At 65.5% G+C, this 55484-nt stretch carries 59 protein-coding genes, 2 tRNA genes, 4 pseudogenes and 1 other annotated feature; of the genes and pseudogenes, 34 read left to right on the top strand and 31 right to left on the bottom strand.

The window, feature by feature from the left end; genetic code table 11:
* Nucleotides 1-152 precede the first annotated feature (152 nt).
* The gene (locus ABZ863_RS29775; RefSeq protein WP_358542357.1) at nucleotides 153-680 is read right to left on the bottom strand and encodes a helix-turn-helix domain-containing protein; all 528 of its coding nucleotides are present in this window, start codon (nucleotides 678-680) and stop codon (nucleotides 153-155) included.
* An 84-nt stretch (nucleotides 681-764) separates the two neighbouring features.
* On the opposite strand from ABZ863_RS29775, the gene ABZ863_RS29780 reads away from it, so the two are divergent.
* From ABZ863_RS29780 to ABZ863_RS29790, 3 genes are all read left to right on the top strand, one after another.
* Nucleotides 765-1619 carry a TIGR03564 family F420-dependent LLM class oxidoreductase gene (locus ABZ863_RS29780; RefSeq protein WP_358542359.1) on the top strand — a complete coding sequence of 285 codons (855 nt, stop codon included), beginning with the start codon at nucleotides 765-767 and terminating at the stop codon, nucleotides 1617-1619.
* Between the two features lie 160 nt (nucleotides 1620-1779).
* The gene (locus ABZ863_RS29785; protein ID WP_358542362.1) at nucleotides 1780-2757 is read left to right on the top strand and encodes a polyphosphate kinase 2 family protein; all 978 of its coding nucleotides are present in this window, start codon (nucleotides 1780-1782) and stop codon (nucleotides 2755-2757) included.
* A 37-nt stretch (nucleotides 2758-2794) separates the two neighbouring features.
* Nucleotides 2795-5524, top strand: coding sequence for a cation-transporting P-type ATPase (locus tag ABZ863_RS29790; protein WP_358542364.1), 2730 nt, complete (start codon nucleotides 2795-2797; stop codon nucleotides 5522-5524).
* On the opposite strand, the pseudogene ABZ863_RS29795 reads toward ABZ863_RS29790, so the two are convergent.
* The 8 genes and pseudogenes from ABZ863_RS29795 to ABZ863_RS29830 all read right to left on the bottom strand — a co-directional run.
* A pseudogene (locus tag ABZ863_RS29795) lies at nucleotides 5502-5754 on the bottom strand (cytochrome P450); the annotation flags it as partial. The gene ABZ863_RS29790 and the pseudogene ABZ863_RS29795 sit on opposite strands and share 23 nt — an antisense overlap.
* Before the next feature lie 182 nt (nucleotides 5755-5936).
* Nucleotides 5937-7100, bottom strand: a complete 1164-nt coding sequence (locus ABZ863_RS29800) for a Wadjet anti-phage system protein JetD domain-containing protein (RefSeq protein ID WP_358542367.1) — start codon at nucleotides 7098-7100, stop codon at nucleotides 5937-5939.
* Between the two features lies 1 nt (nucleotide 7101).
* Nucleotides 7102-9963, bottom strand: coding sequence for an SbcC/MukB-like Walker B domain-containing protein (locus ABZ863_RS29805; RefSeq protein WP_358542491.1), 2862 nt, complete (start codon nucleotides 9961-9963; stop codon nucleotides 7102-7104).
* Between the two features lie 342 nt (nucleotides 9964-10305).
* Nucleotides 10306-10491, bottom strand: a pseudogene (locus ABZ863_RS29810) (ATP-binding protein); the annotation flags it as partial.
* A complete protein-coding gene (locus tag ABZ863_RS29815; protein ID WP_358542369.1) occupies nucleotides 10491-11096 on the bottom strand; it encodes a DUF4194 domain-containing protein in 606 nt (201 codons plus the stop codon). The pseudogene ABZ863_RS29810 and the gene ABZ863_RS29815, both read right to left, overlap by 1 nt.
* A gap of 10 nt (nucleotides 11097-11106) precedes the next feature.
* Complete coding sequence (locus ABZ863_RS29820) at nucleotides 11107-12930, bottom strand: DUF3375 domain-containing protein (protein WP_358542371.1); 1824 nt, start codon at nucleotides 12928-12930, stop codon at nucleotides 11107-11109.
* A gap of 449 nt (nucleotides 12931-13379) precedes the next feature.
* Nucleotides 13380-13898, bottom strand: coding sequence for a VOC family protein (locus ABZ863_RS29825; RefSeq protein WP_358542374.1), 519 nt, complete (start codon nucleotides 13896-13898; stop codon nucleotides 13380-13382).
* Between the two features lie 24 nt (nucleotides 13899-13922).
* The gene (locus tag ABZ863_RS29830) at nucleotides 13923-15245 is read right to left on the bottom strand and encodes an MFS transporter (protein ID WP_358542376.1); all 1323 of its coding nucleotides are present in this window, start codon (nucleotides 15243-15245) and stop codon (nucleotides 13923-13925) included.
* 299 nt (nucleotides 15246-15544) lie between these two features.
* Here ABZ863_RS29830 and ABZ863_RS29835 point away from each other — a divergent pair, with 299 nt between their 5' ends.
* Nucleotides 15545-15976, top strand: coding sequence for a lipocalin-like domain-containing protein (locus ABZ863_RS29835; protein WP_358542379.1), 432 nt, complete (start codon nucleotides 15545-15547; stop codon nucleotides 15974-15976).
* Between the two features lie 56 nt (nucleotides 15977-16032).
* Here the strand turns inward: ABZ863_RS29835 and ABZ863_RS29840 are convergent, their stop codons facing one another.
* On the bottom strand, nucleotides 16033-16752 hold the full coding sequence (locus ABZ863_RS29840) for an FCD domain-containing protein (RefSeq protein ID WP_358542382.1): 720 nt from the start codon (nucleotides 16750-16752) through the stop codon (nucleotides 16033-16035).
* A 198-nt stretch (nucleotides 16753-16950) separates the two neighbouring features.
* Between ABZ863_RS29840 and ABZ863_RS29845 the strand changes: the two genes are divergently transcribed.
* Genes ABZ863_RS29845 through ABZ863_RS29890 form a run of 10 tightly spaced genes read left to right on the top strand, consistent with a single transcriptional unit; the run spans nucleotide 16951 to nucleotide 24436 of the window.
* Complete coding sequence (locus tag ABZ863_RS29845) at nucleotides 16951-17829, top strand: alpha/beta fold hydrolase (RefSeq protein ID WP_358542385.1); 879 nt, start codon at nucleotides 16951-16953, stop codon at nucleotides 17827-17829.
* Nucleotides 17829-18656 carry a hypothetical protein gene (locus ABZ863_RS29850; protein ID WP_358542388.1) on the top strand — a complete coding sequence of 276 codons (828 nt, stop codon included), beginning with the start codon at nucleotides 17829-17831 and terminating at the stop codon, nucleotides 18654-18656. The genes ABZ863_RS29845 and ABZ863_RS29850 overlap by 1 nt, the downstream gene beginning before the upstream one ends.
* A complete protein-coding gene (locus tag ABZ863_RS29855; protein ID WP_358542390.1) occupies nucleotides 18653-18934 on the top strand; it encodes a hypothetical protein in 282 nt (93 codons plus the stop codon). Before ABZ863_RS29850 ends, ABZ863_RS29855 begins: the two co-directional genes overlap by 4 nt.
* Nucleotides 18931-19272 (top strand): Dabb family protein, encoded by a 342-nt coding sequence (locus ABZ863_RS29860; RefSeq protein WP_358542393.1) that lies wholly within the window; start codon nucleotides 18931-18933, stop codon nucleotides 19270-19272. Before ABZ863_RS29855 ends, ABZ863_RS29860 begins: the two co-directional genes overlap by 4 nt.
* Nucleotides 19269-19808 (top strand): VOC family protein, encoded by a 540-nt coding sequence (locus ABZ863_RS29865; protein ID WP_358542396.1) that lies wholly within the window; start codon nucleotides 19269-19271, stop codon nucleotides 19806-19808. The genes ABZ863_RS29860 and ABZ863_RS29865 overlap by 4 nt, the downstream gene beginning before the upstream one ends.
* Before the next feature lie 6 nt (nucleotides 19809-19814).
* A complete protein-coding gene (locus ABZ863_RS29870; protein WP_358542399.1) occupies nucleotides 19815-20909 on the top strand; it encodes an alpha-hydroxy acid oxidase in 1095 nt (364 codons plus the stop codon).
* Nucleotides 20910-20928: 19 nt separating this feature from the next.
* Nucleotides 20929-22284 carry an MFS transporter gene (locus ABZ863_RS29875; RefSeq protein ID WP_358542401.1) on the top strand — a complete coding sequence of 452 codons (1356 nt, stop codon included), beginning with the start codon at nucleotides 20929-20931 and terminating at the stop codon, nucleotides 22282-22284.
* A complete protein-coding gene (locus ABZ863_RS29880; RefSeq protein ID WP_358542403.1) occupies nucleotides 22281-22979 on the top strand; it encodes an SDR family oxidoreductase in 699 nt (232 codons plus the stop codon). The genes ABZ863_RS29875 and ABZ863_RS29880 overlap by 4 nt, the downstream gene beginning before the upstream one ends.
* Before the next feature lie 11 nt (nucleotides 22980-22990).
* Entirely contained in the window at nucleotides 22991-23992 is a 1002-nt protein-coding gene (locus ABZ863_RS29885; protein ID WP_358542406.1) for an NAD(P)H-quinone oxidoreductase, read from the top strand.
* A gap of 12 nt (nucleotides 23993-24004) precedes the next feature.
* A complete protein-coding gene (locus ABZ863_RS29890; protein ID WP_358542408.1) occupies nucleotides 24005-24436 on the top strand; it encodes a nuclear transport factor 2 family protein in 432 nt (143 codons plus the stop codon).
* A 48-nt stretch (nucleotides 24437-24484) separates the two neighbouring features.
* On the opposite strand, the gene ABZ863_RS29895 is transcribed toward ABZ863_RS29890, so the two are convergent.
* Complete coding sequence (locus ABZ863_RS29895; RefSeq protein ID WP_358542410.1) at nucleotides 24485-24667, bottom strand: hypothetical protein; 183 nt, start codon at nucleotides 24665-24667, stop codon at nucleotides 24485-24487.
* 115 nt (nucleotides 24668-24782) lie between these two features.
* Here ABZ863_RS29895 and ABZ863_RS29900 point away from each other — a divergent pair, with 115 nt between their 5' ends.
* A complete protein-coding gene (locus ABZ863_RS29900; RefSeq protein WP_358542412.1) occupies nucleotides 24783-25424 on the top strand; it encodes a phosphoadenosine phosphosulfate reductase family protein in 642 nt (213 codons plus the stop codon).
* A 40-nt stretch (nucleotides 25425-25464) separates the two neighbouring features.
* Here the strand turns inward: ABZ863_RS29900 and ABZ863_RS29905 are convergent.
* The 3 genes and pseudogenes from ABZ863_RS29905 to ABZ863_RS29915 form a co-directional block, all read right to left on the bottom strand.
* Nucleotides 25465-25806: pseudogene (locus ABZ863_RS29905) on the bottom strand (DDE-type integrase/transposase/recombinase); the annotation flags it as partial.
* Between the two features lie 37 nt (nucleotides 25807-25843).
* A pseudogene (locus ABZ863_RS29910) lies at nucleotides 25844-25951 on the bottom strand (IS3 family transposase); the annotation flags it as partial.
* Nucleotides 25952-26053: 102 nt separating this feature from the next.
* Nucleotides 26054-26182: a sequence feature (AL1L pseudoknot), on the bottom strand.
* A complete protein-coding gene (locus ABZ863_RS29915; RefSeq protein ID WP_358542414.1) occupies nucleotides 26143-26469 on the bottom strand; it encodes a hypothetical protein in 327 nt (108 codons plus the stop codon). (Overlaps the previous feature by 40 nt.)
* 59 nt (nucleotides 26470-26528) lie before the next feature.
* Between ABZ863_RS29915 and ABZ863_RS29920 the strand changes: the two genes are divergently transcribed.
* Nucleotides 26529-26684 (top strand): excisionase family DNA-binding protein, encoded by a 156-nt coding sequence (locus tag ABZ863_RS29920; protein WP_358542416.1) that lies wholly within the window; start codon nucleotides 26529-26531, stop codon nucleotides 26682-26684.
* A gap of 1 nt (nucleotide 26685) precedes the next feature.
* Complete coding sequence (locus ABZ863_RS29925) at nucleotides 26686-27054, top strand: hypothetical protein (RefSeq protein WP_358542418.1); 369 nt, start codon at nucleotides 26686-26688, stop codon at nucleotides 27052-27054.
* A gap of 78 nt (nucleotides 27055-27132) precedes the next feature.
* Here ABZ863_RS29925 and ABZ863_RS29930 read toward each other — a convergent pair.
* From ABZ863_RS29930 to ABZ863_RS29950, 5 genes are all read right to left on the bottom strand, one after another.
* Nucleotides 27133-27205, bottom strand: a tRNA-Ala gene (locus ABZ863_RS29930).
* A 55-nt stretch (nucleotides 27206-27260) separates the two neighbouring features.
* Nucleotides 27261-28046 carry a gephyrin-like molybdotransferase receptor GlpR gene (gene glpR, locus ABZ863_RS29935; protein WP_358542420.1) on the bottom strand — a complete coding sequence of 262 codons (786 nt, stop codon included), beginning with the start codon at nucleotides 28044-28046 and terminating at the stop codon, nucleotides 27261-27263.
* A gap of 190 nt (nucleotides 28047-28236) precedes the next feature.
* On the bottom strand, nucleotides 28237-28917 hold the full coding sequence (locus ABZ863_RS29940; RefSeq protein ID WP_358542422.1) for a GNAT family protein: 681 nt from the start codon (nucleotides 28915-28917) through the stop codon (nucleotides 28237-28239).
* Nucleotides 28918-28928: 11 nt separating this feature from the next.
* Nucleotides 28929-30200 (bottom strand): gephyrin-like molybdotransferase Glp, encoded by a 1272-nt coding sequence (glp, locus tag ABZ863_RS29945; RefSeq protein WP_358542425.1) that lies wholly within the window; start codon nucleotides 30198-30200, stop codon nucleotides 28929-28931.
* Nucleotides 30200-31102 carry a UTP--glucose-1-phosphate uridylyltransferase gene (locus tag ABZ863_RS29950; RefSeq protein WP_358542428.1) on the bottom strand — a complete coding sequence of 301 codons (903 nt, stop codon included), beginning with the start codon at nucleotides 31100-31102 and terminating at the stop codon, nucleotides 30200-30202. Before ABZ863_RS29950 ends, glp begins: the two co-directional genes overlap by 1 nt.
* A gap of 24 nt (nucleotides 31103-31126) precedes the next feature.
* On the opposite strand from ABZ863_RS29950, the gene ABZ863_RS29955 reads away from it, so the two are divergent.
* The 4 genes from ABZ863_RS29955 to mscL all read left to right on the top strand — a co-directional run bounded on the left by ABZ863_RS29955 (nucleotide 31127) and on the right by mscL (nucleotide 33359).
* Complete coding sequence (locus ABZ863_RS29955; protein WP_358542430.1) at nucleotides 31127-31729, top strand: 5-formyltetrahydrofolate cyclo-ligase; 603 nt, start codon at nucleotides 31127-31129, stop codon at nucleotides 31727-31729.
* A gap of 90 nt (nucleotides 31730-31819) precedes the next feature.
* The gene (locus ABZ863_RS29960; protein WP_358542433.1) at nucleotides 31820-32134 is read left to right on the top strand and encodes an FmdB family zinc ribbon protein; all 315 of its coding nucleotides are present in this window, start codon (nucleotides 31820-31822) and stop codon (nucleotides 32132-32134) included.
* Nucleotides 32135-32275: 141 nt separating this feature from the next.
* Nucleotides 32276-32929, top strand: a complete 654-nt coding sequence (locus tag ABZ863_RS29965) for an SAF domain-containing protein (RefSeq protein ID WP_358542435.1) — start codon at nucleotides 32276-32278, stop codon at nucleotides 32927-32929.
* Between the two features lie 28 nt (nucleotides 32930-32957).
* Nucleotides 32958-33359, top strand: a complete 402-nt coding sequence (gene mscL / locus ABZ863_RS29970; RefSeq protein ID WP_358542436.1) for a large-conductance mechanosensitive channel protein MscL — start codon at nucleotides 32958-32960, stop codon at nucleotides 33357-33359.
* A gap of 9 nt (nucleotides 33360-33368) precedes the next feature.
* On the opposite strand, the gene ABZ863_RS29975 is transcribed toward mscL, so the two are convergent.
* From ABZ863_RS29975 to ABZ863_RS30010, 8 genes are all read right to left on the bottom strand, one after another.
* A complete protein-coding gene (locus ABZ863_RS29975; protein WP_358542438.1) occupies nucleotides 33369-33569 on the bottom strand; it encodes a hypothetical protein in 201 nt (66 codons plus the stop codon).
* Nucleotides 33570-33579: 10 nt separating this feature from the next.
* Nucleotides 33580-34080, bottom strand: a complete 501-nt coding sequence (locus ABZ863_RS29980) for a MogA/MoaB family molybdenum cofactor biosynthesis protein (RefSeq protein WP_358542441.1) — start codon at nucleotides 34078-34080, stop codon at nucleotides 33580-33582.
* A 236-nt stretch (nucleotides 34081-34316) separates the two neighbouring features.
* Nucleotides 34317-35801, bottom strand: a complete 1485-nt coding sequence (locus ABZ863_RS29985) for a trypsin-like peptidase domain-containing protein (protein WP_358542444.1) — start codon at nucleotides 35799-35801, stop codon at nucleotides 34317-34319.
* A gap of 68 nt (nucleotides 35802-35869) precedes the next feature.
* Nucleotides 35870-36955: a galactose-1-phosphate uridylyltransferase gene (galT, locus tag ABZ863_RS29990; RefSeq protein ID WP_358542445.1), complete on the bottom strand. Its 1086-nt coding sequence runs from the start codon at nucleotides 36953-36955 to the stop codon at nucleotides 35870-35872.
* A complete protein-coding gene (locus ABZ863_RS29995; protein WP_358542448.1) occupies nucleotides 36952-37749 on the bottom strand; it encodes a DeoR/GlpR family DNA-binding transcription regulator in 798 nt (265 codons plus the stop codon). The genes galT and ABZ863_RS29995 overlap by 4 nt, the downstream gene beginning before the upstream one ends.
* An 80-nt stretch (nucleotides 37750-37829) precedes the next feature.
* Complete coding sequence (locus ABZ863_RS30000) at nucleotides 37830-39155, bottom strand: HAMP domain-containing sensor histidine kinase (RefSeq protein ID WP_358542494.1); 1326 nt, start codon at nucleotides 39153-39155, stop codon at nucleotides 37830-37832.
* A 98-nt stretch (nucleotides 39156-39253) separates the two neighbouring features.
* On the bottom strand, nucleotides 39254-39949 hold the full coding sequence (locus tag ABZ863_RS30005; protein ID WP_358542450.1) for a response regulator transcription factor: 696 nt from the start codon (nucleotides 39947-39949) through the stop codon (nucleotides 39254-39256).
* A 57-nt stretch (nucleotides 39950-40006) separates the two neighbouring features.
* Entirely contained in the window at nucleotides 40007-40657 is a 651-nt protein-coding gene (locus ABZ863_RS30010; protein ID WP_358542452.1) for a response regulator transcription factor, read from the bottom strand.
* Nucleotides 40658-40813: 156 nt separating this feature from the next.
* Here ABZ863_RS30010 and ABZ863_RS30015 point away from each other — a divergent pair.
* Nucleotides 40814-40886 (top strand) — tRNA-Arg (locus ABZ863_RS30015).
* Between the two features lie 53 nt (nucleotides 40887-40939).
* Here the strand turns inward: ABZ863_RS30015 and ABZ863_RS30020 are convergent.
* Nucleotides 40940-42091: a site-specific integrase gene (locus ABZ863_RS30020; RefSeq protein WP_358542455.1), complete on the bottom strand. Its 1152-nt coding sequence runs from the start codon at nucleotides 42089-42091 to the stop codon at nucleotides 40940-40942.
* A 124-nt stretch (nucleotides 42092-42215) separates the two neighbouring features.
* Here ABZ863_RS30020 and ABZ863_RS30025 point away from each other — a divergent pair, with 124 nt between their 5' ends.
* Together ABZ863_RS30025 and ABZ863_RS30030 are read left to right on the top strand one after the other, a co-directional pair.
* Nucleotides 42216-43073, top strand: coding sequence for a sigma factor-like helix-turn-helix DNA-binding protein (locus ABZ863_RS30025; protein WP_358542457.1), 858 nt, complete (start codon nucleotides 42216-42218; stop codon nucleotides 43071-43073).
* 13 nt (nucleotides 43074-43086) lie between these two features.
* Nucleotides 43087-44016: an NAD-dependent epimerase/dehydratase family protein gene (locus tag ABZ863_RS30030; protein WP_358542459.1), complete on the top strand. Its 930-nt coding sequence runs from the start codon at nucleotides 43087-43089 to the stop codon at nucleotides 44014-44016.
* Nucleotides 44017-44288: 272 nt separating this feature from the next.
* On the opposite strand, the gene ABZ863_RS30035 is transcribed toward ABZ863_RS30030, so the two are convergent.
* Nucleotides 44289-44534 carry a hypothetical protein gene (locus ABZ863_RS30035; RefSeq protein ID WP_358542462.1) on the bottom strand — a complete coding sequence of 82 codons (246 nt, stop codon included), beginning with the start codon at nucleotides 44532-44534 and terminating at the stop codon, nucleotides 44289-44291.
* A 1103-nt stretch (nucleotides 44535-45637) separates the two neighbouring features.
* Between ABZ863_RS30035 and ABZ863_RS30040 the strand changes: the two genes are divergently transcribed.
* Nucleotides 45638-46081: a hypothetical protein gene (locus ABZ863_RS30040; RefSeq protein ID WP_358542465.1), complete on the top strand. Its 444-nt coding sequence runs from the start codon at nucleotides 45638-45640 to the stop codon at nucleotides 46079-46081.
* Between the two features lie 369 nt (nucleotides 46082-46450).
* Complete coding sequence (locus tag ABZ863_RS30045; protein WP_358542468.1) at nucleotides 46451-47641, top strand: IS110 family transposase; 1191 nt, start codon at nucleotides 46451-46453, stop codon at nucleotides 47639-47641.
* A gap of 19 nt (nucleotides 47642-47660) precedes the next feature.
* On the opposite strand, the gene ABZ863_RS30050 is transcribed toward ABZ863_RS30045, so the two are convergent.
* A complete protein-coding gene (locus ABZ863_RS30050; RefSeq protein WP_358542497.1) occupies nucleotides 47661-48524 on the bottom strand; it encodes an IS982 family transposase in 864 nt (287 codons plus the stop codon).
* A gap of 111 nt (nucleotides 48525-48635) precedes the next feature.
* Between ABZ863_RS30050 and ABZ863_RS30055 the strand changes: the two genes are divergently transcribed.
* Both ABZ863_RS30055 and ABZ863_RS30060 read left to right on the top strand, forming a co-directional pair.
* Nucleotides 48636-49514 (top strand): YDG/SRA domain-containing protein, encoded by an 879-nt coding sequence (locus ABZ863_RS30055; protein ID WP_358542471.1) that lies wholly within the window; start codon nucleotides 48636-48638, stop codon nucleotides 49512-49514.
* Nucleotides 49515-49736: 222 nt separating this feature from the next.
* Nucleotides 49737-51482, top strand: coding sequence for a hypothetical protein (locus ABZ863_RS30060; RefSeq protein ID WP_358542473.1), 1746 nt, complete (start codon nucleotides 49737-49739; stop codon nucleotides 51480-51482).
* Nucleotides 51483-51715: 233 nt separating this feature from the next.
* Here ABZ863_RS30060 and ABZ863_RS30065 read toward each other — a convergent pair whose 3' ends face one another.
* On the bottom strand, nucleotides 51716-52180 hold the full coding sequence (locus tag ABZ863_RS30065; protein WP_358542475.1) for a GntR family transcriptional regulator: 465 nt from the start codon (nucleotides 52178-52180) through the stop codon (nucleotides 51716-51718).
* An 82-nt stretch (nucleotides 52181-52262) separates the two neighbouring features.
* Here ABZ863_RS30065 and ABZ863_RS30070 point away from each other — a divergent pair, with 82 nt between their 5' ends.
* The 6 genes from ABZ863_RS30070 to ABZ863_RS30095 all read left to right on the top strand — a co-directional run bounded on the left by ABZ863_RS30070 (nucleotide 52263) and on the right by ABZ863_RS30095 (nucleotide 55097).
* Nucleotides 52263-52520: a GntR family transcriptional regulator gene (locus tag ABZ863_RS30070; protein WP_358542477.1), complete on the top strand. Its 258-nt coding sequence runs from the start codon at nucleotides 52263-52265 to the stop codon at nucleotides 52518-52520.
* 86 nt (nucleotides 52521-52606) lie between these two features.
* A complete protein-coding gene (locus ABZ863_RS30075) occupies nucleotides 52607-52933 on the top strand; it encodes a DUF6247 family protein (protein ID WP_358542480.1) in 327 nt (108 codons plus the stop codon).
* 22 nt (nucleotides 52934-52955) lie between these two features.
* Nucleotides 52956-53195 (top strand): hypothetical protein, encoded by a 240-nt coding sequence (locus ABZ863_RS30080; RefSeq protein ID WP_358542483.1) that lies wholly within the window; start codon nucleotides 52956-52958, stop codon nucleotides 53193-53195.
* Between the two features lie 411 nt (nucleotides 53196-53606).
* The gene (locus tag ABZ863_RS30085; protein WP_358542499.1) at nucleotides 53607-54062 is read left to right on the top strand and encodes an MFS transporter; all 456 of its coding nucleotides are present in this window, start codon (nucleotides 53607-53609) and stop codon (nucleotides 54060-54062) included.
* Nucleotides 54063-54179: 117 nt separating this feature from the next.
* Nucleotides 54180-54839 carry a hypothetical protein gene (locus tag ABZ863_RS30090; RefSeq protein WP_358542485.1) on the top strand — a complete coding sequence of 220 codons (660 nt, stop codon included), beginning with the start codon at nucleotides 54180-54182 and terminating at the stop codon, nucleotides 54837-54839.
* 123 nt (nucleotides 54840-54962) lie between these two features.
* Nucleotides 54963-55097, top strand: a complete 135-nt coding sequence (locus tag ABZ863_RS30095) for a hypothetical protein (protein ID WP_358542488.1) — start codon at nucleotides 54963-54965, stop codon at nucleotides 55095-55097.
* Nucleotides 55098-55484: the final 387 nt, after the last annotated feature.

The raw sequence follows: 55484 nt of genomic DNA on the forward strand, positions 1-55484 counted from the left end.
CGGTCACCATGACTCCGTCATGGCTCCCTCCTCCGCCTTGCGATGCATCCATCTGGATCACCGCTCGCACGGAGGACGGTTCTCAGACGCGCTCTGAGGGCTGACGGTTGTTGCGGCCCGGGGCGATCACTGAGAGCGCGTCTTGGGTGAACCTAGTTCTTCGGCGGGCGCAGGCCGTCGAGCACCACTCGGGTCAGGTGGTCGTCGGCACGGGCGCCGCGGCGGCAGACCGCCACGTTGAGCACCCGCACCACCTCCGTCGGCGGCACGTCAGCGCGCAGATCGCCTTCGCGCTGCGCATCCGCCGCGATCCCTGCGATCAGCGCGTGAACCTCGGCCTCCAACTCGGGCAGTTCGGGGCGGTCCGGTTCGCCGGTGATCAGGGCCTTGGTCAGCGCCAGCGGCAAGGCCACAGAATGGTCCACGACCCGCAGCAGCGCCTCCCACGCCGGGGTGTGGCCGACTTCCGCGCGCGTGGCCTCCAGCAGTTCCCGCAGCGCGTCGACCGCGATGTCTTCCAACAGGGCGCGCCGGTCCGAGAAGTGCCGGTACAGCGTGCCGACGCCAACCCCCGCCTCCCGCGCGATGTCCTCCATCGACACGGCCTCGCCCCGCTCGCCGGCCAGTCGTATCGCGGCACTCGTGATCGCCGACCGATTGCGCCGCGCGTCCGCCCGCATCCGCACCCCCCACTAACCGGAATCTCACATTCAGCTTATGCTACCGTGGCGGAAGCGGAATATCGAATTCACATTGGAGCGACGATGCGGATCGGCCTGCACATCGGAGACCAGAGTGATCTCCAGTCCCAGATCGGACAGGTGCGCGCGGCGGCCGAACACGGCCTGGCCAGCGCGTTCTTCAACCAGGTCCTGGCCTCGGACCCGCTCACCGTCGCAGCGCTAGCCGGCGCGGCCGTGCCGGGGATCGAGCTGGGAACTGCCGTCGTGCAGACCTACCCGCGCCACCCGATCTCCCTGGCCGGGCAGGCGCTCACGGTGGCGGCCGCCACCGGCAACCGGTTCACCCTCGGCATCGGACCGAGCCACCGGCAGCTCATCGAGGGCGTGTACGGCCTGTCCTACGACCGGCCCGCGCATCACACGCGCGAGTACCTGAGCGCGCTGCGCGCCGAACTCTCGGGTACCGGCCACGTCCAGGTGCCGGGCGCGCAGTCCCCGCAGGTGCTGCTCTCCGCGCTCGGCCCGGTAATGCTCCGCATCGCGGGCGAACTGGCCGACGGCACGGTCACGGTGTGGGCAACCCCGGCAACGATCGCCGACCACATCCGGCCGAGGATCGACGCCGTGGCGAAGGATCCGCGCGTCGTGGCGGCGGTGGTGCTGAGCGTGACCGCCAGGCCGGACGCCGTGCGCGACGAGCTCGCCGGCGTGGTCGGCTTCGCGTCGGATTTCGCCAGTTACCGGGCGGTCCTCGATCGCCAGGGGCAGAGCAACGTTGTGGAGACGATCGTCGCCGGGGACGAGGACACGGTGGCCGCCGCGGTCCGCGCGTACGCGGACGCGGGCGCGACCGACGTGCTGGTCAGCCTCGTCGGCGACGACACCGAGAAGGCCAGGACACTGAAACTGGCCGGGGAACTGGCCCGCTCCCTGTAAGAGTCCCCGGGCAACTCGCCGGAGTACGGCCGGATCGCCGTCCCGCAAGCCCATCGCCCAGCACAGCATCGTCTGGAGCCGGTAGTTCACCCGTGACGGGTGAGGTGCCTGACCGGACCCGGCCGATAGATGTGGTGGACTTCGAAAGGGCTGATCGGTGATGGCTGACGATCGCGCGCGACGCGTCCGGGAGCTGATCCAACCGCTGCTGGTCAAACCCGGGTCGAAAGTGGACCTCAGCAAGGACTTCGACCCCAGGTACAAAGCGGGCTTCCTGCGGAAGCAGGACGGGCAGGAACTGCTCCAGACGGGTATCTCGCTGCTCGCCGACTACCAGCGGCGGCTGGCCGCCCAGAGCACGTACGGCATCCTGGTCTGTCTCCAGGCGCTGGACGCAGGCGGAAAAGACAGCACGATCAGGCACGTCATGAGCGGGATCAACCCGCAGGGCGTGCAAGTCAGTAACTTCAAGGTGCCCTCGGCCGAAGAACTCGACCACAACTACCTGTGGCGCTACACCTGCCGGCTGCCCGCACGTGGCGAGATCGGAATCTTCAACCGGTCGCACTACGAGGAGGTTCTGGTCGTCCGGGTGCATCCGGAGAACCTGGACCGGCAGCAGCTGCCCGAGTCGGCAAGGCGAGGCGACATCTGGCAACGCCGCTTCCGCGAGATCAACGACTGGGAACGCCACCTGTTCGACAACGGGTTCAAGATCGTGAAGCTGTTTCTGAACCTGTCGAAGGAACAACAGCGGATCCGCTTCCTCAAACGGATCGACGTGCCGGACAGGAACTGGAAGTTCTCCGCGGCCGACGTCCGGGAACGCAAGTGGTGGGACGACTACCAGAAGGCGTTCTCCGACATGCTCTCGGAAACCAGCACCGAGTGGGCACCCTGGTACGTCGTGCCGGCGGATCGGAAGTGGTTCGCGCGCATCTGCGCGGCCGCGGTGCTGGCGCACACGTTGATCGAGATCGATCCCCAGTACCCCACGGTGAGCAAGCAGCGGCTGGAAGAACTGCGCGCGGTCAGAGCGGAGCTCGAACGCGAGGCGCCGGCGGGCGCTGAATCCGACCCCTACGCGTCGGGTCGGCACCAGAAGAACCGCCAAGTCAACAAGAAATCGAAGAAATAGGGCCAACCATCCCGGTTGACGGCGATCGGAGGCCGGCATGGCCGTACAGGATCAGGGGCTGACGGCGGGCAGGGACTGGTACTCGCGAACTCCTGAGGATGTCGCAGCCGCGTTCGGCGTCGACCTGGCATTCGGGCTCTCGTCGGCGACCGCGGCCGAACGGCTTCGCGTGAACGGCCCGAACGCGTTGCCGGAGGAGAAGCCGCCGCCGGCCTGGCGGCGTTTCCTCAACGAGTACCGCAGCTACATGCAGATCATCCTGTTCGCCGCCGCCGTGGTCTCCCTGGTGATCAAGCAGTGGACCACCGCGATCCTCCTGCTGCTGCTGACGGTGCTGAACGCGGTCGTGGGGCTGCGCCAGGAAGGCAAGGCCGAAAGCGCGATGAACGCGCTCAAGGCCATGATGAAGGCGACCGCGCGGGTCCGGCGGGACGGGCTCGAAGAGGAGATCCCGGCCGACCAGCTCGTCGTCGGCGACGTCGTGCTGATCACCAGCGGGGATCAGGTGCCGGCGGACTGCCGCATCATGGCGGCGAACGCACTGCAGATCGACGAATCCGCGATGACCGGCGAGAGCGTGCCGGCGGCCAAGGACGCCGCCGCGCTGTCCGGGGACCATTTCGGCCCTGGCGATCAAACGAACATGGCCTTCATGAACTCGCCCGTGACCCACGGCAGCGCCACCGCGATCGTCACCGCCACGGGCGCGAACACCGAACTGGGCAAGATCTCCGGGATGCTGGCGGCCACGGAGCGGGAGAAGTCGCCGCTGACACAGCAACTCAACACACTGACCCTGTGGATCGCGGGTGCGGCCGGGCTCACCATGGTCGTGATGTTCGCGCTGGGCCGCAGCCGCGACCTCGCGTGGGACGTGCTGTTCGTCAGCGCGGTCTCGCTGGCCATCGCCGCCATCCCCGAGGCGCTGCCCACGGTCAGCCAGGTGATCCTGTCGCTCGGCAGCATCGACCTCGCCAAGCGGAACGCGATCGTGAAGGACCTCCCTTCGGTGGAGACACTCGCGTTCACCTCGGCGATCAACTCGGACAAGACCGGCACGCTGACCATGAACCAGATGACCGCCGTCGAGGTGGTGGACCCGACCGACCGGTACACGATCACGGGAATCGGTTACGGGCTGGACGGGAAGGTGCAGCACGCGGCCGGGACCTCCGACAGCATCGAGAACGCGATCCTGCCCTACCTCGTCGCGAACGACGCCAAGATCATCGACGGCAAGGTCGTCGGCGATCCCACTGAGGGGGCACTGCTCGTGCTGGGTCACAAGGCCGGGATCGACATCGAGGCGACCCGCGAGAAGTTACCGCGGCTGGCCACGCTGCCCTTCGACCCGTCCTACAAGTTGATGGCCACCTTCCACTCCGCCCGCGACGCCGCGGGGCGACCCGTCGTGCGGTGCTTCGTGAAGGGCGCCGCACCCGCCGTGCTGGACCGCGCGGCCACAGCGCTGTCGGGCAAGGACAGCATCCCGTGGGACTCCGCGCTGCGCGGGCGGGCGCAGGAACATCTGCGGCGCATGGGAGGCGAAGGCCACCGGGTAATGGCCGCCGCCCAGCGCGATCTCGACCCTGCGGCGTTCGACCCCGCGGGCGACCTGCTCGCCTGGATCACCGACCTGCAGCTGACCAGTCTGGTGGCGATGGTCGATCCGCCGCGCGATGAGTCCAAGCCCTCGGTGGCCAGCGCGCAGGCCGCCCACATCCGGGTCCGCATGGTGACGGGCGACGACGTCACCACCGGCGCGACGATCGCCCGGCAGGTCGGGATTCCAGGCAACGCGATCCTGGGCGCGGAGTTCGCCGCCCTTCCCGAGTCCCAGCGACTGGCCACTATCGACGACATCGGCATGCTCGGTCGCGTCACCCCAGAGCACAAGGTTCTCCTCGCCGAGACGCTGAAGAAGAAGGGCGAGGTCGTCGCGATGACCGGTGACGGGGTCAACGACGCACCGGCGATCAAGGCGGCGGACATCGGGATCGCCATGGGCAGCGGCACCGACGTGGCGAAGAACGCGAGCCGGATGATCCTGTCCGACGACAACTTCGCGACCATCGTGTTCGCCGTCGAGCAGGGCCGCAAGATCTACGACAACCTCACCAAGTACATCCGCTTCGTGCTGGTCCTACTGGTCGTGTTCGTGCTGGCCTTCCTCGGCGCGAGCCTGTTCAACATCGCCGCGGGCGAACCGTTCACGCCTCAACAGGTCCTGTGGATCCACTTCGTCGTCAACGCCCCGTTCGGATTCGCGCTCGGCTTCGACCGCGAGACACCAGGGCTCATGGCACGCAGACCCCAGCCACGCGGCCAGTCCGTGCTCACCAGGCCCATGGTGGTGACCGTGGGCCTGGTCGGACTGGCTCTCGCCGCCGAACTACTGGGGCTCCTCGTACTCGCACAGGCACGCTTCCACGACGCGCAGATCAGCAACTCGATCGCGTTCACCACGTTCGCCTTGTGCCTGATCGTGGCGGCAGTCGAATGCCGCAGTGCGACCGCCACCGCATTCACCACCGCCACCTTCGACAGCAAGCAGATGAACTGGGTGATGCTCGGTGAGTTCGTGCTCGCCGTGCTCGTCGTCCAGATGGACGCTTTCCACCGGATACTGGGCACCACCGACCTGAGCCTGCTGCAGTTCTCGTGGGCCATCGCCGCGGCCGTCGCACTGCTGCTTCTGTGGGAACTGGGCAAGCTGGTGGCCCGGCAAACACAGCCGGCAGCTGTCAACCCTGGTGCGTCCAGGTGACCGGCAGCTCGTGGACGCCGTAGATGTTCATGTCGGTCTTGAGCTTCACCTCGCGTGCGGGGATGGCGAGCTCGAGAGCCGGGAACCAGCGCAGCAGTCCCGCGAAACCGGCGCGCATCTTCGATCCGGGCCAGCTGCTGGCCGAGACACTGGTGCACGCCGTGGCCGAAGGACAGGTGACCGCGGGCCTTGCGGTGGACGTCCAGCGCGTCGGGATTCTCGAAACGCCGACCTGATCGCCGTGCGCGGCGAGCTCGGCCGTGCGTGCGAGCACTACGAAGAGGCGATCGCGGCCGTGACCGAGATCGGTGCCGTCGACGATGTCATCCGGATGCGGGCACGACAGGCGCAGCTGTACTGGGTGCTGGGTGACAAGGACTCCAGTGCGGCGCGCGAGCTGATGCGGCGCCGATCAGTGGTGCTGACGGGTGGCCTGCTGTATTGCGGCGTACGAAATGCGTTCTTGTTCGAGCCGCACAGAGCTGCCCAGGACACCCTCCACGAGGTCGTTGTAGAGGCTTGCCTCGTCGGGCAGGAGTGACTCGAGGTGGTCGGTCGTGGGGTTGGGCTCGTCGACCCATTGACCGTCGTGCGCGAGAAGCGTAGCCCGATCCATGAGCATGGATCGGGCGCCCTCGAACGTGCGGCGCACCCTGCTCAGGATCGCGAAACCATGTGTGTCGATATCGCCCCAGTAGACGAGGTTTTTGCGGGCCAGCCAGTGAAGGGGCTCCAGCCGGGATGCCGCGTATCCTTCGCCGAAGATCACGATTGCGTTGTCGACCGGCGGGAAGGCCAGGTAGGTGATTTCGTTCTCCACAACGAACACGGTGCGCACCGCAGGCGGCATAGCGGCTAGTTCGGACACCCGGACGGCGAGTTCGCTGAATCCTGGCGCCTCGGACAAGTGCCGGAACCGAACGTAGGCCGGTTTCTTCCGGAAGAGGTACCGGCCCGCGAAATCCGAGGGCGGCCTGGTGCGGTCAACTCGGTGTTCGGCGAGCAGGCAGTCCAGCAACACCGCCAGAATGGCGCGATGTCGCTCGATGAACTTGGTATCGACACCGGGTACGTCGATCTGCCGGAGATACATATCGGGACGTGCGTACGCGTCGATCCACAGTACGGTGTCGACCAGTCTGGCCCATTCACCCTTGTGCCTCAGCACTTCCATCGGCTTGGCGGACATCCAGTCGGCGATCGTCGGGGCCCTGCGCCGGGTCGCGTCCAGCAAAGCCATGCAGGTCCGCACTTCCGACTGCACGCCGAGGACGGCCCACAGCTGTTCGTAGGAGTCGATCCAGACACGGCCTGGGATCTCGTTCGTGCCGACGACCCGGCCGCCGACCGTTCTCATCTCGACACGGAGATGTCGGGCGCGCTGCCATTCCTCGACCCACGCACGTGCGTGATCCAGGTGCACGGACGTGTCCTGCGCAGTCGGCCCCCGCAACCCGATCGCCACTGGTTCCCATCGGGTTCCCCTGACGAGCTGGGACAGGAACTCGCCGCGGTCCCAACGTCGTCGCAGCTTGCCTATTACATCACCGGGTACGGTCCAGCCGGTCGGTGCCATGTCAGCTGCCCCGGGACGCGGTGCCGAGGGCATGGGCGAGCTGGCGTTGCTGGTATTCCTCGATGGTCAGGGTCTGCAACCGCGAGCTGTCGCCGGTCTTGTTGTCCACGAACCCGACTGCCGCGACGTACGGTTCGATGACGTGGATCTTCTGCAACGGTGTCACGATCAGCAGTTGCAGGCCGAGCCGCCGGAACAGTCCGAGCGCAAACCGGGTCGACTCGTCGGAACCGCGCCCGAACGCCTCGTCGATCACCACGAACCGGAAAGTCTTCGACTTGCTCGTGCCCCAGTCGAGCTTGAACTGATAGGCCAGCGACGCCGCGAGGATCGTGTACGCGAGTTTTTCCTTCTGACCGCCGGATTTGCCGCCAGAGTCGGTGTAGTTCTCGTGCTCGGTGTCATCGGCACGCCACCGCTCGGACGCGGAAAACGTGAACCAGTTGCGCACATCAGTGACCCGGCGGGTCCACAGCCGGTCCGGTTCGGTTTGCCCCTCCCTACCCCTGAACCGTTCGACGAGGGCCTTCACCTGGAGGAACTTCTGTTCGGAGTACTGGTTCGAGTCGTCGCCGCTCAGCGATCCGCTGGTGCAGTCCCGGAGATCCTTGCGGAAGTCGCGGATTTCGACGTTCACCGTGGGATGTGGCTCGAGCCGGATGAACCGGCCGGGGTTGTAGTCGATGTCGACCAGCGAGTCGTTGATGGTTTCGATCCGCTGCTTGATCAGCTCCGCCTGCTTGGTCAGCTGGGAGTGGAATCCCGCGATGTCGCGGATGGTGTTGGTGTTGAGGTAGGTCTTGAACTCGGACTCGAACCGGGGCAGATCGTCGGATGCTATCCGGTCGTGCAACGAACGGTATTCGCCCGCGGACTGCACCGAATTGTCGAATTCCTCGGTTTCCAGTGGGTACGCCTTGCGGAAATCACCCATCTTTCCGACCACACGAGCCGCAACCTTGTTCTGCCTGCCGGTGAGCCGGTCGATCTCCGTGGTGATCTCGTCGTTCACTTCGATGCGGCACGTGTCACAGTCTTCCGGGGTGGCAAGGCTCCGGGATCCGATGCGCTTGCCTACGAGAGAAAATGACATCTTTGCGGATTCGGCCGCCGGTTCGTCCAACGTGGTCTTCGTGTCGCGCAGCTGTTTCTCAGCTGCTTCGCGCTGGCCGCTGAGCTTTCCGAGTTCCGTCTGGGCCTTGTCTTTGGCCTTTTCCGCCGCCTCGATCTGCGTGCCGACGACAGCCAGCTCTGCGGTCAGTCGTTTCAGCTCGTCCGATTGCTGCTCCAGGCGGCGCTTCTCTTCGCCGAGTGCGGCAATGTGGTTCACCGAGGCTTGCCAGTCGATGTCGGCGAACCCGCTGAATTCCGCCAGCAGGGTAAGCGTGGTGGCGAGCCCGCGCTTGGCGGTCAGATCGGCCTTGACCTTCGCCGCCCGGCGGTCGAGGTCGCGCAGCCGGACCTGAAGCCGGTTCGCCTGGTCGAGCAGCGTGTCGATCTTCGCCTGGTTGTCCCAGCCCAATACGTAGTGACGGCGATCGTCGATCCCGCGGGCGTCGTCCTTCTCGTGCCTGCCGCGAGCCCCTTTGATCTGTCCGGCTTGGGTGACGGCTTTGGCGGCACGCCGGAACTCGACCATGGTGTCCACGCACTCGTAGTCGGCGCGGTGTGCCAGCTCGCGATCCAGCCATGCAGAGAACGGCGAGTCCTTGATTTCCAGCTTGGCGAACAAAGACCGCTCCGAAAGCGGCGCGGACGGCGTCTGCCCCAGCCGTTCGGGCACTCGGTAGTAGACGAGCTTGATGCCGAGATGCCGTTCGTTGATCCACTCGGAAACAGCTTCGTAGTGGTCGCTCGCGACCAGCATCGACAGCCCGAAGCTGTGCAGGAGCCGTTCGGCGGCGCCTTCCCAGGCGGCGCAGTCCACACGGACCTGGATGAGTTCGCCGGCGAATGGCAGCTCGGCGACATCCACCCCCAACGCCGCGCACAGCGCATCCCGCACGTCCAAGCTGCGCTTGGGGATATTGCTGCGCCGCTCCCGCAAGCTCAATAGTTCCGCGTTCAGTTCCTTGGCTTCGGTGCCGAACTCACGGCGTTCCACCGTGATATCCGTGAGCTGATTCTCCAGATCGGCCTGTTCCTGGTCGATAGCCGCCGTTTTGTCTGCGACATCACGCTGCCGCGCGATGAACTGGGCCGGATTCGCGACGGCAGGCAAGCCAACCGAAGTCAGTAACTCGTGATAGCGGTCGGATCGGCCCTTGCGCCGGACATGTTCCTTCTCCTCGACGGCGATCTCGGCTTCGAGCTGGCTGATGCGGTCGCCACCGCAGCCTGCGCGCTCGATCTCGAGATCGCGCTCCTTTCGGCGCAGCCATTCCAAGTCGGCCTTCGCATCCGTCAGGTTCGTCTGCTGCTCACCGATCTGACCAGCGAACGCGGTCAGACGTTCGCTCAGCAACGCCGCTTTGCGATCCGCGCAGTAGAATCGCAGGGCTTCGCGTGCGGCTTTGGCCGTCGTGATCCGCGAGTCGAGCTCGTCGTAGGCGTCGCATTCGGCGAGCAGCGGTTCGAGCAGGGTGAGCTGGGTTCGTGCCTTGAGCACGGCTTCGTGTGCCTTGGTCAGGTCTTCGAAATGGTTGACCAGCCGGTTGGTCCAGTCGGCGGCGTCGAACGGCTCCAGCATGTGGGAACGGACGAAATCGTTCAGGTTGCCGACCGACTTCATCGAAACGGTCTGGTGGAACAGCTCCATCGCTTGCTCGGACTCGATGCCGAGCCGTCGGCAGAAGTCCTTGCTGTAAGCGGGAAAGTGGTCGTGGACGCGAACATCCTGCTTGCGCAGCCTGCGCTTGAGCATCGCGACGTCCCCGCCGAAGTCGGCGAAGTCACCCGCGATCGTCAGGTCCCGGTCCGCTGTCCCGTAGAACCGGTCCGGCTGACCGACGGACGCGTCGCGAAACCAGAACACCTGTGCCAGCGTCACCGTCGAGTCGTAACCACGGTTGGTGAAGGAACCGAGGACGACCGAGAACGAGCGGCGATCTCGAAGCCCGACCGGCCGAGACGCACCGGTCGCCTCGTTGCGTTCGGACTTGTGGTAACCGAGGACGTACGAGCGGAGGTGCCGCTCTTTCGCCTCGGCTCCCGCCGCCTTGTTGTAGGAGATGCGATGGGCAGGCAGGAGCAATGTGGTGATCGCGTCGACGATGGTGGACTTCCCGGAGCCGATGTCGCCGGTCAGCAGGCTGTTGCGCCCTTCGGGGTGGAATGTCCACACCCGCTGGTCGAAGGTGCCCCAGTTGTAGACCTCCAGGCGCTCCAGCCGGTAACCGGCGAGTTCGGCCGCCTCGATGTCGAGACCGGCCGCGCTGAACAGGCCGCCCATCAGTCCTCGTCCTCTCCCCCACCGAGCTGCGCGGTGTACTCGGCGAGCCGCTGGTCGAATTCGGCCAGCCACTGCCCGTCGACGAACGCCTTGAGGATGCGCCGCACCTCGTACGCGGCCTCCTGCCCGGTGATCCGCCGCAGGAAGCCGAGCTCGACGATCTTGGTGAGCTGGGTGTCGATCTGGTCGACCAGCCGTGCCTCGTTGCTGCTCTCGGGCAGGAACATCCGCACCATCTCGACGAGCTGATCCCTGGTGAGGATCAGCCGGGTCTCAGCACCGGATGCGTCGAACTCCGCCAGCTTCTTCCGCAGCAGGGCCAGCACGAGACTCACGTGAAAGGACAGGGCACGCCGCGGGATCAGCCGGGGCAGTTTCCCGTCGTCGGCCTCGTCGTCGGGCTTCGACCGCAGGAAGGCATAACCCTCGGCCTCGTCGACGACCACGGTCAGGCCCATCACACCGACGTAGTCACGCACCTGGGCCTGCAGCGGCAACAGGTGACGCCAGGCCTTTTCCTGGCTGTCCGCGTAGACCACCCCCTTCATCAGGTGCGTGATGACCAACGGCAGGTCGAGCTCGTCTCGGCGTAACGATGTGGACACGCTGCTCATGCTAGGGGCGCTCACCGACAGAACCGTCGCTGCTCAAGGCACGCGTGAACGTCACCCGCGGTATGGTCGCCACCCGCTCCACCCCGGTGTCGTCGATCCAGCGCACCTGTTCACGCGTCGTCTCGTCGAAGACGACCTGGAAGGCCGGATCGCCGAGGGAGAGATAGCCGACCAGCTCGGCCATCCCCTGTTCGAGCGGTCGGCGCTCCAGCACCTCACTCAGCCCGACCTGGGTACGTTCGCGTAGCTCACGGCGTACGTTGCCGCACAACCGCTCACGATCCACGTAGACCTGTTCGAAGAGGGCGGACGCGTCGACGTCCTCGTCGGCCGCGGCGATGCCGGCGCTGTCCAGCGGGACCTTCTCCTTCGGGGTGTAGAGCGGACGTTCCATCGGCAGCGCGACAACCGGTGCCGTGCCGTCGAGTTCGCAAGTAAGAGCCGGGATGGGGTGCTCGCGGAGCTCGAGCGCGGACGACTCGATGCTGTGCAGGATGTCCATCACGCGGCGGTTCTCCAGCCACACCTGGTCGTCGAGGAACCGCCGCAGCTGTTCCGACAGCAGCCGCACCGTCGCCTGGGTGCGTTCGGCCGCGTCGAGCCAGTCATAGTGGATGTGCCGCATGCGCGGGTCGGGTTCGCCGACGGCATCCAGGGACTGCACCTTCTCGAGCAGGTCGGTGAGCTCGGACTGCCGTTCGTGCGAAAGGAGAAAGTCGTAGAACGTCTGGAAGCTGCGTCCCTGATCCGAGTCGGCGATGGTGGTGCGGTTGCCGACCACCTCGTCGAGCAGCTGCCCCTTGCTCCCCTCCCACCCGGCGATGCGCGCGCGAAGTGCCCGATCGAGCCCACGGAAATTGGCTTCGACCTCGCGGAAGTCGGCCAGCAGCTCACGCGCGGTCGCGGCGAACTGCTGGTAGCGATCCCGCTGCGCCGAATCGTCGAGCACGGCGAAGTCACCACCGGCGACCCGGTTGATCTCGGCGTCGAGCTCGGTGCGCCGCCGGTGCAGCTCGGCCAGCCGGACGTCCGGATCGGTCTCCGCTCCGTAGGCCATCTGGCGCAGCAGCTCGAAGATCGTGTTGAGGCGGGATTCGGTGCCCACGAACGAGCGTGCCCGAAGCGAATCGACCCAGGTCAGCGCCTTCTCCACGGCCGGAGTCGCATCGAAATGCACTTCGTCGGAACCGGTCGGGTAGTACTTGCGCAACCACCCGTTCCCCGGTGCCGCCCAATCGTCCAGGTAAGCCTTGGCCGGCTTGGGAAACGTGCCTTCGCCGAGCCTCTCGTTGAGTGCGTACAGCTCGTCGTCCAGCCGACTGACCAGCGCGGTGGCCGAGATCGACCGGACATTGTCGTCGACGAAGACCTTCCTGAGGAACCCGAGCACCAGCGGCGCGTTGTCGGCGCGCAGCAGCCGCCACGCCGGATCGTTGCGGCGCAGGGAGTCGAGCTCGTCGAAATCCATCAGCGATTGCCGGTCCCTTTCGATGCGGTCTGGCGGGTCGATCTTTCGCCATCTTGCCCTCGACTTGCGAATGTCGCCGGGTGCCCAGTGTTCCCGAGCGTGTTCTCCTCTGTCGATCTCGCCCGGATCGCGGACCTGTGCAACGTGACGGTCGACTGGGACATCATGGCCCTCGGTTATCCACAACCATGGCAGGCCCGTGGTCCGAACCTCAGCCGGGGAGGATATATGTCGAGCAAGGTCGATCGCTGGCTTGTGATGCCCTGGCACGAGTCGACGAGGCGGGACGCCCGGCGGCGCTTCACGCTCGCGCACGAACTCGGCCACCTGCTTGCCGGCGATGACCAGGATGTCCACCCGCCTTCGCGGTGCTGGCGTGCGATCTGATGGTGACTGCCTTCGCGCTCGCCTACCGTTTGCTCCACCTACGCCTGATCGACGCAGGAACCCGCGACCGTTACAAAGCCATGCTCGCTGCCAAGGCAGCGAGCATGGCCCCGCCCGCGGCGACGAGTTCGCCCAACGCGTCACGCAAGCCGGCACATCGCGCCCGCCTGGGCTTCTGTGCAACTTCGCGTCAATAAACCGGCGAGCCGATCGAGATCGATGATGGGGCTGAGATCCACCTCTCGCTCATGTAGTAAGCGAGAGGGTTACTCTGAATACAAGACCGCAGGTCAGAACGCAAAAAAATGGAATTCTCGGTGGACCTTGGGGACCTTATTCGAACACTGAACCGCAGCTCGGGGTCCGGGGGCGAAGCCCGGGTCTGTAACAGACCCCTCCCCGCGGCTGTGGCGGGGTCGTCAGTCCCCGGACATGATGGTGGTCGGCAGACTCAGCAGCTGTTCCCTGTCGCCGTAGGTTGTTTCCAGTATCAGGTGCAGGGCATCGCCGCCGTCGTGATAGGCGTACTCGAGGTCGACGTCAGCGCTGACCCTGATGTGTCCGCCCATGAGCGCTGGCAAACCGGATTCCTCCAGTCGCACACGCATTCCGGCGGGATCGTCGCTCCGGCACTGGATGTGGTGCAGTCCCTGCCCGTTGCTGTCCAGGAATTCCTGGTAGGGGCTGGGGCCGAGCGGTTCGATGATCTCGAAGTCGACCTGGCCGACGCGGGTGAGGGCGGTGCGCATCGCGTACGTGGCCGGGGTTCCACGAACCGCTGTGCTGTGATGCGCCAGCTCGCGGAAGTCATAGACCCGCCATGGTCCCCAGCCCAGGGCACGGCGGTACGCCCGGATCGTGGCCTCGAGGTCACGCACCACAATGGCGACCTGCACGACGGACATGGCCGACCTGTCAGGAGTCGAATCGTCAGGCATGAGAATCTCCTTGGCTGGTGGGATTTACTGGAGTGGCAGGCGAGAGGTTTCCCGCATCCGCAGGACAACAATGAGCGAGACAAGTCCACCAGCGATAAGCATGAGTGCCGGTGATGTCGTGTTCCCGGTGCCGGCGATCAGCCACGTCGCGATGAATGGCGCGGTGCCGCCGAATAGCGCGGTGGCGACGTTGTTTCCGATGGCGAACCCGGTGTAGCGCACCCGGGTGGGAAAGAGCTCCGCCGCCATCGCGGTGCCCGGTCCGAAGAAGAACGCGAACAGCGCGGCGAAAACCAGCTGGGCGACCAGGACAGAGGTGAACGTTCCGTTGGCGAACAACAGGATCAGCGGATAGGTGGCGATAACCAGCCCAGCGTTGAAGATGATCAGCAATCGTTTCCTGCCAACGCGGTCGGACAGTGCCCCGAGCACGGGGATGAGTGCGAGCAGGAGCGCGAGTGCGATGGTGTTGCTGAGCAGCGCCTGCGAGGCGGGCAGTCCGAAGACGGTGCTGGCGTAGGTGGGCATGTAGATCAGCAGGATGTATGAGGCGATTCCGGGGGAGATGTAGAAAAGGCCGCACGTCAGCACGGCGCGGCCGTGTTCCCGGATCGCTTCCACGATGGGAACCCGGGCGACCTCCGAGGTGGTTGCCAGGCGCTGAAAGGCGGGCGTGTCCTCCAGCCGCAGCCGTAGGTAGAGGCCGACGGCTGCCAGCAGCGCACCGAGCAGGAAGGGCAGCCGCCATCCCCAGTCGTTGAACGCCGCCTCGGGCATGGTCGCACGCAGCAGCGCGGACACCCCGGAACCGGCCAGCAGCGCCAGAATCAACGCGAACTGCTGCCAGCTGGTGGCGAGTCCCCGGCGGTTCGCCGGCGCGTATTCCACGAGGAACGCTGAGGCTCCCGCGTTTTCCCCGCCGGTGGAGAAACCCTGCATGAGGCGGGCGAAGACAAGCAATATCGGCGCCCAGACCCCGATTGCGGCATAGGACGGAAGGGCGCCGATGATCAGCGAACCCAGTCCCATCATCAGGATTGACACCGACAGGACCGTGCGCCGGCCGATGCGGTCACCGAAGTGCCCGAACACCAGGCCGCCGATCGGGCGGGCGGCGAAGGCCAGCGCGAAGGCGGCGAACGCGGCCATCACCGAGGCGACCGGGTCTGAGGTCGGGAAGAAGTGGGTGCCGATAATCGCCGCGAAGTAGCCGTAGACCGTGTAGTCGTAGTACTCCACGAAATGGCCGACAGTCGCGGCCATAACCGCTCGGCGCCGGTTGGGCGGGTCCACTTGCGAGACGACGTTGGTGGCGGGCGGCGCCACGCTGCGCTGCGCATCCGTCATGGCTTGCTCTCCTTGACTGGGGGAATCAGAGAGTGGATTCAGCGAGTTGCGGTCTGGCGTGGGGACTTGATGTTGGATTTGGAGCCCACCCGGTCACTCGCGGTCCGGCCAACGCCGGCCCGGGCGTACTCGGCCCGGCGTCAGTCGTGTTGTGGCCGCCATCACGCTAGCGATTGTTCATGAACGTTACAAGAGAAAGTTCGCAACTTTTGCCGATCTGACTGTTAGATCGGCCGAAACTAGTACTAGTATCGACGGCTGAAGGTCGCGAGCTGCTCGGTTTGAGGTGGGAGGTTGCCATGGAATCGGCTGACATCGTGGGCAGCTGGGAGATCGTGGACTGGGTGCAGGACTACGACGACGGCCGGACGGTGTACCCGATGGGCGCTCGGCCCCGCGGCGTCCTGGTGTACACATCGGACGGACGAATGCTGAGCATGGTGTCGGCAAGCGACCGGCCCCCATTCGCGACCGGTGGGCAATGGGATGCCGACGACGCCGAGAAAGTGGCCGCCTACCAAAGTTTTCTGGCTTACTGTGGAACGTTTTCCGTGTGCGGCGACCAGGTGCGACACCAGGTCGACCTGAGCCTCTTCCCGAACTGGGTCGGTGCCGAGCTCGTCCGGACCGCCCGGTGGCGCGATGGCGAACTCGAACTGCTCGCACGGCTGGAGGACGGAACCCCCGAGGCGCGTACCGCCCGGCTGCGCTGGCGCCGGGCGGTGGCATGAGTGCCGTGCCGGCGTCGCAGGGCCTGTTTCAGCCAGTCAGGTTCGGGCGGGTGTGTTCAGGCGATGTCGTCAACCGGGGGCGAGGCCTCGGGCATATCGTCGCGGATCATGTCCCGCCGGTGCAGGCTCAGCGTTTTCTCCAGTGCGTCCGAGTTCTGGTCCCGGATCGCCGCGACCATGTTGGCGTGCACCTCGATGTTGTGCCGCAGGAGCTTGTCATGGCCGGCGATGTACTCGGCACGCACGAGGCTGTCGGTCAAGATCGCGGTGATGGCCTGGTGCAGGCCGACGAGCGCGTCGATCCGAGATGCCCTCGCGATAGCCACGTGTAGCCGCATGTTCGCGTTGAGATAGCTATGCGCGTCCGAAGAGGCTCCACGGATCTCGTCGAGCGCCCATTCCATCGCGCGAATATCCTCAGGCGTTGCCCTGCTGAGGGCCACGCGCGCGAACACGTCCTCCAGGTAGGCGCGCGCCTCGAAAAGTTGCCGTGGATCCTGGTTGCCGCCGCGAAACCACAGGTCCATGCCCGCGAGCCGGACGTGGGGCGTGTGACTGGCGACGAAAACACCGCCGTTGACACCAGGCTTCACCGTGATCAGGTCACGGTCACGCAGGATGCGCAACGCCTCGTTCATGACAGAAGGACTGACCTCGAAGCGCTGGATCAGTTCCGTGCGGAGCCCGACTCGTGATCCGGCGGGGGCACGAGAAGTCAGGAGTTCGGTCTCGATCTCATCGGCCACCTGCTGGGCCCGTGAGCTGTTCCTCGCCACCTTCGCTCCCTTGGTGTCAGTCGCGACTCGCCGTCCACGATTGGGTGCGTTCATAGTATCACGTTTGGTCATAATTGGACTGCCCAGCCAGCGGGTTCGAGATTTCGCCCTGCCAACGCGTTGAATTGTTCATAGATAATAGCTACGCTCTCGTTCATCCCAGACGACGCCGGCCACGGGCCGGCCGGAGGTGGATCAATGACGATCGCGAGCGATCACGTCGTGGGCAACCGGATTCGGGCTGCCGGTATCGACACGTACTACCTGGACAGCGGAACCGGTGAGCCGGTCGTCCTGCTGCATGGATCCGGACCAGGTGTCTCGGCATGGGCCAACTGGATGCACACGATTCCGGGACTGGCCAAGCGATTTCGGGTGCTCGCACCCGAACTCGTCGGCTACGGCAGCACGGAACGGCCGGCCGACATCCGCTACGGCGTGCGGACGTGGGTCGACCACGCGCTCGGCTTCCTCGACGCACTCGAGCTGCCCCGGGTCTCGATCGTCGGGAACTCCATGGGCGGTTTGGTCGCGCTGCACATCGCACAGCGCAGTCCCGACCGGCTCAACCGCATGGTGCTGATGGGAGCGCCCGGGATCGGGATGGTGCCCACCGAAGGCTTGGCGGCCTTACGCGCCTATGAACCGTCGCCACGGGCCATGCGGGAGCTCATGACGAACTACTTCGCCTTCGACCCCTCCATCGTCACCGACGATTTGGTGCACGCACGATATCAGGCCAGCGCCGCGCCGGGGGTGCAGGAGACCTACCGGGCCATGTTCCACGACCCCCGCCACACCGGCGACAACCTCGTGCTGGACGAGGACCGGGTGCGCGGTGTGCAGACACCGACGCTGATCGTGCATGGCCGTGACGACAAGATCATCCCGGTCGAGGTCGGCTGGACGATGGCCGGCCTGCTACCTCAGGCGCGCCTGCATGTCTTCCCGCGCTGCGGCCACTGGGCACAGATCGAGTGGGCCGCCGAGTTCGTGAACCTGATCAGTGACTTTCTCGGCGGCGCCGACCCCACCGCCGCGCGCGACCCCGAGCGCGATCCAAAGGAGGAGAACTGATGGCCGACATCGTGGGCGCGTACGCGCTGACACATTCGTCGTTGATGGTGGGCCAACCCGAACTCGTCGCAGACGAGCTGCGGGAGGCCTGTTACGCCGCCTATCACCGAGTCCGGCAAGAACTTGTGGAGTCCAAAGTAGATGTTCTGGTGGTGCTCGGCAGCGACCACTTCAACAGCTACTTCTACGATCTCTTTCCTCAGTGGTGTGTCGGACGCGCCGACAGCTACGAGGGCTGGGCCGACAACATGCCCATGTACAAGCTGGCCGGCCATCGCAAGCTAAGCGCCGACGTGATCGACGGTTTGCTCGACCGGGGCTGCGAACCGGCCCTGTCCGAGCAGATGCGGCTGGACCACTCCTTCCTCAGCCCGCTGCACTTCATCACACCGGACATGGACCTGCCGGTGGTCCCGATCTTCCAGAACTGCCTGAGCAGGCCCTTCCCCCGGCTCGCCCGGTCACTGGCGTTCGGGCGGGCGCTCGGCGAGGCGATCCGCGCCAGCGCGGTGGACGCCAGAGTGGCGGTCATCGGCACGGGTGGGCTTTCCCACTGGATCGGCGGCCCCGATCATGGCCGACTCAACCCAGAGTTCGACCGGGAGTTCCTGGATCGCTTCGCCCGCAACGATGTGGACTGGCTGACCGGGTTCAGTGACGAGGACATCGAGCGGCACCTCGGCAGCGGCGGGCACGAGGTCCGCAACTGGCTCACGGTGCGGGGCTGTCTGCCAAACGGTGCGGTCGAACGGTTCTTCTACGAACCCATTGAACCATGGTGGATCGGCGCCGCCGTCGCCGCCGTGCGAACCGGGGAAGCACGATGAGCACTTACCAGGTCATGAAGCTGCTGCGGGACTGGGCACACGATCCCGCCGCCGCCCAGCGCGCGCGGGCCGCCACGATTGACGACCTCACCGACGATTACGGGCTGAACGCCGACGAGGCGAAAGCTATTGTGGACCGTCGACTCGATCTGCTCAGCGAACTCGGCGTGCATCCTGTTTCCCTTGTGCAGTTCGCCCGCGCCTTCCAGTTCTCACTGGTGGACAGGTGGGAGGAACTTGGTCGCCGTGAGCCAGAAAATAGGAGGTCAGAACGATGAATGGTGAAGGCGTGCTACACATTGTGTCGTTCACCTGGAACGACAACGCCACCGCACAGCAGATCGACGAGATCGAACAGTCCCTGCGGAACTACGCCCGCCGCGCTCCCGGAATCCTCTCGTTCCACTGTGGACGTGATATCGGATTGGTCGATGGGAACGTTGATTTCGGTGTCGCCGCGTCCTTTCCGGACGAAACGGCTTTCAAGGCCTACCGCGAACATCCTGATCACCAGGAGATCGTCCGCGCCATCATCCCGTTGCTGGCGCGTTCGTCAGGCTTGCAGATGCGTTCAAGCGCTGATCCTTCTGCTGACCACAGGGAGATGACATCATGACGGAACCGGCATCGACCACGCCCTCGGGTGACTTCACCAACGAGTCGGACATCTCCGTGGTCCAGGTCGCCATCGTGGTGCGAGACCTGGACGCGACTATTCGCTCCTACCGCAAGACACTCGGTTGGGGGCCCTGGCGCGTCTACGATTTCCGCGAGCTTGACCACCGCGACACGGTGTTTCACGGACAGCCGGTGGATTACTCGATGCGGATCGGCACCGTCTCCGTCGGCGGTGTGTATTTCGAGGTGATCCAGCCCACCGGGCCCGGACCGTACCAGACCTTCATCGACGAGCAGGGCGAGGGGTTGCACCACATCCAGGTACGCGGAGACGACGCTACGGCGACCCGGAAGCGGCTTGACGAGGCCGGACTGCCACGGCTGATGAGTGGCCGCATCGTCATCGATTCCGAAACCGACCTCGACTACGTCTTGCATGACGGCGGTGACGAGCTGCATCTGCTGGTCGAAACAACGGCGGGTGACCGGCAGCGGCTGCTTGGGATGCCGCAGCAGATCGTGTCCGGCGACTGAGTAGCCATGGAATTCTGGTCCGAAGTAGACGACCTCAGGTCCGTCGACGCGTACCGCGAACAGGCTCGGACGATACTGCCGCCGCGGATCTTCGGGCTCATGTTCGGCACCGAACGAGATCCGGTTGGCCGGACGGATGCCGCCAACCGGGCCGCATTCGACGCGGTCCAGCTCAGGCCGAGAGTGCTCATCGACGTCAGCACGACTCGCGTGACCACCAGGATACTGGGGCACGACGTGGCTTTGCCGGTCATGCTCGCGCCGATCGGCGCGGCTGCCAGGGTGCATCCCGACGGTGAGCTGGCCTCGGCGCGCGCCGCCGGTTCCCACGGCGTGATCACCGTGGTCAGCGCGGTGTCCAGCCATGGTCTGGGCGCGGTGAACTCGGTCGCCAGTGGTCCGGTGTGGTCACAGCTCTACTTTCTCCGGGACCGGGGTCTGCTGCGGACACTTGTCGAGCACGCCGTCCGGACGGGTTGTGCCGCACTGGTCGTGACCGTCGACAACCCAGGCGTGGTGACCCAGGAACGTGCCCGGCTGCGGTCGGCCGAGGGCCAGCGTGCCTGGGGCACGTTCGCTGAGCTGGAGCTGCCCGCACTGGCCAATGACAGTGGCCTGCTGGTGGAGAACGTCGACCCGGCACTCACCTGGCGCGATCTCGAATGGCTTCGCTCGCTGACCGACCTTCCCATTGTGGTCAAGGGAATCCAAACCGCCGAGGACGCGCGATTGTGTGCCCAGCTCGGGTTCGCCGGCCTCGTTGTGTCCAACCACGGCGGGCACTGTTTGCCGGACACGCGGGGCACCGCGGCCCGGCTTCCCGAGATCGTCGCGGCGGCGGGAGAGGTCGAGGTGTACCTCGATGGCGGCATCCGGCACGGCCTCGACGTACTCAAGGCACTGGCCTTGGGCGCCAGAGCGGTGCTGATCGGCAGGGCCCAGTACTGGGGGCTTGCCGTGGCCGGGCAGGCCGGGCTGTCGCGGGTGCTCGGGCTGCTCACCGAAGAACTCATTGCCGCGATGAGGCTGTGCGGGGTTCCCGATATCGGGCGGCTCAGTCCCGCGCTCGTCCACCCCGCGCCCGCGGAACCAGTTGGCTAGAACAAGGAGTGGGATTCTCATGTCCGACGCGCAGAGCAATGTCGCTCCACGCACGACGTCCGCAAGACCCGCGGCGGCGGGGAGTTCCGCCACCCCCGGCTCAGGAAAACCGGCTAACCGTGCCGTGTTCGGTGCGTCGTTCGGCCACTTGATCGAGATGTTCGATTTCGGCATTTATGGCTTCTTCGTCGCGCCCATCGCGGCCGCGTTCTTCCCCGAGGGCAGTGGAGCGGGCGGTTTTCTCGCGACGCTTGCCGTGTTCGGCGTCGCGTTCCTGGCCCGGCCACTCGGTGGTCTCGTCTTCGGCCGACTGGGCGACACGATCGGCCGACGCAACGCGCTGGCCAGTTCGATCATCCTCATGGGACTGTCCACAATAGCCATTGGCCTGCTTCCGACCTATGCGCAGATCGGGGTGCTGGCACCCATCCTGCTTGTCGTGCTTCGCTTGTTCCAGGGCCTCTCCTTCGGCGGTGAGTTCGGGAACGCCGCGATCCTTATCGCCGAGCACGCTCCCGCCGAGCGGAGGGGCAGGTGGACCTCGCTCATCACAGTGTTCGCTCAGCTCGGTGTGCTACTCGGCGCGCTGGTCAGCGTGCTCGTCAACGCCGGCCTGAGCGAGCAGGCCTACAACGTCTGGGGCTGGCGCCTGGCGTTCTGCCTCGCGGGTGCCCTGTGCGGGATCGCGCTGTACGTCCGGCTCCGCACCGAGGAGTCGCCCGTTTATGAGCAGGCGCAACCGAAAACGCCGTCCGCCCGGCAACCAATCCGCGACGTGTTCCGCTCCGGCTGGCGGCCCATGCTGCTGATCGCCGGTCTCACCGCACTCGGAACGGCGCACTACATGGTGATCACCTACTTCCCGACCTATCTGAAAGACACCACGGAACTCAGCTCCGGCCAGACCCAGACCATTACGTTCCTGCTTCTCGGGTTCCTGATTCTCGCCATTCCGCTCGCGGCCGCCTATGGTGACCGGTTTGGCCGGCGCAGCGCGTTCCTGCTGTGCGCCGGGGGAACCCTGGTTCTCGCTTTGCCGGGATTTCTCGTCGCCAGCTCCGGCGGGATGCCAGCCGCGCTCGGCGGCGGCTTGATGATCGCGTTGCCGCTGGCGTTCTTCCACGGCTCACTCGGACCGATCCAGGCCGAACTCTTCCGCACCGAGGTGCGCGCGACCGGCGCCGGGATTGGCTACAACGTAGGTCTGGTCGCCTTTGTCGGGATGGCTCCCTTCATCGGCGCGCTGCTGGTGGAACAGACCGGGATCACCTACTCGCCCGCGTTCCTGGTGATGACGACGGCCGTGATCGGCATGGCGGCCGCGTTGCGGATGCCTGACACCCGGCGGCTCCGGCTTGAGGACGCGGGCCGATGAACCAGGGTCTCGCCGTCGTCACCGGCAGCCGTGGCGGGATCGGCCGGCACACCTGCCAGCTGCTGGCGGCGCGGGGATGGGAGGTGCTCGGCGTGGATCGTCGGCGTGAGCCCGAAGACCGATACACCGCCTACCGGCTCGACCTGTGCGCGCCTGACGCGGAGGCGGAGCTGTTCACCTCGATCCTTGCCGAGCGCGGCACCCCGCGGGTGCTTGTCAACAACGCGGGTGTGTTCGGTGCGGTGCCGTTCCTCGACACCGGCGCCGACTACCTCGATGACGTGTTCGCGGTGAACTTCGCCGCCGCGTTCCGGCTGACCCAGCAGTTCGTCCGGGCACTGGTCACCGAAGGCAGCCCCGGGGTGGTGGTGAACGTAGCCTCGGTCACCGCCCGGATGGGCGGCTTTGACGTCGCGTATGCCGCGTCCAAGGCCGCTGTGATCGGAATGACCCGCAGCCTGGGGCCTGAGCTGGCGCCATACGGGATCAGAGTCAACGCGGTGGCACCCGGCCATGTGGACACGCCCATGTTGCGCGCCAGTGACCCGGACGAGATCGCGAAGCGCCGCACGCGGATCCCGCTCCGGCGTGCCGCGGATCCGCGTGAGGTTGCGGAGGTCATTGGCTTCCTCGCCGGAGACGCGTCCAGCTACATGACCGGAACCACCGTGGACGTCAACGGTGGCGTCCACTAAGGAGGGTGTCGATGAAAGCGATGGTCATCGCACGGACGGCCGATGGGAACACCCTCGAGCCGCATGAGGTACCCCGACCGGTGCCCGGCCCTGTCGAGGTCGTGATCGCCGTGCGGGCGGCCGGGGTGAACCGAGCGGATCTCGCCCAGCGAGCCGGCACTTACCAGCAGCATGCCACCGCGCGCCGCGGGGAAGTCACGATCGCAGGGCTCGAGGTCGCCGGAGTGATCGAGGCAGTGGGAGACGACGTCACCGGAATCGACGTGGGCGATGAGGTGATGTCGATGTGCTCAGGTGGCTATGCCGAGTACGTCGCCGTCGACCACCGGCTTGTCCTTCCCAAACCGGAGCGGCTGAACTGGCCGCGGGCCGCGGCGACGCCGGTCGCGTTCATCACCGCGCACAACGCCTTGCGCACCACTGCCCGGATGACGCCTGGGGAGAGCGTGCTGATCACGGGCGCGACATCCAGCGTCGGCCTCGCCGCCGTGCAGTTGGCCCGCGCGTGGCACGCCAAACCTCTCCTGGCGACTGCCGGCACCGAGGCCAAGCGCGCTTATCTGCTCGAACGGGGAGCCGATGTCGGGATCAACTACCGCACCGAAGACCTGACCGATCGAGTCCGTGCCGAGACCGAGTCCGGTGTGGACGTTGTCATCGACCTCGTGGGTGGTCCGTGGCTGGCGCAGCTGATGGCGGAGATGGCCGTGAAGGGGCGTCTGGTTTCGGTTGGCCGCCTCGCCGGCAATGTCGGGGAGGCCGATCTTGACGTCCTTGCCAGGAAGCGACTCGAACTACTGGGCGTCAGCTTCCGCACCCGGACCATGGACGAGTACGCCGCCGTTGTCGCCAGTTGCGCCAAAGACGTGCTTGACCTGATCGTCGATGGCTCGCTGGATCCGTTGGTGGCGCGCACTTTTCCGCTCGAACGCGCCAACGACGCGCAACGTTACATGGCTTCGGAGAACTACCTGGGAAAGATTGTGCTGACAGTCGACCGAGCACCGTACTGAAAGGAATCTCTCATGGCGCTGACTGCCGAAGACCGCTTCGAGATCCAGGATCTCTACGCGCGCTACGCTCACTCGATTGACGCCAACGACGGCGAAGCGTACGCGTCCTGCTACACCCGCGACGGGGTTTTCGTGCCCAGCACCGGGCATATCGCCGGAAATACTTACCAGGGCAGGGAAAAGTTGGTGGCGCTGGGCAACGACCTCGACCGGGAACCGCCCACCAGGCACTGGAACTGCAACTATCTGCTGACCGAGCGAGCCGACCACGTCGAGGGCACGTGCTACGCCATGCGGATCGAGATCGGCGGAACGGAACCGGTCGTCGCTGCCAGCGCGGTCTACCACGACGAGATCGTCAAGGAAGACGGACAGTGGAAGTTCCGGGCAAGGCGCCCGAAACTCGATGTGCAGAAATACCGGGCCACCGCGGGCGATCGCTGACAGCGATGGGCGCGTTCGCGTCCGGTTTTGAACCGTGATCAGGTCCGCTCAGGTCGAGGTACGAGCGTAGGTCACGAGCGCCGGGTCGCCGCCGAGCAGGACCTGAAGTCCGATGCTGGTCCCGTCGGCGGTAACCTGGCCGACCGACACGCCGCCGAAGACGGTACTGGACTGTCCTGTTCGGATATCGGCTACTTCCAGGCCCGCCCGGAGTTGCTCGCCGCTGGCCATGTCGCGTGCGTGCGGTCAGGTACGCCTGAGTGCCGCGCTGTGGGTCGGAGTCGGAGGTGTCCACGACGTCGCCCTGGAGCGCGGCTTGCTCGTAGTAGACGCGGAGCACTACGGGGTGCGCTACGAACAACGCCACCGCGAGCAAGGGCTGCTCCTCGACCAGGTTCGCCGCGGGCGCCGGCCTTCCGCCTCGGCTCGCTACTGCACTTCGGATCAGAAGCGAGGCCCTGCAAGGAAACTCATCACGCAACTGGTCGCCGTGCTCGGCGATCTGGGCCGTCCGGCCCGCCTGCTGAACTGCATGGGCCTGCGCGCCGCGGAGTCGCGGGCGCGGCTGAAAAAGGCACGCCTGAGCCGTGATGAGGCCGCTAGCAGCGGCCGACGCACTTTCGACACCTGGCTTCCGATCCACGACTGGACCGAAACCCATGTACGGCAACGAGTTCGTACGTCCGGGGTGCCCTACCACCCGGCCTATGACCAGGGCATGACCCGACATGTTGACCGGACTACGGCGCGACACGCCCTCCCGTCGAAGAACAACGAGGAACGACTGCTGCTGGTGACCCCGGAGCTGGCCAGCGTCCTGGCCGCGGTGATCCACCGGATCCGTGATGCCGACGGCCGGGTTCCCCTGGTCGCTCGCTATGACCCGTCACGGGTAGGGGACCGGCTTTGTGAGGGCGTATTCGACCTCGGTGGGGGTCTTGAACGGGCCGTTCCGGTTGACGACTTCGGTTTTGAACACCTCCGGTGATCGTCTCTGCTAGAGCGTTGTCGTAGGCGTCGCCAACTGAGCCGATGGAGGCCGATAGTCCTTGTAGAGCAAGGGATTCGGTGAACTTCACCGACGTGTATCGACTGCCTGCATCGGAATGGTGGATCAGGCCGGGCTCGACCGGGTGCCCGTAATGGCCACGTCGCCACACGGCCGTGTTGAGTGCTGTGGACACCAGCGCGGTCGTCTTCGTGCTCGACGTGGTCCAGCCGATGATCGCGCGGGAGTGAACATCGAACACGAACGCCACGTAGCACCATCCAGCCCAGGTCGAGACGTAGGTGAAGCCGGCCACCCAACACGTGGTTCGGCGCGTGCGCGGTGAAGTCGCGGTTGAGCTTGTCCCCGGCACGCACGCCATCCCCGCCAGGGATCGTGGTGCGCTGCTTGCGGCCTCTCACCACGCCGTTCATGTCCAGTTCGCGCATGATCCGATCAACGGTGCAGAACGCCGCGTCATGGCCCTGACGACGCAGGTAGCGGGTCATCTTGCGGCGCCCGTACATCTCCTCCGGTTTCCCTCGCAGCTCACGCAACCCGTGCTCCACGTGAGCGTCAGCAATATCCCGGACCGACGGAGCCCGGCGGCGGGCTTTGCGATAGGTCCTGGGCGCGATCTGTACTCCGTGCAGCGACAGCGCACGACAGATCGACTCCACGCCATAGACCTGGCGGTACTCGTCGATGAATCCGACGATCAGCGGTGTCGCGGGTCGAGTTCCCGCGCGAAGAAAGCCGAAGCCAGCTTCAGGATCTCGTTGGCCTGCTTGAGATCCCGGACCTCTTTCCGCAACCGCCGCAACTCATCACGCTCACCCGCCGACAACCCCGGCCCTCCCTTGCCACCCGACTGAGATCCCTCCGCGAGGGCCCTCTTCACCCACAGCCGCAACAACTCGTGATACACATCAACCAACGGGCCGATCGCCTTCGCAGCGGCATACGGGGACTCGAACTCATCCAGCCGTTCCAAGACCAAACGAACGGCCTTCTCACGAACCTCGGGCGGGTAACGCTTCGACATGATGACGACCATCTTCCCTCAAAACAGGAAGCAGCCCCCAACCCGCGACGGTTCACACCGTGTCCGAAGTGGCGCAAATGCTCGGCTATGGGCTCTCAAAGACCAAGCAACTCATAGCCACGGGACAGATCAAGTCAGTCAAGGACGGCGGCAATCGCCGCGTTCTTCCCCAATGGGTCGACGATTACATCGCCGGACTCGTAGAGGCGGCCTGAGATGGCGGGCAAGGGGCGCGCGAACGGCGAGGGGTCGATCTACCCGTTCCGCAACGGCTTCGCCGCGTACGTCTGGGTCACCACCCCGACCGGCGAGAAGAAGCGCAAGTACGTCTACGGTCCGACGCGCGAAGTGGGTCGCGCTTCACCAGGCAGCCAAGAATGGCGTTCCGGCGTCCGGAAGATCACCGTTCACGACGGGCGGCGGTCCTGCGGCACACTCCTGGTCGACCTCGATGTGCACCCGCGCGTGATCATGCGCATCCTGCGGCACGCCCAGTTCTCGATGACGATGGAGATCTACTCGCAAGCGTCGTCGAAGAAGACGCGGGACACGCTCAAGCGTCTTGGCGAGAGCCTCGATGAGTAGCGCCGCTGCTGTACTTTGCTGCTATCACGACAATGGAAAAGGCCGTCCACACTACTGTGGGCGGCCTTTGACGTGCAGTGGAGCTGAGGGGAATCGAACCCCTGACCTTCTCGATGCGAACGAGACGCGCTACCAACTGCGCTACAGCCCCTGGTGAAGCTCGATGAGCATAACAGCCCTGCCATGCCCATCGAGCGAGGGGGTCCTTACTCTCCGACAGCTCTCCGATACGGAAGCCTGCCGGGTTCGTCGAGTTCGTGGAACGCGGGGTCCTCGTCCTCGAGATCCACCACGACCGCCTGCCTACGGATGCGCGAGGTCGGCACCGGCTTGCGTTCGGAGCCCACTGGCTCGCGCCGCGGCGCGGTGACGAACTCGATGTGCTCGACCGGCTCGGCCGCCCGCGCCTGGCGGCGGTTCGCGTTGCTGAACCTGGCGAGCCTGCGCTGACGGATCTCCTCCTCGATACGGACCTGCCGCCGCAGGTACACGAGGTAGCCGACCAGTGTCGCGTCGGCGAGGCCGTTGGCCCACCACACGATCGGCAGGACGAATCCTGCGATGACCGCGGTCACCACGACCACGAGGATCAGCCCGAGCACGACCCGCTGGCGGAAGGCGTACTTCGCGCGGGCGGCCATCTCCGCGGCTTCGGGATCGAACCCGCCACGGCCGGGCCGGTACCGGCGGCCGGACGAGTCATCGGCGCCGGCCTTGCGAACCGGCTCCGGCTCGTCGTAGTCCTCGTCGAGATCCTCGTCGTCAGCGGAGTCGACCAGGTCCTCGTCCGGCAGGTCGTCGCCTGCTTTCGCGTCTCCGGTCATGGCGGACTCCCTTCGCCATTCGCTTCGTGCACTCCCGCTCCGCACCACTCGCGCGGCCAGCGCGGAGTCGGTGGTTTGTGTGATTTCCTGACGCTTGCGCGCGATCATGGGAACGAGAACGACAAGCCATGCCGCGGCCAGCGCGACAATGATCAGTGAGCTTGGCATCTCCCGTCACCTCCCCCGCCCCGTACTGCCTGTTCATCGTGGATTCGCGCGACCAGACGTCGTGGCCGCCCCACTCCCGTCTCCACTCCGACCGTCGTCACGCTAGTCACAGGAGTAACAGAAAACCCGAAGGCTCGCCGGACAGATCGCGGAAAACCATCGCGAGATCGGGTGAAAAACTCACAAAGTGTTAACGCGTCGGGGGACGGTGGGCCATACCACCGGCCACCAGGCGCGCAGCGACGCCGTCGCCGATCTCCTCAACGGTGATGGCGAAGCTGAGGTGATCACGCCACGCGCCCGCGACGTCGAGATACCGCAGGAAGAGCCCCTCCTGCCGGTAACCGGTCTTGGTCAGCACCCGCAGGCTCGGCCCGTTCTCCGGCCGCACGGTCGCCTCGAGCCGGTGCAGGCCGGCCACCGCGAACGCGTGATCGGTCACCAGCGCCACCGCCGCCGTGGCCACCCCGCCACCAGCGAGCTCCGACGACACCCAGTAACCGACCCACGCCGACCGCAGCGACGCGCGGATGACGTTGCCCAGCGTGATCTGCCCGGCGAACACGCCGTCCACCGTGATGGCGAAGGGCAGGCACTGTCCCCGGCGCGCCAGCCCGCGCAGGGACGCCCACTGCGAGGGCCAGGCCCACCTGGCGTTGCGGTCGTGCCAGGAGCCGGTCGAGGTCGGCTCCCATTGCTCCAGGTACTCCCGGTCGCGCAACCGGATCCGGCTCCACTCCGCGCCGTCGCGCAGGCGAATCGGCCGCAGGGCGACCGTGCCCGCACGCACGACGAGCGGGCCCAGCTTGGCCGGCCAACCGGGATGCCGCGGCTCGGCACCGTACGGGCCGGCGTACGCCTGCGAGGTCATCGCCGGAAAGGTTAGGCCCGTTGGGCCAGGAAAGTGACCTTGACCTGCTCGCCGGCAGCGACCTCGGTGAGGTCCTCGTCCACGTTGATCAGGCAGTTCGCCTCGGCGAGCGAGGCCAGCAAATGCGCACCGGACGTGCCGAGCGGCTGCACCAGGTACTCGCCGTTGCTCTCGTCGCGCAGCAGCTGTCCGCGCAGGAAACCCCGGCGGCCCTTCGTCGACGTCACGGGTGAGAGCAGGCGCGCGTCGACGATCCTGCGGTGCGGGTTCCGGGTTCCCCTTGCGGCGCGGATCAGCGGTCGGATCATCACCTCGAACACGACCAGCGCGCTCATCGGGTTGGCCGGGATCAGGAAGGTCGGCACCGAGTCCGGACCGAGCCTGCCGAAGCCCTGCGCCGAGCCGGGATGCATCCCGACCCGGTGCAGGTCGATGCCGCCCAGGTCGGACAGCGCGGCGTGCACCTCGTCGGCGGTGGCGCCGCCCGCGCCGCCTGCGACGACCACGACCTCCGACATGAGCAGCCTGCCCTCGACGGTCTCGCGCAGCCGTTTTGGATCGAGCGGCACGATGCCTACCCGGCTCACCTCGGCGCCTGCATCGCGGGCGGCCGCTGCCAGCGCGTAGGAGTTGACGTCGTAGACCTGCCCGACCGAGGGCGTACGGTCCACGTCGACCAGCTCGTCACCGACGGAGATGATCGAGACCCGGGGCCGGGGGTAGACCAGCACCTTGGACCGGCCGACGGCCGCCAGCAAACCGACCTGCGCCGCGCCGATCGTGTCACCAGTGCGCACCGCGACGTCGCCGATCTGCACGTCCTCGCCGGTCCGCCGCACATACGCCGCGGACGGCACCGAGCGCTGCACCGTGACCTTCGCCTGGTGACCGTCGGTGAACGCCGTGGGCACGACCGCGTCGGCCAGCGTGGGCAGCGGCGCACCAGTCGCCACCCGCACCGCCTGGCCCGGCTGCAACCTGCGCGGCTGCCGGGAACCGGCCGGGATCTCCCCCACCACCGGAAGCTGTACCGGCTCCTGTCCCGCCGGTCGAACGTCGACGCTGCGGACCGCGTAGCCGTCCACCGCCGCCTGGTCGAAGCCTGGCAGCGCGTGCTCGGCGACCACCTCCTCGGCACAGAGCAGGCCCTGGGCCTCCGAGATCGCCACACGCACCGGGCGTGGCCGCACGGCCGCCTCGAGTACGCGCGACAACTGCTCGTCGACCGACCGGAAGTCAGTGCCTTCCGGCGTGTCAGCGCGGATCGCGTCGCGTTCGGTCATCAGTCGGCGTTCTCGATTCTTTCGGCCAGCCACGTGCGCAGCGATGGCCCATAGTCCGGGTCCTTCAGCGCGAAGTCCACCGCGGCACGCAGGAAGCCACCCGGATTTCCGAGGTCGTGCCTGCCACCGTGGTGAACAACGATATGCACAGGGTGACCCTCGGCGATGAGCAACGCCACGGCATCGGTGAGTTGCAATTCACCACCAGCGCCCGGCTCGATGCGGCGCAGCGCGTCGAAGACCGCACGGTCCAGCAGGTAGCGGCCCGCCGCGGCGTAGGTCGAGGGTGCCTCCTCGGGCGCCGGCTTCTCGACCATGCCGTGCACCCGCTTGACGTCGGGTTCGCCCGTGTCGGAGACGTCGAACACCCCGTATGGCGAGATCTCCTCCTTGGGGATGTCGAAGGCACACAGCACGCTGCCGCCGTACTGGGCCCGAACCTCGGCCATCCTGCCGAGAACTCCGATCGGCAGCACCAGGTCGTCGGGCAGCAGCACGGCCACGGCCGTGTCCTCGTCCGTCAGGTTCGGCTCGGCCTGCGCGACGGCGTGCCCGAGTCCCAGCGCCTGTTCCTGGATCGCTACCTCGACGTCGAGCAGGCCGGGGCCGCGCCGCACCTTCTCCAGCAGGTCGGTCCTGCCCTTGCGTTCGAGGGTTTCCTCCAGCTCCGGCCTGCGCCGAAAGTAGCCGACGACGGATTCCTTACCCGGCGACGTGACGATCACCATCCGCTTCGCCCCCGCCTGCGCCGCCTCGTTCGCGACGAGCTCGATACCAGGGGTGTCCACGACCGGCAGCAGCTCCTTGGGCACGGCCTTGGTGGTGGGCAGGAATCTCGTGCCCAGGCCCGCTGCCGGAACGATGGCGGTTCGGAAGGTGGTGTCAGTCGTGGCGCCCGTCATGGGCGCAAAGCCTAACCTGATCCGGTGTACGAACCCGCTAATGACAAGCTCAGCAAGGGAGAATGGCGGGCGCGGCTGACCGCGGAACGAGCGGCGATCTCCGCCGAGCGGCGGGCGACCGAAGCCGGCGCGCTCGCCGAGGCCGTGACCAGCCTCACCGCCGATACCGTCTGCTGCTACGTCCCCTTCGGCGACGAACCCGGCTCGATCACGCTGCTCGATGTCCTGCGCGGCCGCGGCGCCCGGGTGCTGCTGCCTGTCGTCCCACCGACGCCCGCGCCGCTGGACTGGGCGGAGTACACGGGGGCGTCCGGCCTGGTCACCGGCCGTTTCCGGGGTGTGCTGGAGCCCACCGGGCCGCGACTGGGCCCGCGCGGCATCGCCGCCGCCGACCTCGTCCTGCTGCCAGCGCTCGCGGTGGATCGCCGTGGCGTACGCCTCGGCCGCGGCGCCGGCTTCTACGACCGGTCCCTTCCCTTCGCGGCGCCGGACACCGGGCTGGTTGCAGTGATCCGCGACAGCGAGCTGGTGGACCGGTTGCCGGCCGAACCCCACGACATCCGGATGACCGGGGCGCTCACGCCTGGTCACGGGCTGGTTCGGCTGCCCTGCCCGGACGCGGTGTGACCCGGACCTCGATTGCGCCGGCGGAATGCCATCAAGCAAAATTGGGTTAGCACTCTTAGGAGTCGAGTGCCAACGCGTGAAGGAGCCCCCGTGCCGACTTACCAGTACGCCTGCAAAGACTGCGGCCACCAGTTCGAGGCGGTCCAGTCTTTCTCCGACGCCAGCCTGTCCGAGTGCCCGGAATGCAACGGAACACTGCGTAAGCTCTTCGGTTCCGTCGGCGTGATCTTCAAGGGCAGCGGGTTCTACCGGACCGACTCACGGTCTTCGAGCAGCTCGTCCAGCGGCAGCTCGTCGAACGGCTCGGCCAAGAGCTCCGACAGCAGCAAGTCGGACTCGAGCTCCAGCACGAGCACGTCGTCCACCTCGTCGTCCAGCTCGACCACGAGCGCGGCCGCGTCCTGACGGCCGAGTTATCCACAACAACCCGGTTATCCACAGGTTCGTGAATTGCCGCTTCCCCTGCCTGGGGAAGGGTTCCTAGCGTCGGTGAGGTCGAGGGCGGAACCCCTCCGCCCCACACCGGACCGATGGGGGACGACGGCAATGAACGACAGGCCTGCGGGCCGCCGGTGGCACCACCGATTCCTACCGCTGTTCCGTGGCCACCCGGCCACCCTGGTCCGGCGCGCACTCGCCGCACTGCTGTTCCTGCTCGCCGCCGCGCTCGCACTCCATCCGGCGACCGCGGACGACGAGCCGGGCAGCGCACTCCTCGTCGCCGCCCGCGATCTACCGCTCGGCACCACCCTGCGGCCTGCTGACGTCCGCGTCGTGCGGGCACCCGACTCCCTGCGCCCTTCCGGCGCGCTCACCGACCCTGCCGAGATCGACGGCAGGCTGCTCGTCGGCATCGCCCGTGCAGGTGAACCTTTGACCGATGTGCGACTCGTCGGCAAGCAGGTCACCCCGCCTGGCACCGCGACCGTGCCGGTGCGGCTGGCCGACGCGGGCGTCGCTGCGCTCCTGCGGCCCGGCTCCCGAGTCGACGTGGTGTCGCTCGCTGCCGCCGAGCAGAGCGAAAAGCTGCTGGCCAGTGGGGCCACGGTGCTCACCGTGCTCGGTACGGGCGGCCAGCCGCGGGACGGACCGCTCGCCGGGGACGACGCTCCACTCGTGCTCCTGGCTGTGCCCGTGGACGCCGCTGCGCACCTGGCGGCGGTTTCCCTCGCACAACCGGTGACCGTTACCCTCCGCTAGCCAATGTCCTATGTGGAAGGGAGCGGGCGTGTTGAAGGGCTTCAAGGATTTCCTGATGCGTGGCAACGTCATGGAGCTCGCGGTCGCCGTGGTCATCGGCACCGCCTTCACCGCGATCGTCACGGCGTTCACGAACGGCCTGATCAAGCCGCTGATCAACGCCATCGGCGGTTCGGACGCGGCCCAGGGCCTCGGCTTCAACGTGCTGAGCGGCAACGACTCGACGTTTCTCGACTTCGGATCGGTGATCAATGCGGCGATCAACTTCGTGATCATCGCCGCGGTGGTCTACTTCCTGCTCGTGCTGCCGGTGCAGAGGGTCCAGGCTCGACGCAAGCGCGGCCAGGAGCCCGCACCCGCGGAACCGACCGACGTCGAGCTGCTGGCCGAGATCAGGGACCTGCTGAAGGAACAGCGCGTCCGGGACTGACTGCCGCTCTCAGCGATCGTGATGCGGTGGGCGGTTCTCGACGTACCAGTCGTCGGTGGACGAGCGGCTCGGCTGCGTGTCGCGTTCGTCCGACGTGGTCTCGGGCAGGACCTCTCCGAATACCTCGTCGATCGTGCGGCGCCGGGATCGACGAGGTGGCTCAGGAGGTTCCGCATCGGGGCGGTGCTGGTGCTTGCTGGTCACGGTCACACGAGGTTCGTCAGTCCTGGTCGAGCCCGGACAGTTCTTCGATGACGTAGGACAGGAGGGAGGACAACGTCGCCATACCGTCACGGACGGCGGCACGCGAGCCTGCCAGGTTGACCACGAGCGTGCTGCCGGACACCCCGACGAGGCCCCGCGAGATGCCGGCATCGATGGCACCGGCGGCCAGCCCCGACGAGCGCAGTGCCTCGCCGATGCCCGGGATCGGGCGATCGAGGACGCCGGCAGTGGCGTCCGGGGTGACGTCTCGCGGCGAGACGCCGGTCGCCCCGACGGTGATCACGAGGTCGACACCACCGATCACGGCGGTGTTGAGCGCGTTACGGATCTCGACGGTGTCCGCGCGCACCACGACAGTGCCGTCGACGATGAAACCGGCCTCTTCGAGCAGCTCGGTCACCAGCGGTCCGGCGGTGTCCTCGTTCTCGTCCTGAGCTGCGCGGTCGTCCACGATCACCACGAGAGCGCGGCCAAGCCGCTGTGCACTCCGTTCCATGTGCACCACCGTAGTGGAGCGGAAGTCCCGTGCGTGATCCCACGTATGGTCGCCTCTGACGTCCACAGTGTCCGAATCGACTGTCCAAGGGCCAGCATGCGACCACGCGCAACCGGGTGATGGGCAACCCGGTTGCGCGTGGGCCCTTCGGATACCGGCTCATCAGCGCAGCGATGTCCGGTGCTGGTCTCGGCCGCCCGGCGGCCGAGCGTCTGTTCCGCCTGCTGGAAGGTTGATCAGCCGCCCTGAACCGGTTGGCCGCCGAGGGTCACCTCGAGGGTCCGGTTGTCGGACAACGTCAGCGTCACCTTCTCGCCCGGTGCCCGAGTGCGGATGGCTGCGACCAGGGTGTTGGCGTCGTCGATCACGCGGTCGTCCAGCTTGGTGACGACGTCGCCGCCCTTCAACCCGGCACTCTCGGCCGGGCTCCCCTGCTGGACTTCACCGATCGCCGCTCCGCCGGAGGGCGCATCGCCGACGGTGGCACCCATGTACGTCTGCGTGGCGTGCCCGTTCTTGATGATGTCGTCGGCGGTGCGGCGCGCCTGGTCGATCGGGATCGCGAAGCCGATGCCGACATTGCCCGCCTCGGACTGGCCCGGGGCCCGGGACGACTGCGGGCTGTAGATCGCCGAGTTGATCCCGATGACCTGACCGGACATGTTGGCCAGCGGCCCGCCCGAGTTACCGGGGTTGATGGCGGCATCGGTCTGGACGGCGTCCATCACGGTCGTCTGGTCGCCTCCACCGCCCGCGGTGACGGGGCGGTTCAGCGAGCTCACGATGCCGGAGGTCACCGTGCCGGCCAGTTCGAACGGCGAGCCGATCGCGACCACCGACTGGCCGACCTTCAGGTCATCGGAGCGGCCGAGCTCGACCGCGGTCAGGTTGTTCGCGCCCTCCGCGCGGATCACGGCGATGTCGGTCGTGGGGTCACGGCCGACGACGGACGCATTCGCGCGGTTGCCGTTCGGGAACACCACCGTGATGCTGCCGCCGTTCGCGGCGTTCTCGATGACATGGTTGTTGGTCATGATGTAGCCGTCGCTGCTGATGACGAACCCGGAACCCTCGGCAGCTCCACCCTGCCCCTCGGTCTGCAACTGCACGACGCTCGGGCCCAGTTTCTCGGCCACTGCCTCGACCGTGCCCGGCTGGGCGCTGCCGGTCTGCTTGGCGGGCTGCGGCTGGTTCAGCGCGTTGGCGGAGCTGTTCGTCCCGTTCGCCGAGTTCTCGGCGACGAGATAGCCCCCGGCGGCGCCCGCGCCACCCCCGACCAGCAGCGCGAGCACCGCCACGCCCGCCACGAGCTTGGCAGGGCCATTCCGCCGCGGCGTGGGCCCAGGGCGCATGGCCTGCATGGGATAGGTGGCTGTCGGGTAGGACGGTCCATGCCCGCCGGGCGCACCGTAGTGGTTGGCCGGCTCCTGCTGGCCCGGTGCACCGTGCTGAGTTCCCGAGCCCTGCTGACCCCCCGCACCGTACTGATGACCAGGCTCCGGCTGGCCCGGTGCGCCGTACGCGTTACCCGGCTCCTGCTGCCCCGGCGCGCGATACGGGTTCGGCGAACCCTGCGGGCCTGCCTGGTAGGGGTAGCCGCCACCACCCTGGCCCTGCACCGACCACGGGCTCGGCTCCTCCTTCGGCCACCCACCCTGCTCCGGGGTTCCGGGTGCCGGGTCGCCCGGCTTGCCCGCGCCTGCGGGGTCATTGTCCGTCATGCGCTCATCATGCGCCCGTGGCCTGAGAGCTTGCTGAACCAGAGCTGTGGGAAGGGCTTGAGAATTCTTCAGCTCACCGCGCGCAGCCGCAGCGCGATCTTCTCGGGCGTCGCGTCGTTCACCCACACCGCCATGCCGGATTCCGAGCCGGCGAGGTACTTCAGCTTGTCCTTGCCGCGCAGCACCGAGAACAGCTCGAGATGCAGCCAGGACAGGCCCGGGTCACCGTGCACCGGGCCCTGGTGCCAGCCGGCGACATAGGGCAGCGGCCTGTCGTAGAGCCCGTCGCAACGCCGCAGCACCTCCAGGTACACGCGGGCGAAGTCGTCGCGCTCGGCGGGATCGAGTTCGGTGAGGTCGGCGACCTGGCGATGTGGCACGACGTGCACCTGCACCGGCCAGCGCGCAGCGGGCGGCACGTAGGCAATCCAGTACTCGCCTTCGGCGACGACGCGTGTCCCCGATTTGCGCTCGGCGGCGAGTACGTCGCCCTGCACGTGTCTGCCGTGCTGTGCCCTGTAGGCCGCGGCGGTGGCGAGCATCCGCTCGGTCCGTGGGGTGACGAACGGGTAGGCGTAGATCTGGCCATGCGGGTGGTGCAGGGTGACACCGATTTCCTCGCCGCGGTTCTCGAACGGGAAGACCTGCGCCACACCGTCCAATGCGGACAGCTCGGCCGTCCGGTCCGCCCACACGTCGACGACCGTGCGCACCCGCGCCCGGCTCAGCTCGCCGAACGAGCGGTCGTGGTCGCTGGTGAAGCAGACGACCTCACACCGGCCCGTTCCGGGCGCGACCGGGACGAGGCCCGCGGCATCCAGTGTGCCGGCCGCTCCGGCGACATCCTGCGCGAAGGAAGGGAAACGGTTCTCGAAGACGACCACGTCGTAATCCGCCTCCGGGACCTCGCTTGGCCGGCCCGGCCGCGTCGGGCACAGCGGGCACAGATCGGCCGGCGGCTTGTAGGTGCGGCTCTGGCGGTGCGCCGCCATCGCCACCCACTCGCCGGTCAGCGGGTCGCGGCGGATCTCCGACGCTGCGGCCATGGCGGGCAGATCCCGGGTGTCGGTGGCGACACGGGGCGGCGCGCCGGCCGTGTCGTCGAAATAGACGATCTCGCGCCCGTCTGCGAGATGGCGAACCGTCTTTCTCACACGCCGGCTCCGGCACCGGAGGAGTCCGGGGCAATGATCAGTTCGCCAACGTGTTCGGCGAGGATGCGGCGCGCGTCCTCGGGCAGCTCGTCATCGCTGACCACCACGCTCGCCTCAGCGAGGTCGGCGATGGTGGAGATGCCCACGGTGCCCCACTTGGTGTGATCGGCGAGCACGACCAGCCTGCGGCCTGACTCGACGAGCGCCCTGTCCGTCTCACTCTCGGTGAGATTCGGGGTGGTGAAACCTGGTCCTTCCGCCATACCGTGCACGCCGAGGAAGACCAGGTCCAGATGCAGGCTGCGCAGGCTCTGCACCGCAACCGGCCCGACGAGGGCATCGGAGGGCGTGCGCACGCCTCCGGTGAGCACGACGGTCCGGTCGGGCTGAGTGGAGTCGCGCAGCACATCGGCGACCCGAATCGAGTTGGTCACGATCGTCAGGCCGGGAATGCCGTCGAGTGCGCGAGCGAGGGTCCACGTCGTGGTGCCCGCGGAGATGCCGATCGCCGTGCCGGGCCGCACCAAGCCTGCCGCCGCGGCAGCGATCGCCTCCTTCTGCTCGCGCTGGCGCACGGACTTCGCCTCGAATCCCGGCTCATCCGTGCTGCGACTGGTGATCGTGGTGGCTCCGCCGTATACCTTCTCGACGAGGCCACGGCTGGCGAGAACGTCGAGGTCACGGCGCACGGTCATGTCTGAGACACCAAGCCGCTCGACCAGATCACTCACCCGGACAGCGCCGGTTCGCCTGGCTTCTTCCAAGATGACCGCTTGCCGCTGCCGCGCCAGCACCGTCGACTCCGTCCTGGGTACCTGTCCCGCGAATTGCACCCCTAACTGCACAAAATCCTACACGAATGAACACAATTCATTCAGCCCGGCACTCCGGGCAGTCGAATGGTCAGCAGCGCGCCACCCGCGGAGCTCTGTCCGGCGTACACCGCACCGCCGTGGCGCTCGGCGGCCTGCTTGACGATCGCGAGCCCCAGCCCCGAACCCGGCAACGTGCGCGCTTCGGACGAGCGGTAGAAGCGGTCGAAAACCTTCGGAAGATCCTCTTCCGCGATGCCGGGCCCGGCATCGGCCACCTCCACAACAGCGGTCCCATCGCCGAGCGGGCGCAGCTGGACGCCTACCGTCGTCCCAGGCGGGGAGAACTTGACGGCGTTGTCGAGCAGGTTCAGCACGGCACGCTCCAGCACGGCCGGATCGCCGGTGAGTACCCACGGTTGCAGCGAGACGTCGAAGGTGGAGTCGCCGGCCCTGCGCCGGGCACGGTCGAGCGCACGCTCCACGACCTCCACCATGTCGACGCGCTCGTTCTCGGTGCGCGGCTCGCTGCCCCGCGCCAGCTCGACGAGGTCACCGATCAGCTGGGTCAGCTCGTCGAGCTGGCCCCGGATGTCGGCCTCCATGTCGACGCGGTCCCGCTCGGACAGTGGCCGGGCACCCACGCGGCTCGCCGCCAGCAGCAGTTCCAGGTTGGTGCGCAGCGACGTCAGCGGTGTGCGCAACTCATGCCCGGCATCGGCGACGAGCTGGCGTTGTCGCTCCTGGGCCTCGGCGACGGCGGAGAGCATCGTGTTGAAGCTGTGCGTGAGCCTGGACAGCTCGTCGTCACCGGTCACCGGGATCGGGCGCAGGTCCATGGTGCGGGCGACCCGCTCGGTCGCCGAGGTCAGCCGCTCGACCGGACGCAGGCCTGCTCTGGCGACCGCAGTACCGGCCACCGCGGCGACGATGATTCCGGCGCCGCCGAAGAGGAACAGCACCAGCGACAGGTCCGAGAGCGTCCGCCGGGTCGGCTCCAACGACTGGGCGAGGACGAGAGCCTGACCGTTACCCGAGGGCAGCGCGACGACACGCATACCGGTCGCATCGTCGGTGCGGAGCGAGTAGCTGGCAGCGCCGGTCGCCACCGCGAGCTCGTCCGATCCGGCCGGCGGCGGGGTGCCGTTGCTCGGCCTGATGAGCTCCCCGTTGGCCTGCAGCAGACCGATCTCGATGTCGCTGCTCACCAGTACCGCGCTGGGCACCTCGCGGAACTGCGCGATCACCGGGGTGCTCTTGACCGCCGCCGCGGCACGGTGGATCAGGCTGTCGTCGAACTGCTGGTACATGTTGCTCTGGACGGTCAGATACGCGACCAGCGAGACCAGCGCCACCGCGCAGCCGACGCAGCTGGCGGCCAGCAACATGACCCGGGTGCGCAGGGAGAACCTGCGTGCGCTGCGATGCTGCGAGTTGTCCGTACGCGGGTACTCGGTCGTGTCGGCGGCCGAGGGTGGTGCCTCGGTCACGGTGGCGTCTCCCGTAGCACGTAGCCGACGCCACGCACGGTGTGGATCAGCCGGGGCTCGCCGTCGGCCTCGGTCTTGCGCCGGAGGTAGCCGACGTAGACCTCGAGCGCGTTGCCCGATGTCGGGAAGTCATAGCCCCAGACCTCTTCCAGGATCCGGCTTCGGGTCAGGACGTGCTTCGGGTACGACATGAACAGCTCGAGCAGGGCGAACTCGGTGCGGGTGAGGCTGATCGGGCGGCTGCCGCGGCGTATCTCGCGGGTGCCGGGATCCAGGGTCAGATCGGCGAAGGCCAGCGTTTCGGAGGCCTGCGCCTCTGCCTGGGCCTCCGCGTTCGCGCGGCGCAGGAGCGCGCGCAGACGGGCGAGCAGCTCCTCCAGCGCGAACGGCTTCGGCAGGTAGTCGTCGGCGCCGGCGTCGAGGCCGGCTACGCGATCGGAGACGGTGTCGCGCGCGGTCAGCACCAGGATCGGCAGGTCGTCGCCGGTGCTGCGGAGCCGTCGAGCGACCTCCAGGCCATCGAGCCGCGGCATCATGACGTCGAGCACCATGGCGTCCGGCCGGTCGCCGGTCACCTTCTCCAGCGCCTGCGCGCCGTCACTGGCGACGTCGACTTTGTAGCCGTTGAACTCCAGCGACCGTCGTAGCGACTCCCGAACGGCCCGATCGTCGTCGACAACCAGAATGCGCATGTGCACAGTCTTACCGCTCGAGCTGAGACTGCCCTTAACGCATGCCCCGATGGGGTGCTACTCGACGAGGCCGCCCCGGTAGGCGAGCAGTGCCGCCTGCACGCGGTTCGCGGCGCCGATCTTGGACAGCACGGCGGAGACGTAACCCTTCACCGTGGCCTCCGAGAGGTGCAGGCGCCCGCCGATCTCGGCGTTCGAAAGACCCTCACCGATGAGCGCGACGACCTCCCGCTCACGTTCGGACAACGCGGCGAGCAGTTTGCGCGCGGGTGCCGCGGCGCGCTGCTCGTCGCGATGAGCATGGACCATCCGAGCCGCCACGCTCGGATCGAGCACGGCCCCACCGCGGGCCAGGTCGCGTACTGCACGCACCAGCACGGCAGGCTCGACGTCTTTCAGCAGGAATCCGTCGGCACCGAACCGCAGGGCGAGGCTGACATACTCGTCGACGTCGAAGGTGGTGAGCATCGCCACGGTCGGCGGGTCAGGCAGCGTCTGTATTGCGCGCAGCGCACGGATCCCGTCGTCAGGCGCACGCATCTTGATGTCGAGGAGCGCGACGTCGGGATGGAACCGCCGCGCCATCTCGACAGCCGATCTGCCGTCCACTGCTTCACCGACGACCTCGATGTCCGGCGCCACGGCCATCATGGCCCGCAGCCCCGACCGGACCAACTCCTCGTCGTCGGCAAACATCACCTTGATCAACGCCACTCCTCCGGCAGCCGGTCGCGCGGGATCTCCGCACCGATTCGGAGAAGGCTACCCACTGGTAGACGGGTATTACAGTGAGCAACCCGTGGGTAGTCAAGGTCCGGTTCCCACAGCCAAAGGCCGCCAGTTAAGCTGTAGGAAGTACCACATGCCCTCGTAGCTCAGGGGATAGAGCACCGCTCTCCTAAAGCGGGTGTCGTAGGTTCGAATCCTACCGGGGGCGCAAAACTCCTGGTCGAACGCTGACCAGGAGATCGACAGCGAACCTCCCCACGTTTAACCCTTGTCTTTGGGCTTCGTGGCCTGTGGCCGTTCTGCCAGCGCGGGGCCAGCACCCTCGCCCACCACGCCACGTTCCATGTAGTCCTCTTGAGTTGTGCTGATGCGCTCATGCCCGAGGTAGTCGGCGATCTCACGGGCGGTCAGCCCCGCGTCGTCGAGGACGCCAGCGACGTAGTGCCGAAAGTCATGCGGGTGCAGGCCCTCGAACGGCGTACCGGCGACCACCTGGCGGACACGTGCGCGGGTGTTGTCGGCGTCTCGCAGCGTGCCGGTTGAGGACGGGAACGCCCACGGCGAGTCGGACTCGGCATGTCGACGCTTCAAGATGTCCATCACCCACGCTGGCGGGCGCACGGTCCGCATCCCCGCGACGCTCTTTGTGTGGTCCTGGACGAACAGCCCTCGCCCCGTCACTCGGATGACTGTCCCGTGAAACCGGACTGTCCCAGCGTCGAAGTCGACTGACGTTTCCCAGTCGAGCGCGAGCAGCTCGCCGATCCGGCAGCCCAGACCGGAGAGCACGTCCACCATGTCGACGAGGTCCCAGCGCTCAGCTACCGGCGATGTGTGGAAGACGCCCAACACATCACTGATGGTGCGACCGTTGACCGTGCGCTCCTTGCGGCGCTTCTTCTTGCCCAAGCTCTCGATCTCTCGGACGGGATTCTTCTCCATTGCGTCGTGTCTGACGACCAGGCTGAAGATCCCAGACAGCACGACCTTGGCGTGCGAGGCGGCCCCACGACCAACCCGATCGCGGATGTCGGTGATGACCCGGTTCGCGGTGGACACGCGCACGTCCCTCACGCGAAGGGAACCGACCGGTGAGGCCAAGTAGCGGTCCCAGGTATCCCGGTACTCCCGTTTCGTGCGAGGAGCCTTGTCCGACTCGTCCACCGACCGCAGCCACATCTCGGCAGCGGCGGATACCTTGGTCTCCGGTTTGATCTCGCCATCGCTCGAACGGCGAGCACGATCCCGTAGAGCTTGCAGCAGGTTGTACTCGGCCTTCTTCCGGGACTCCCCTACTCGCTCCGCGCCTCCGCCACCGTCAGCTTGTAGCCACTCAGGTTGATCGGGATGTTCCTCATCGACTGCTCCTTGTGTAGGGGCCTTAACGCGCCCTGTTAACTGGTATGACGCCATACAACCACCATGATCGGCTAGTGTCAATAGCCCTAAACACAACTTGTTGAGGCGGGTGTTCGAGAGGGTTCATAGGGGTAACCCCTGGTTGGTAGAGTGGCCTTGACAGCAGAGGAGGCGAGCTATGGACATCGCGGCTGTTCAGCGCATTGAAGACCCGCACGCGCGGGCCCTGCGTATCAGTGAGCTCATCGACGAACAGCAGGCCCTCATGTCTGAGCTGACACGCCTGCGACGTGAAGCGATCCAGGACATGCAGCGCTCAGGCATCAATCAGTCGGACATCGCGAAGATGCTCGGGATGACCCGGTCTCGGGTATCGCAGATCCTGGCTGGCAGTGGCCGCAAGCCTGAGCGTGCGTTGCTCAGCGGCGGTGATTCCGTCACGATCGTCGTGCCTGTGGAGAAGGCTCCGTACCCCGAGGGGAAGGAGCGCCCGGTCGTGCACCGTGAAGACGCAGAGTTCATCGAGCGGATGACCACCTTGGCCCAGGGCGTGGGGCTTGAAGTAGCAACCGAGTATGCGGGGCCCGGTGACTTTATCGACCTCAACCGCGATGGCCTCGTGATCACCTGTGGTCCCCGGCAGTCGCCGTGGTTGGAGCAAGCGCTCAGCGCTGATGGCAAGTACGGCTTCGCGCGGGACGACGCCGGTTGGTACCTCGAGGACAAGGCTTCGGGCCAGAAGTTCCGGTCTCCCGAGGATTCTGGCTTGCCGCAGGACTACGGCTACCTAGGTACCTTGCCTAGGCCAGATGGGAACGGGTTCTGGCTCTACGCCGCCGGTATCCATGCCGCGGGCTCACGGGGTGCGGCGAAGTACCTTTCGGAGAACTTGTCCGGCCTCTATAAGGCTCACAAGAACATTCTCTGGTCGTGCTTGGTGTCATGCACATTCGACCCCGAAACCCGCGAGTTGACCAAGAGCGAACCGCTCACCGAGGTTCAGCGCCGCGGCGCAGTTCCGTCGTCGCGCAAGTAGGGAGATCCTGCCCGTGCGTGTTCTGATCACTGGCGCCGGTGGATTCCTTGGCAGGACGCTGGCCACGAAGCTGCACATGCAGCACGAAACGGTCGCAGCTCTCGTTCGCCGAGAACCCGACCTGCCAGGTGACATCGAAAGGCGATTCGTAGACATCCGTGACCGAGCAGCGCTCACGGCGACTGTGGAGCAGTGGTCCCCCGACGCCATAGTGCACCTCGCCGCGTTAAAGAGCATTCGCGATTCCCAAGGCAATGAAGGCGACTGCCGCGCCACGAACGTCGACGGCACTACCGCGCTGATCTCTGCACTTAAACACGCCGACCCGTATACGCACGTCGTCTTCGCGTCGACAGTATCGATCTATGGTCCGCAAGGCGATCCCGACGAGGGCTCGCCCACCGACCCGCGAAACCCCTACGCACAGTCGAAGCTCGAAGCGGAGCAAACTTTGCTGGCCGCCGCCAAGACGGGCGCATGTCGCACTACGATCCTGCGCCTCGCGAACATCGCGGGTGGGTTCCGAGAAATCTACGACCGCGATGACAAGCCGATCATTCCGCGGGTACTCACCAGTGCCAGGGACGGGCAGCCGGTTCCGGTCAACGGTGCCGGAGACTCAGTTCGGGACTACGTGCATGTCGAGGATGCCGCTGATGCGGTCATAGCCGCGCTCCAGACCGGGCCCTCAAGTCCGTCAGCGTTGTTCAACGTTGGCAGCGGTCAGGGAGCCAGTGTTACCGAGATCATCACAGTCGCAGAACAGATCACCGGCAACCCCATCGCTGTCGAGCGCAAGCCGCCCGTCGAAGAAGTCGAGCGCGTCGTCCCCAATGTCCAGCGCATCCAACAGGAACTCGGCTGGTCTCCCTATCGCTCGTCCCTGGCCAGGATCATCACGGACGGCTGGGAGGCCATGACCACCACGCTGCCTGACGCCTAGTCAGCGCCGCCGTGTTCAGAGTTTCCTTACTTGTTCAAGGCGGCCCCTCCGGGGCCGCTGGCCACTGCGTTCATGGCCGACGCCCCAGCGGAGGCGTGCGGCTGGCGCCGGTCCTCCGCGGGCGTCGGCCGTGACGATGGCCAGCGACCTCTCTCCGGAGGACCGCGAATAGGAAGAGCTGAAAGATGCCCTCGCCGGGCGGGCAGGTCTCCAGGATGGCTGGGTGACGCGTTCGGGTGCGGGTCCGTGGTTGGCCCAATGCGTACCATCCACTAGATCAACTTGGTTGTAAGTGCAAAGATCGCAGCGAGCAAACCCAGGACGGCCGTGGCAAATCCGGCCTGAATGGTGTGGACGAACCCGCTCCGAATACGCTGGCCTTTCGTTGGCGGAAGGACGCGCGCAGCACTGGGGGGCGCAGCAATTTCAGGAACTTCCCAAATGTTTTCATCCATCAAATGAAAGACCATTTGCTTAGTCGCTCGAATGGCGCAATGAATTCGGGAAACATCGTTCACGTCATCTGTTGTCCAGTAGATCCAGACTCCTAGCCTGGCGCATTTTTCGAATTCAGGATCGCCTGGCTTGCAGTCGGCCGTACGGGCGGTAAACCTGACGATATCTCGAGCGCTACTTCGCAGTAGAGCTCGAGCGGACATTCTCTCCGATCTAATGCCAAGGGCTGCGACGTGGGACGTCTGCGGCGCCAAGCAAAGTGGTCGGCGTAGTGTGTTCAGTGCACCTAAAACTGACGTAACTTCGGCCAACAGTCGAGTGGTGGAAAGTAACAGCACGGACGTACCTACTGCCGCCAGAGCCAAGAGAAGATATACGACTATTCGCAGAGCATTGACAACTATAATGTTTTCTTCACCGAAGAGCAGCGTGGTAATTATGGAAAAAGTGAGTAATAGTAGAAGGAAGACCGGAAGTAAGAATCTTGGCGCAGTTATTCGCTGGGCCAGCATATCATTTATCCGCTCAAGATCGTGACGGCTTGTTTTATAGTGAAGCAGAACCTCAATCTCTGGGTACAGGTACTTTCTTCGGAGTACTAGGCGATTCGCGAGCACCAGGAGACGTCCTACCTGCCTAAGCAGACGGTCGAAGTGTCGAGTGCGTGAAGCCTCGTCCTTCCACTTCTCATCTTCGGTTCGCTCTCTTCGCTCTCTGCGGAATCGGGACAGGAGAAGCACGGTTGGACGGTATCGAAAGAGACTCTGTGTGAGGAGTGGATTTGCTGCAGTCTTGCAGCAAATCCAGACCGAGTACAGCGCAGGCTCCATCGTCGGTAGGGCATCGATACAAAGGCCAGCAGGGTCTGGTGACATGCTGGCTGCAGTTGCGCAGGACGCGGGAGACGGCGAAGAAGGTTGCCGGGGGTTCTTCTGCGGCCAACATTTGTCCAACATGCAACCGGCGCAGCGCATAAGTGGACGACGGCGAGCGTCGTGATCGTTCCCACAGGTCAGCGTGGTAGGCGGGGGAGCCCGCACCTGATCGCCAGTCATCCAAACTAGGTCAAAAGGACCTCGTTTGATTGGTAGCTCATTCGGAACCAGCTGTAACGAAAGATCTCCAATCGCGATGCATTGATCATCTGTGGAACCTAGGGGAGACGATGACTGCCGCTGACAGAGATACAATTGATCGCGAAATCGACAAAGCTGACCTTCTGGTAGAGCGGGACCGCATTGTCGCACGATACAACGAAATTAATTCTGCGATCCATACGTGGGGAATCAAGATTGGCCCGTGGCGGTGGGTTAGACCGGTTCACACCGGCGCGATAAGCATAATCTTCGCACTGTGGCATCTCAGTGCTTTCGCTACGGGCGTGCTCATCACAATTCTATGGGAGGGCGGCAAAGAACTGGGTGTTGCACTGGTTGTTGGTGCACTCTTTGGGGTCGGAAGCTTTCTTTCGCAAATGTGGTCCCAGGGCATGGACCGGCAACGCGAATTTGTTCAAAGGGTTGAATTCGAGGATGAATTGAGTGAGATGCGAGGACTGATAAGAAAATTTAGGGAAATTGAAAATGAACTCAACACGCATCGGGGATAGGGCTACAGCATTTCGTGTCAGTCGTTTCCCGGCCTCCGTTCCTTCCCTTGGCAGGGCGGAGCAGTTGGATGTTTGTGAGGCGCCGCGACGGAGTTGTCGGCCTGTCGATCTAGATGATCGATTCCGTGAAGTTGGTGTTCAGTGGTCCCTATCTTGGAAGCGTCCGGGTTGGTGATCGGCTCGGATGTCCCGGAAGGGCCGGGTGTGGCTTTCAGTGGTCTGCCCGATGGTGGCTCCCTTCGACTGGCCGCCCGGCCCCTCCACGACGGCTCGGCTGCTGATTGAGAGTTGCGGATCATCGCTGAATAGGGACCTGCCGGCGAGGTCGTCTCGGGACGTGAGCACAGCGTTGAGTGTGAGGAGACCTGATTGGACCGGGCATGGGCTGGAGTGGACATCGGCAAGCGACACCATCATGCGGTGGTGGTGGATGCGGGTGGCGAGAAGGTGTTGTCGCGACGTGTGACCAACGATGAACTCGATCTGCTGGCCCTGATCGGGGACGTCAGCTCTCTGGCCACCGAGGTGACCTGGGCGATCGACCTGCATAGCAGCGAGTCCGCACTGTTGGTGGCGTTGCTGCTGGCCCACGGCCAGAAGGTCGTATATGTGCCGGGTATGGCGGTGAACCGGGCCGCGAGCTCCTACCGGGGTGCGGGCAAGACCGACGCCAAGGACGCCTACATCATCGCCGACCAGGCCCGCATGCGCCGAGACCTGGCCGTGTTGCGCGCTGACGAGGAATTGATCGTCGAGCTGCGCATGCTGGTCGCCAGCCGCCAGGACTTGGTCTCCGACCGCACCCGCGCGGCCAACCGGCTCCATGATCGGTTGCTGGCCATCAGCCCCGCGTTGGAACGCGCACTGGATCTGCGTAACCAGGGACCGCTGGTCCTGCTCACCGGCTTCCAGACACCGGCTGCGTTGCGGGAGGCCGGCGTCGAGCAGGTGACCGCGTGGCTGCGCGACCACGGGGTCCGCTCGGCCGCGATGCTGGCGGCCGCATCGGTGCAGGCCGCGGAAACTCAGATCACGAGCCTGCCCGGTGAGCAACTGGGCGCCCAGTTGGTGGCCAGGCTCGCGGAGGGGGTGATGGCCCTCGACGAGCAGATCAAGGAAATCGACCAGCTCATCGAGGACCGGTTTCGCCGCCACCCTGCCGCCGACGTGATCGCCAGCTTTCCCGGCATCGGCATCCTGCTCGGTGCGGAGTTCCTCGCCGCCACCGGCGGAGACATGGACGCCTTCGGCTCCGCTGACCGCCTTGCCAGCCTTGCCGGGGTGGCGCCCGTTCCTCGCGACTCCGGCCGGGTGTCGGGCAACCTGCACCGGCCTCGCCGCTACCACCGCGGCCTGCAACGCGTGTTCTACACCTCGGCATTGATCAGCATCCGCTGCAACCCCAACTCCCGGCGGTTCTACGACCGCAAAAGAGCCGAGGGGAAACGCCATACCCAGGCGGTGCTCGCCCTGGCAAGACGCCGAGTGAACGTCCTGTGGGTGCTGCTACGCGAGGGGCGTTGCTACGAACTGAAGCCGCCTCAAGCCCAAGCCGCATAGAAAGATCGCCTTGACAACTTCATTGAGAGTCGTAGGCGGTCAGTGATCGTTTGCTGATGACGCCGGTGTTCCAGTTGCGCCAGATGCCGGCGGCCATGGCGAGCAGGCGCTGGGCGATGCGGGTGAGGACCCCGGCTGGGGTGCGGCCGCCGTGGGCTTCCAGGTCGAGTTGGCCTTTCAGGGTCTGGTTGACCGACTCGATCCACTGGCGGACGCCGCCGAGGTTGCCGTTGGTGTGGGTCTCGTCCTTGCGGTCCGGTCGCAGCAGCCGCAGCCCCATGGCCTCGGTGAGCTGCTTGAATTCTTTGCCCGCGAAGCCCTTGTCCGCGAGCAGGATCTGCCCGTCGCGGATGAGGTGGTGGTTGTGTTCCAGCAGCGCAGCCACCACCTCGCGTTCGCCGAGCTTCGGATTGGCCAGGCACCACATGATCGGCATGCCGTCCCCGGAACAGACGAGATACAGCTTCAGGCCCCAGTAGAAACGCGAGTGCGAGGCGCAGTAGCCGTAGCCGGCGTGTCCGGCCAGGTCCGAGCGCTTGACCGTCTCCCGCGACATCCCGCAGGGCACCGGAGTGGCGTCGGTCATCCACACGTCGTCGAACCACGACGGGCCTTGCTCGGCCAGCATCACGATGGCCTTGCTCAGCAACGGCTGGGCGGCCTTGAGTCGCTTGTGATAGCCCGGCTGGTTGGGTAGGTAACGGAACATGCCGCGCAGGTTGACCAGCGCGAACCGGATCCAGCGGTGCTCAGAGTGATAGCCCAGCAGCGCCTGGGCCACCGCCAGCGTCACCAGCTCGGCGTCGGTTAACCGGGGCCTGCGGCCCCGGCCCCGGCGGGTCAACACCACATGGTCATCGCAGAACACATACAGTTCGGTCAGGAGGGCTTCCAGATTGTTCGTCACAAAACGATCTTCGAAGCCCTCCGCCTACCTCCCGACACGACACGCCTCACGTGATCTTCACGGAATCATTCATCTAGGCTTCACTACGTGCCAGATCGCGAGTACGGGGAGATCCCGGGCTATCCAGAGGGTCAAGAGTTCCAGAGTCGGCGCGAGCTAGCCGAGGCTAAGGTCCACCGCCCGCTCCAATCAGGCATCTCCGGCGCCAAAGATGGAGCTGACTCCATAGTCGTTTCAGGCGGCTATCCGGACGACGAGGACCACGGCGACGAGATCATCTACACCGGTCAGGGCGGCCGTGACCCCAACACAGGGCATCAGATCGCCGACCAGGAGCTGACACGCGGAAATCTGGGGCTTGTGCGAAGTGAGCTGGACGGCCGGCCGGTCCGCTTGATTCGCGGTTCCGGAGGAGACCCGGCCTACTCGCCGGCCCGCGGGCTCCGCTACGACGGCCTGTACCAGGTGACCGAGCACTGGCACGATAGTGGACGTGATGGCTTCCGGATCTGGCGCTTTCGCCTGGTCAAGCTATCGTCCTCACCAAGGCAGGCAGTTGCACCGGCGGCCCAGACGATTGGGCCGGCGCCCCGGACGGCGTACAACGGGAACCGACTGGTCCGCGACCCCTCCGTACCGGAACGGGTGAAGCAACTCCACAACTTCACGTGTCAGGTGTGCGGGATTCGCCTACTCAGCGCCGGAGGCCCCTACGCCGAAGGTGCTTACATCCGTGGCCTGGGCCGCCCGCATGATGGTCCTGACCATGAGAGCAACATGCTCTGCCTCTGCCCCAATGATCACTTTCGGTTCGACGCCGGCGCGATCTACGTGGACGACGGCATGGTCTGGAACGCCTTGACCGACTCCGTGGTGGGGCTTCTCCGCACGGCGAAGGGGCACGAGGTCGACCCGGGGCACCTCCGTTATCACCGTGATCATTTCGCTGCCGCGGAGCCAACGTAGTTTGCCAATAAATGGCCAAAAATCGACGGCAGATGACGAGTTGTAGCACCGGACGACAGCAAGCGGCCCAGGCCCACCGATGCAGGTGAGCGCAGGTATCGGCGAATGACGGCCAGTACTAATGATCATGGAAACGGCATCAGAAGGTTTCGGACTCGAGTCAAGTTCCTAGCCTAGGTGCGCCACTTCTGGCAACGAGAACCCAATCGGTAACCTGGCAGGGTGAGCATTCCGTCAATTCCTGGCTACACGCAACCGCCTTCACGTAACACTTTGGCGGACTTGTGGTCCAAGCCTGCCGGTGATTTCCCAACAGAACTGTGGCCCGATGCGGATCTGCGATCGATCTCCCGCGATCCTTCTGGCTGGATAGTCGTTGAGGAACATTATTTTGAAGAAGCGAGACATGGTGGACGTGGCTGTGTTCTTGTTCGACCAAAAGATGAAGAAGAAGCGTTGCGTAGCACCTCCTGGATTGGTCACGATCTGGGCAAGGTCTGGGTGAAAGACGGCGGGGGAGTTGACAACAATGGCCTTGTTGCCACCGAGCGCAGGGTAGAAGTCGAATTCTTTGTGAGTTGCAGTGAGCCTGTGGGGGCGGCCGAGCCCGTCATTCATGTCAGCCATCCATACCTGTGGTATTGGGACGCATTCCCGGTCAAAAATGGATGGAACTACCTGAATCGAGCCGGTCGGGAGCAAGAGCTGATTCGATATGAGATAACACAGAAAGAGTGGCGAGTCGAAATAAAGGCGCTCGAATTTCGGCAGTACCTGGCCGAATCTGGTCGTAGTGCCATTATGCAAATCGATCATTCCTCAATGATGGATTCTGATGAATTCGATCGCGTAGATGACGAGTTTCGCGAGGATTGGGCTCATTTCGACATTCATGTCGTACACCAGTATTCAATAGGTAATACGCCCGCGTTCTCACGTTTGATGGGTCAGTGGCTTTTGACTGGAATGTTGAATTCTCGCGTTCCGCGAATGCACGAGCGCCGCGAAGACCGGGATTACCCAGAGTTCATATATGGGCTTTCGGCGACTGGCGGCCAGCCGCTTACTCATACATGTGACCCTGATCAACTGGGAACATATTTCGATAAGGACGGCAGTCGTCTCCATTATTTAACACCCGTATACTTTCGACGAGAGGTTCTACAGCCCTATGCGTTAGAGCCCAACAAATACCGCATTTCGGCACACAGGCTTGAATGTCTGAACCTTTGGGGCGTAGACATTTCATTCAACAGTGTGGGTCTTGTTGAGGTATATCTAGGTGACATTGGACGCGATCTTCCTTCGGATGAGTGGGGTCATTGGCGCTCATATAACGTGACACCCGAGGGAAAGATGGAAGAAGGTCGATTTCGTCGCGATTTCCTCAATCAGCCAGCTGCTTCTAGGGATCCCGCTGGCGATCTGAGGCGAGCGCGAGCGAGCGTGAGTGCGGCCTCAGAGAAACTGCTAGGTAAGCCGATATGGAAACCTTTATCAGGGGACATTAAGGCGGAGTTTCAGTCGCTCATTGGCCCATTGGCTGAGGATGCCACATCGTTCAATTACCCATTCCTCGCGCTAACGAAAGTTCTCGTCGATGGAATTGATCCGGCGCCACTGAAGCAGTATCTATCTTCTGCAGAGAAGGGTGATCTTTCCCTGCAGCTGTTGCGGAAATTTGCAGATGAACTCGGTGATGATTCAGACGTCACGGCAATATTGCGCAGCCTTCAGGGATTTCGATCAAAAGGTGGCGTTGCGCATCTTCCCAGTTCACGTAAGGCCGATGTAGCGCGAGAGTTAGGGATTGATGGACTTTCTGCGCTGGAAGCATTTGACAACGTCCTCAACCGAGCTTCTAACTGCCTCAATAGAATCACCGGGTTGATCTCGGCAAGGCTTGACTCTCAGGAGCAGCGTTCCGATACCGGAACGAACGCAGAAACCGAAGGGGAGCGCCCCTGACGTCGGCGTCGCACGGCGCATCATCCCTGGGCCAGAAGCGCAGGAGTGTTACCTTCCTCGGCCAACATTTGACCAACATGGTTATGGCAGTTGGTGGCAGAGGATGTTAAGTGTCGACTGTGTTCTTCGAGGTAGGCAGGTGTGTGCGCCGTTTCTGCAGGTACTCAGCAGCCCGAATAAGATCAAGGGGGCGCAGGCTCAAATCGCCCGTTGAACTCCGACAGCCATACTGATCAGGCAAGGGCAGTTCCCTTGCCTGGGAACGACAGGACACGTCCCACCTCAGCTAATGCGCGGACGGCTCGATCCACGGTGCGGATGCTGACGCCGTACTCCCGCGCGAGCGCTTGGCGGGGCGGCAGCCATCTATCGAATTCGCCGACATCGATGCGCTCTGCCAGGTGGTCTCGAACCTGCTCCCAGAAGTACGCACCGCCGGGGTAGAGCGGGTAGCGCGGCCGCGTCAGCCGGTAGAGCCGCTCGCCCAGCGCCCGGATGCGCGCGACCCACCGGAGCTCTAATTCGGTGAAGCCCTCAGCCAGCGAGAACGTCTCCTGCGGGTAGCGAGCGGCGAAGAACATCACCTCAGCTTGTCGTGCATGGTCATCGGCCAGGATGTCAGCGATGGCATCGCACTGCTCGCCAGTCAGAATGACGAAATCTGAGCCCTCCGGCAACAAGCCTTGCTGCACATACATACAGGTCATAATAAGACATCTTAAGATGTCCTAGAAGGTTCCAGGGAGGCTTCGTACATGACAGGGTGTCTAACGTGCTCTTATGTCTTGGGAGGACCGTTCCGCACGGATCGACCACGAAGGGCCTGATCTGCTATGGCAGCAGGTAGCGGCGGACCTTCGCGAGGACATCAAGTCGGGCGCGTTGCGAGCGGGAGCGAAGCTGCCCGGCGAGCTGGAACTCGCGGCCATCTACGGCGTAGCACGCGTGACGGTTCGGCGGGCAGCGATGGAGCTGCGCGACGAGGGCCTCGTGACGGTCACCCACGGCCGCGGAACGTTTGTCACCAAGCGAAGGTGACCGGAGTCCGACTACCGCAACAAGTTTCCCCATTGAGGCACCGCCAGAACGACGTGGGTAGATCCGTAGCGGGTTATCGTGTTGGCATGACTGCGGCAGCATCGCACCACGGCAGGAACCCGGACCGGGAACGGTTCGACTCGCCCCGCGACATCCGGGCTGCGCTGCTGCCCGAAGAAGTTCCCGCGTTCGATGGGGCGTACCAGCAGGCCCTGCGGGAGGCTTCCGAGACGTTGAGCCTGGAGGCGCTGCAGTCAACTCTGGCGAACTGGCGACGCATCGCCCAGATGACGCAGACCGACCCGGCCGCGCACCGCAGGATGCTCCAGCAGGCCGAGCGGACGTTGCGTACCGGTCAGCCGCCAGAGGGCGCCGTCGAGTGGAATCAGCTACGGACCGAGCTGGGCGTCTGACCTTCCGGTGGCCTATCACATCGTGACGGACCCACAGGTCCGTTCGCAGATCCGCACACTTCCAGCCGAGGTACTTCCCCTGCTGTCCGATGCGATGGGTGTCCTCGAGTTGACCCCGTGGAACGGCCGACCCTACAACGAGGCCGACCCTGACGGCTGGATGCGGCAGCTCGACTTCGCGGGCGGCCGTGGCTTCATCACCTATCTTGTCCTTGACGATCAAGAGCGGGTCGACGTGCTGAATCTGACCTGGCTTGGGTAGCCAGCGCATCCGGCCACGCAGGCACCCCGACCTCCCCACGCTTTACCCACGCGAATCAACGACAGAAGACCACGCCCGAGAGCATTCGACAGGCGTTTGCGGTCGCGAACAACACAGGTCATGGTCAGTATTGGTGGCCAACCGACAGCGACGGCAAACGCAGCACCATAAAGCGGGTGTCGTAGGTTCGAATCCTACCGGGGGCGCCGACCCAGCCAGTGTGCGAACTGTACGGGCCTTTGCTCGTTAGGCGGCAACAGTGATCACGATGTTGTCGTTCGCCACAGTCGGGCCCTATACGTCACGAATCAGTTCGTTCGAGCGCATTCGGTCACGGAGTGGCGCCGTAGGTACGGAGGAACACGCCGATCCCGGCTTGGCCGATCTGTTCCCGGTCCGCTCTCGCTTCCACTGACCGGATGGTTAGGCCGCCGCTTCGGGGTCGGACGCGTCTCGCTTGCCTCGCTCGCCGCGTTCACCGTGGCGGCCGGATTGTGCGCCATCGCGCCGAACGTCGGGGTGCTGATCGCCTTCCGGCTGCTGCAGGGGCGCGCTGGCGGGCTGCTCATCCCCGCAGGACAGACCGTGCTCAGTCAGCAGGTCGGTGCCGCGCGACTCAGCCGGGTCATGGCGACGCTCGGCATCGCGGTGAGCGTGGCTCCCGCGGTCGGCCCGCTCGCGGGAGGGCTGATCCTGCATGTGCTGTCGTGGCCGTGGTTGTTCGCGATCAACCTGCCGATCGGCTTGATCGGTCCGCTGCTCGGCCTCCGCTACGTGCCGCGGGGCAAACCGGCCGCCGCCGCCGCATCGATCCTGGAGGGCTCGCGCTCATCGCAGCCGGACTACCCCTTGTTGTATTCGCCGTGACGCGGTGGGGCGACACCGGACAACTCGACGCGCCCGTACTGGTGGCCGCCACACTGGGGCTTGCCGCGCTGGGATGGTTCGTCCAGCGGTCGCGCACCCACCCATTCGTTGCTCGACATGTCCCTCTACCGCAATCGCCTCTACCGAGCCGCGAGCCTGGCCTCCGCGTTCACCGGCGCGCTGATCTTCGGCAGCGGCATCATCGTCACGCTGTACTTCCAGCTCGGACGACACCTCGGGGTCGTCGAGACCGGCCTGAGCCTGCTCGGCTTCGCCGGCACCACCGCCGCCGTCGCACCGCTCACCGGGCGCGCTGTCGACCGCTACGGCGCGGCGCCGGTCTCCCTTGTCGGGGCCGTGCTCGCCGTCGTCGGCACCGCTCCGTTCGTCTTCCTTCCCGTCAACGCTCCGGTCGCCGTCGTCCAACTCCTGCTCGCCGACTACGGCGCCGCGGTGGCCCTGGTCGGTATGCCAACCGGCATCGCCGCCTACAAGACCGTGGAGCCGAAGCAGCTGTCCGACACGACCACCCAGCTCAACATTCTGCAGCGCGTCGGCGGCTCGCTAGGCGGGGCTGTGTTCGCCGTCCTCGTCGCCACCCGCCTGCCCGATACCGACGCCGCCTTCCACGTCGGCTTTTTTGCCCTCAGCATTGGTGCGCTGGGCGCCCTCGGTGCCGCTCTGCTCATCGCGCGTGCGACCACGAACACGGGAAGCAGCACGAGCGCCGAAAATTCCATTGAGGACACATGCACTCCCGAGCGCGGTGGCCGGTAGCTGATGGATCGCTACCTCCAACTGCTCGACGTCGACACCACGACCCGACAACGGTCAGGTCAGCTTGCGGCCGACATTCGCCGGTAGCGACCGGGAGCAACGCCGGGGCCACTGCTTGACGTCGTGAACTCCGACAACCCGCCTCTGCGGGTCTTCTTCGGGACGACAGGCCCCGCGATGGTCCCGCCGATCTACGCCGACCGCCTCAAGACCTGGGCCGACTGGAAGGACGTTTCCTTGCGCGCCCAGGGCAACTGACACACCAGACAGCCGGACCACGGCGGGCCACCCGCACCACGGCCAGGACACGGAACCCCTCCTGCTCGTGATAGCAGATCCGTCGGTATCGGTCGAGGACACCGACCACACGGCCGTCGAAGAAATCGAAGATCCGCCGCCACGCGAGTAAATACCATAGGGTGGTATGGCATCACAAGAATATGGTCGATGCCAATCTCGAGATCGGACAGCTATCAACGACGCCGGGTACGAGGTCGCCGACGCCTGAATCATGAGCGCGAACAACCTTGCATTCTGGGCCCAGGACGGACTCTACTGTCCCAGCAGCGTGGTCATTTCGTCGATCTCTTTGCCCTGCCGGTCGATGATGTCCTGGGCAGATGCCGTGGCCAGGAAGTAACTCCC

It is taken from the genome of Saccharomonospora sp. NPDC046836, assembly GCF_040645195.1.
Taxonomy (GTDB): domain Bacteria; phylum Actinomycetota; class Actinomycetes; order Mycobacteriales; family Pseudonocardiaceae; genus Prauserella_A.

Bases quoted from the DNA above. Each gene is read 5' to 3' on its own strand.
- ABZ863_RS30000 (WP_358542494.1), bottom strand. From the start codon at position 39,155: ATGTTGCTGGCCGCCAGCTGCGTCGGCTGCGCGGTGGCGCTGGTCTCG.
- ABZ863_RS30040 (WP_358542465.1), top strand. From the start codon at position 45,638: ATGACTGCCGCTGACAGAGATACAATTGATCGCGAAATCGACAAAGCT.
- ABZ863_RS29845 (WP_358542385.1), top strand. From the start codon at position 16,951: ATGACGATCGCGAGCGATCACGTCGTGGGCAACCGGATTCGGGCTGCC.
- ABZ863_RS29850 (WP_358542388.1), top strand. From the start codon at position 17,829: ATGGCCGACATCGTGGGCGCGTACGCGCTGACACATTCGTCGTTGATG.
- ABZ863_RS29785 (WP_358542362.1), top strand. From the start codon at position 1,780: ATGGCTGACGATCGCGCGCGACGCGTCCGGGAGCTGATCCAACCGCTG.
- ABZ863_RS29855 (WP_358542390.1), top strand. From the start codon at position 18,653: ATGAGCACTTACCAGGTCATGAAGCTGCTGCGGGACTGGGCACACGAT.
- ABZ863_RS30070 (WP_358542477.1), top strand. From the start codon at position 52,263: ATGTCTTGGGAGGACCGTTCCGCACGGATCGACCACGAAGGGCCTGAT.
- ABZ863_RS29915 (WP_358542414.1), bottom strand. From the start codon at position 26,469: ATGTCGAAGCGTTACCCGCCCGAGGTTCGTGAGAAGGCCGTTCGTTTG.
- ABZ863_RS30005 (WP_358542450.1), bottom strand. From the start codon at position 39,949: ATGCGCATTCTGGTTGTCGACGACGATCGGGCCGTTCGGGAGTCGCTA.
- ABZ863_RS29895 (WP_358542410.1), bottom strand. From the start codon at position 24,667: ATGGCCAGCGGCGAGCAACTCCGGGCGGGCCTGGAAGTAGCCGATATC.
- glpR (WP_358542420.1), bottom strand. From the start codon at position 28,046: ATGCCAAGCTCACTGATCATTGTCGCGCTGGCCGCGGCATGGCTTGTC.
- ABZ863_RS29965 (WP_358542435.1), top strand. From the start codon at position 32,276: ATGAACGACAGGCCTGCGGGCCGCCGGTGGCACCACCGATTCCTACCG.
- glp (WP_358542425.1), bottom strand. From the start codon at position 30,200: ATGACCGAACGCGACGCGATCCGCGCTGACACGCCGGAAGGCACTGAC.
- ABZ863_RS30025 (WP_358542457.1), top strand. From the start codon at position 42,216: ATGGACATCGCGGCTGTTCAGCGCATTGAAGACCCGCACGCGCGGGCC.
- ABZ863_RS29800 (WP_358542367.1), bottom strand. From the start codon at position 7,100: ATGGCACCGACCGGCTGGACCGTACCCGGTGATGTAATAGGCAAGCTG.
- ABZ863_RS29790 (WP_358542364.1), top strand. From the start codon at position 2,795: ATGGCCGTACAGGATCAGGGGCTGACGGCGGGCAGGGACTGGTACTCG.
- ABZ863_RS29870 (WP_358542399.1), top strand. From the start codon at position 19,815: ATGGAATTCTGGTCCGAAGTAGACGACCTCAGGTCCGTCGACGCGTAC.
- ABZ863_RS30075 (WP_358542480.1), top strand. From the start codon at position 52,607: ATGACTGCGGCAGCATCGCACCACGGCAGGAACCCGGACCGGGAACGG.
- ABZ863_RS29865 (WP_358542396.1), top strand. From the start codon at position 19,269: ATGACGGAACCGGCATCGACCACGCCCTCGGGTGACTTCACCAACGAG.
- ABZ863_RS29890 (WP_358542408.1), top strand. From the start codon at position 24,005: ATGGCGCTGACTGCCGAAGACCGCTTCGAGATCCAGGATCTCTACGCG.
- ABZ863_RS29875 (WP_358542401.1), top strand. From the start codon at position 20,929: ATGTCCGACGCGCAGAGCAATGTCGCTCCACGCACGACGTCCGCAAGA.
- ABZ863_RS29835 (WP_358542379.1), top strand. From the start codon at position 15,545: ATGGAATCGGCTGACATCGTGGGCAGCTGGGAGATCGTGGACTGGGTG.
- ABZ863_RS29925 (WP_358542418.1), top strand. From the start codon at position 26,686: ATGGCGGGCAAGGGGCGCGCGAACGGCGAGGGGTCGATCTACCCGTTC.
- ABZ863_RS30065 (WP_358542475.1), bottom strand. From the start codon at position 52,180: ATGTATGTGCAGCAAGGCTTGTTGCCGGAGGGCTCAGATTTCGTCATT.
- ABZ863_RS29780 (WP_358542359.1), top strand. From the start codon at position 765: ATGCGGATCGGCCTGCACATCGGAGACCAGAGTGATCTCCAGTCCCAG.
- ABZ863_RS29885 (WP_358542406.1), top strand. From the start codon at position 22,991: ATGAAAGCGATGGTCATCGCACGGACGGCCGATGGGAACACCCTCGAG.
- ABZ863_RS29980 (WP_358542441.1), bottom strand. From the start codon at position 34,080: ATGGAACGGAGTGCACAGCGGCTTGGCCGCGCTCTCGTGGTGATCGTG.
- ABZ863_RS30090 (WP_358542485.1), top strand. From the start codon at position 54,180: ATGTCCCTCTACCGCAATCGCCTCTACCGAGCCGCGAGCCTGGCCTCC.
- ABZ863_RS29775 (WP_358542357.1), bottom strand. From the start codon at position 680: ATGCGGGCGGACGCGCGGCGCAATCGGTCGGCGATCACGAGTGCCGCG.
- ABZ863_RS29940 (WP_358542422.1), bottom strand. From the start codon at position 28,917: ATGACCTCGCAGGCGTACGCCGGCCCGTACGGTGCCGAGCCGCGGCAT.
- ABZ863_RS29825 (WP_358542374.1), bottom strand. From the start codon at position 13,898: ATGCCTGACGATTCGACTCCTGACAGGTCGGCCATGTCCGTCGTGCAG.
- ABZ863_RS29860 (WP_358542393.1), top strand. From the start codon at position 18,931: ATGAATGGTGAAGGCGTGCTACACATTGTGTCGTTCACCTGGAACGAC.
- ABZ863_RS29950 (WP_358542428.1), bottom strand. From the start codon at position 31,102: ATGACGGGCGCCACGACTGACACCACCTTCCGAACCGCCATCGTTCCG.
- ABZ863_RS29805 (WP_358542491.1), bottom strand. From the start codon at position 9,963: ATGCTCAAGCGCAGGCTGCGCAAGCAGGATGTTCGCGTCCACGACCAC.
- ABZ863_RS29880 (WP_358542403.1), top strand. From the start codon at position 22,281: ATGAACCAGGGTCTCGCCGTCGTCACCGGCAGCCGTGGCGGGATCGGC.
- ABZ863_RS29985 (WP_358542444.1), bottom strand. From the start codon at position 35,801: ATGACGGACAATGACCCCGCAGGCGCGGGCAAGCCGGGCGACCCGGCA.
- ABZ863_RS29830 (WP_358542376.1), bottom strand. From the start codon at position 15,245: ATGACGGATGCGCAGCGCAGCGTGGCGCCGCCCGCCACCAACGTCGTC.
- ABZ863_RS30020 (WP_358542455.1), bottom strand. From the start codon at position 42,091: ATGGCGTCATACCAGTTAACAGGGCGCGTTAAGGCCCCTACACAAGGA.